The organism is Pseudomonas sp. GW823-FHT06B06, from assembly GCF_058795195.1.
On the sequence record NZ_JBXAHO010000003.1, the window covers coordinates 1 to 57,671 of the forward strand.

The window sequence follows — 57,671 nt, forward strand, 5'->3', positions numbered from 1 at the left end:
AGGACCGGAGCGAGGGCATGCCGAGCATTAGCGAGGCACCGAACGCCAGGGGCAAGAGCCCTTGGTTACTTGGGGCTCTTCCAAGTGACTCGCTGTAAAAGCGAAACCCTAAGTGGCCGTTACCGCAGCAATGGATATGTACTCAGTCACCCCCCCATTGGCCGCCAGGACGCCTTCGCCGGCAAGCCTGGCTCCTACAGCAAAAGCTAAACCCTAAGAGGCCGTTACCGCAGGAATGGATATGTACTCAGTCCCCCCCCATTGGCCGCCAGGACGCCTTCGCCGGCAAGCCTGGCTCCTACAGTAAAAGCGAAACCCTAAGCGGCCGTTACCGCAGCAACGAATAAGTACTCTATCAACAAACAACGATTCCAATGGTTCTTCATCCAACCGAACTCCACCCAAAAGGCCAAGGTCAACCCTTTGACCGCCCAACCTTTAACCCGGAGATCAATGATGAACGACTACCCAAAACCACCCTTCCCCAAACAACACCAACCCGTCCCCGGCTCCCAACGCAAAATGGACCCGTACCCCGATTGCGGCGAGCAGAGCTACAAGGGTTCGGGTCGACTGACCGGCAAGATTGCCCTGATTACCGGGGGCGATAGCGGCATAGGCCGCGCGGTAGCCATTGCCTTCGCCCGTGAAGGCGCCGACGTGGCCGTGGCGTATCTTGATGAGCAGGAAGATGCGCAGGAAACCGCGCGCTGGGTTGAACAGGCTGGCCGCCAATGCCTGCTGCTGCCCGGCGACCTGGCGCACAAGGTGCATTGCCGGGCATTGGTGGAGAAAACGGTCGAGCGCTTCGGCCGCATCGACATCCTGGTCAACAACGCGGCGTTCCAGATGACCCACGAAAACCTCGAGGACATCCCTGACGAAGAATGGGTGATGACCTTCGACGTCAACGTCACCGCCATTTTCAGGATCTGCCAGGCGGCCCTCAAGCACATGCAGCCCGGCAGTTCGATTATCAACACCAGCTCGGTCAACTCCGACATGCCCAACCCCACCCTGCTGGCGTATGCCACGACCAAGGGCGCGATCGCCAACTTCACCGCCGGCCTGGCGCAAATGCTCGGACCGAAGAATATCCGGGTCAACAGCGTGGCGCCGGGACCGATCTGGACGCCGCTGATCGTCTCGACCATGCCAGAGGAAACGGTACAGAACTTCGGCGCCAACACCCCGCTTGGCCGTCCGGGCCAGCCGGTGGAAGTGGCGCCGATCTATGTGCTACTGGCCTCGGACGAAGGCAGCTACATCACCGGCCAGCGTTTTGGGGTGACCGGGGGCAAGCCGATCCTGTGATAACGCGATGCCCCTGAAAAATGGAACCGGGCCATTGTTTCAATGCTCAACAGTTCACGGGCCCTGGGTGACGGGCCTTTCCATATCTGGAGGTCGTCATGTCCGCACCTTTCGTCAAACACGGGCCATGAGTTTCATTGCCTGGGTTGCGGTGCTGGGTGCCGTGCTGCTGACGCTGGCACTGACCTCGTCCTATCTGCGCTGGATGCCGGTGACCACCTCGGCCGTGTGCCTGGCGTTGGGGGTGGGCATCGGGCCGGCGGGGCTGGGCTGGCTGAGGCTGGACATCAAGGACGCCGCGTTCTGGATGGAGCACCTGACGGAAGTCGCGGTGCTCTTTTCGTTGTTCGTCTGTGGCCTCAAGCTGCGCCTGCCCCTGAGGGACCGAAGGTGGCGCGTAGCTTTCGGGCTGGCCGGGCCAGTCATGGTCCTGACCATTATCGGTGTTTGCCTGTTGCTGCATTACGCCTTCGACCTGCCCTGGGGACCGTCGCTGCTGATCGGTGCGATCCTGGCGCCCACCGACCCGGTACTGGCCTCGCTGGTACAGGTCAACGATGCCAAGGACGTCGACGCGGTGCGCTTCGGCCTGTCCGGTGAGGCCGGCCTCAACGATGGCATTGCATTTCCCTTTGTGATCCTGGGCTTGCTGTTTATAGAGCAAGGCAGCGGCGCATCCACCGCCTGGCTCGATGACTGGGCGCTCAAGCGCCTGCTATGGGCGGTGCCTGCGGGCTTGCTGGTCGGCTATGGCATGGGGCGCGTGATCGGGCGCCTCACATTGTCCATGCGCATCAGAAATGCCGACAGCACTCTGTCCCCCAACGACTACCTGACCTTTGCCCTTATCGCCCTGGCGTACGTCGCGGCAGAGTCGGTCCATGGCTACGGTTTCCTGTCGGTGTTCGCGGCGGGCCTGGGGCTGCGTCGGGCCGAGGTCAAGTCGATGGGTTACTCCCAGACGCCCGCCGAGCATCTGGTGCAGCCGGTGGTCGGTCATCAGAACGTCGAGCCCGATGCCGCCGTGCATGGCGATGTGGCGAACCTGGAGGAAGCGCAGGTGGCGGCCGGGATCATGATCGGCGACATGCTGTCCTTTGGCAGCCTGGTCGAACGGGCCATGGAGGTGTTCCTGGTGACGTTGCTCGGGGTCGTGCTGGTGGGTCACTGGGACTGGCGCGCGCTGGCGGTTGCGTTGGTACTGTTCTGCGTGATCCGGCCGCTGATTGTCGCGCTGGTGCCTTGGGGAACGTTGCTTGACGGCAAGCAACGGCTGTTGATCGGCTGGTTCGGGATTCGCGGCATCGGTAGTTTTTACTACCTGTTCTACGCCTTGAATCACAACCTCGCACCGACGATGGCCACCTTGTGCACCGACCTCACGCTCTCGGTGGTCGCACTGAGCATTCTGATTCACGGCATCAGCACCCAGCCGCTTCTCGCCCACTATGAGCGGCAAAAGCCCCCATCTGCTTGATCGCTCACGGCTGTGGCGAAGTGCATGAGCCAAATCCCGGCTTCATGCAGCCTGCATGACCCCTAATGGCCATTAGCGCTTGTAACCCATTGAATTTCAGGCGTTTACCTGAGACATCAAAGCGGCACGACAAATGCTCCACAACGATGAGTGTCCTGCGGAATTAACCGTGCGAGCTGCCCTCAATCTGGAGAAACCCGACCATGAATGCCATAGACCTGTTGAAAGCCGACCATGAACGCGTAAAAGGCATCCTCAGCCAACTGAGTGAGTCCACCGAGCGCGGCCTGAAAAAACGCGCCGATCTGCTTGCAAAGCTGGAAATGGAAATTTCGATTCATACCCGTCTTGAAGAAGACGTCCTGTACCCGGCGTACAAGGAAGCCGGTGGCAAGGAGCAGGACATCATGTATTACGAAGCCAAGGAAGAACACCGTACGGTGGATTCCCTGGTGCTGCCGGACCTGAAAGTCACCGACCCGTCCACGCCCGAGTTCGCCGGTCGCGTCAAGGTGGTCAAGGAACTGCTCGAACACCACATTGAAGAGGAAGAGACCACGATGTTTCCCCAAGCCAGGAAGCTGCTGGGTAAAGCGACGCTGGATGAACTGGGGGCAAAAATGGAGACCCTCAAGGCCCGCCTGAAAAAGGAACTCGACGCCTCGCATATGGCGGCCTGAGATCCAGGTGCACAATAACGACGGCGAGTGAAAAACCTGTAGGAGCGAGCATGCTCGCGATGAACTTGAGAGCTCCGAGGGGTGTCAGGTGACCAGCGTCATCGTTGACGACCATCGCGACGGTGCGACGATTCGACATGCTCGCTCCTACATGGCTGAGGCGATAATTTCCACCAGGTTCAACTGGGTAAACGGCTTGGACAAGCGCGGCAACCTGGCTGCAAACCCTTCCAGGCGCTCGGCATATCCAGTGGCCAGGATGATCGGCATGTCGGGGTTGCGCTCGCGGATGGCTTGCGCCAATTGCGCGCCACTCATCTGAGGCATCGCCATATCGGTAATGACGAGATCGATGCCCGTATTGTTTTCGAACACCTCCAGTCCCTGAGCGCCCGACGTTGCGGTGATCACCTGGTGACCGAGGTCTTCCAGCAACAGGCAAGTGCTGGTCAACACCAGGCTGTCGTCGTCCACCACCAGGATGCACAAGCGAGGGACTTCCGGCGTTGCCGGCTCCTCGGCAAGGGGGGCAGCTATCGAGTCTTCCGAGGCCACGGGCAACCACAGTTCTGCAGTCGTGCCCTGGTTTTTCTGACTCTTGAGAATGAATCGACCGCCCAGTTGTTCGATGAAGCCATGGACCATCGACAGCCCCAGTCCAGTCCCCTTGCCCAGCCCTTTGGTGGTGAAGAACGGATCCATTGCCGAGGCCAGCGTTGCTTCATCCATCCCGTCGCCGGTGTCGGTGATGCTCAGGCACACATAACGCCCCGCCCGTAACGGATCAGAGATAGTTTCAACGCGGGCGCTGATGACGATTTTTCCGCCGTCGGGCATGGCATCGCGGGCGTTGGTGGCCAGGTTCAGCATCGCCAATTCGAGCTGGTTGATATCGGCCAGGACCGGCTCGATCCGCTCTGGAAAACGGGTTTCCAGTGCCACCGACGGTCCCAGGGAACTGCGCAGCAGTCCGCTGATGCCCTGCACCAGGGCGGGAAGTTCCACAGGTTCGGATTTGAGCTCTTGCTTCCTGGCAAAAGCCAGCATGCGCTGGGTCAAGGACACGCCGCGCAATGCACCCTGGGTGGCGTTGTCGAGCAACCGGACGATTTTCGGGTCGTCCGCCAGGCGTTTGCGCACGATTTCCAGATTGCCAAGAATGACTGTGAGCAGATTATTGAAGTCGTGGGCAATCCCCCCACTGAGCTGGCCGATGGCTTGCATCTTTTGCGCCTGGAACAGCGCTTCGCGGGTTTGTTCAAGTGCCTGCTGCGCCTGGGTCGCTTCGGTGATGTCGCGGGTGATCTTGGCAAAGCCTAGCAACGTACCGGTGTCTCCCCAGATCGGGTCAACCACGACGTGAGCCAGGAACCTTGTGCCGTCCTTGCGCACTCGCCATCCCTTGTTCTCGAAGCGCCCCTCACGCGTGGCAATCTCCAATGCCCGGCCGGGTAAGCCGCTCGCCTTGTCTTCAGGGGTGTAGAACATCGAAAAGTGCTGGCCAATAACTTCTTCGGGCAAATAGCCCTTGATCCGTTGGGCTCCCAGGTTCCAGTTGGTCACGCGACCATCCGGGGCCAGCATGTAGATGGCGTAGTCCGTGACGCTTTGCACCAGTAAGCGAAACTGTTGCTCGCTTTGCTTGAGGGTCTCTTCGGCCATCTTGCGGTCGGTCAGGTCACGGGTAATCTTGGCAAATCCCAGCAGCGTGCCCGACGGGTCGTAAATCGGATCGATCACCACGTGGGACCAGAAATGCGTGCCGTCCTTGCGCACACGCCAGCCTTCACCTTCGAATCGGCCCTCGCGAATGGCCGTGTCCAGCGCCCGCTGAGGCAAGCCGGCACGACGATCTTCATCGGTGTAGAAGCGCGAAAAATGCTGGCCGAGAATCTCGGCTTCCTCATAACCCTTGAAACGTCGGGCCCCTGCGTTCCAGCTGGTAATGATGCCATCGGGGTCAATCATGTAGATCGCGTAGTCAACCACCGCATCGATCAGCAGGCGCAAGCGCCTGTCCTCAATGACCCTGGCCTGGATTCGATCTTCGCTCATTGATCCCTCACATCGGGTGCTGTAACTCAGCAGTATGCGATAAACCGTCCATTTGAACAGCCGCCGAAGCAATTGACCACCAGCGCGGCAGCAGTTGCCTGACCTTGTTGTCGCCGAACCGGTCATCGATCAACATCACCACGCCTTGGTCCTGCTGTGTACGAATCACTCTGCCAGCGGCCTGCACCACTTTTTGCACGCCGGGATACAGGTAGGTGTAGTCGTAGCCCGCACCGAACATGGCCGCCATGCGCTGCTTGAGTTGCTCGTTGACCGGGTTGAGCTGCGCCAACCCCAGGGTGGCGATGAACGCGCCAATCAAGCGTGCACCCGGCAAATCGATGCCTTCGCCAAACGCCCCGCCCAACACCGCAAAGCCCACGCCCTGGCCTTCGGCGGTGAACCGGTCGAGGAACGCCTGGCGTTGCGCCTCCGCCATGCCCCGTGACTGTGACCATAGATTGATCCCGGGATAACGCTCGGCGAGCAACTGCGCCACTTGCTGCAGGTAATCGAAACTGCTGAAAAACGCCAGGTAATTGCCGGGGCGCCGCATGAACTGCCGGGCGATCAGTTCGACGATCGGCGCCAGGGATGCCTGGCGATGAACGAAACGCGTGGAGATCTGGTTGATGATCTGTACATGTAGCTGATCGGCATGAAAAGGCGACTCGACGTCGATGCACACGGTATTCGCCGGCGTACCCAGCAAGTCGGCGTAATAGTGGCGAGGGCTGAGGGTCGCCGAGAACAGGGCGGTGCTGCGGGCAGCGCTCAGGCGCGGCCCGATGAAGCCCGCGGGCACAACGTTGCGCAGACACAGTTGCGAGAGGTTGCGCTTGCGGTCGAGGTCGCGTTTGCTGATGTCGAACAGGTACTGCTGGTCAAAAAGTTCGGCCACCCGACAGAACTGCAGTACCTCGAAGTAAAAGCTTTGCAATGCACTGTCCAGTCCCTGCGGATGATCGTTAAGGTAATCGCCGATGCTGGCGCTGCACGACGACAAGGCCTGGAGCAGTTTTTCCGGTGGCTTGTCATAGGCCTGATAAGCAGCAGACTGCTGGTTATGCAAGGCGTTCCATTCGCGGTTGACTCGCTGCAGGCTTTTTTTCAACACCTCGGGAGCGGTTTTCCGAACTCCGTCGAGGGTCGATTGGTCGAGGCTCGCGCTGTACATCTGACGACCACGTTCCACCAGGTTGTGGGCTTCGTCGACCAGTACCGCGACTTTCCAGTTGTTGGCCTGGGCCAGGCCGAACAGCAGCGCACTGAAATCGAAGTAATAGTTGTAATCGGCAACGACCACATCGGCCCAGCGCGCCATTTCCTGGCTCAGGTAATACGGGCACACCTCATGCTCCAAAGCGACCTGGCGCAATGCGCTCTGGTTCAAAAGGCCCAGCTCGCTGGCGGCCTGGCGTGCCGCCGGCAATCGATCGTAGAAGCCCTGGGCCAACGGACAGGATTCACCGTGACAGGCCTTGTCCGGATGTTCACAGGCCTTGTCCCGGGCGATCATTTCCAGAATCCGCAAAGGCGGTGCATCGCTGCAGTCGAGGATCACCTGCGCGGCGTCCAGGGCCAGCTTGCGTCCCGGGGTTTTCGCCGTGAGAAAGTACAGCTTGTCCAGTTGCTGCGGCGCCAGGGCCTTGAGCAGCGGGAACAGGGTGCCGATGGTCTTGCCAATCCCCGTGGGTGCCTGGGCCATCAGGCAACGCCCGGTGCTGACCGCCTTGAACACCGATTCGGCGAGGTGACGCTGCCCGGGGCGAAACTCGGCATGGGGAAACGCCAGCTGTCGGGCCGCAAGGTCACGCCTTTGGCGATGGGCTGTTTCCTGTTCGGCCCAGTGCAGGAACAGGCCGCAATGGTGTTCGAAGAACTGCCCGAGCTCGGCGGCGCTGAACGCCTCGAGCAGACAAGTTTCCCTTTCGCTGACGATATCGAAATACACCAGCGCCAGGTTGATCTGCGCCAGGTTCAGTTTGCGGCACATCAGCCAGCCATAGACCTTGGCCTGTGCCCAATGCAATTGCCGGTGGTTGGCCGGTTGCTTGCTCAAGTCACCACGGTAGGTCTTGATCTCTTCGAGGCAATTTTGCGAGGGATCATAGCCATCCGCTCTGCCCTTGACCGTCAGGCCCTGATACGCACCTTCGAGGGCGACTTCACTCTGGTAGTCGTCACTGCGCCGTGACGCTACCGTACGGTGCCCGACGATGCCTTCCAGGGCGGTCGGCGAGGGAGTGAAGCGCAAGTCGAGGTCCCCGACCTTGGCGGTGAACTCACATAACGCACGCACCGCGATGCTGTAGCTCAAGCGCCCTGCTCCGCCCATTGCACATAACACACGGCAATCGGCATCCGGTGCTCATGACAGAACTCCAGCCAGCGCAGCTGGTTATCCTGCAGGCGATCCCCGGGCCCCTTGACTTCGATCATGCGGTAGGTTTTTTCCTGCGGCCAGAACTGGATCAGGTCGGGCATGCCCGCCCGATTGGCCTTGATGTCCAGCAACAACCGGTTGAACCAGTGCTTGAGGTGTTCGGCGGGCAAGCAGTCCAGCGCCTGCTCCAGCAACGGCTCGCTGAGTGCGCCCCAGAACACGAATGGCGACTGCACACCCCACTTTTGGGCATAGCGCAGGCGGATGGTCTCAAGGTATCGACCGTCGTCGAGTTCGTCGAGGCAGGCCTGGAACAATTCGGCGCGGCGGCTATGGAAGTCTTCGCTCAGCAGGTCCACCGGACCACGTTGGAACGGATGGAAAAACGCCCCCGGCAGCGGGGCGAATATCGCCGGCCAGCACAGCAACCCGAACAGCGAGTTGACCAGGCTGTTTTCGACGTAATGAACCGGTGCCGAGTCTTCGCCCAGGTGCGCCTGCACGTAGTCCTCCACTGACAACATCGGGTCGGTCCTGCTCAGTTGCAGCTCCAGGCGTTCCATCTGTCGTGGGGCCGGACGCTTGACCGCCGGCCCGCCCAGCTTGCGACGCAACCTGGGCAGGACACGCAGCAGGTGTTGCTGTTCCGCGGCGTTTTGCGGTGCTTGTTCGGCCTGGCACGCCAGGTCAAGGGCCAGTGGGTACTCACCGCAGCGTTCCAGCACACGGATCATGCGCAAGCGCGCGCCGGGATACACGCAGTCCCGGTACAGGGTCAACGCGGCGCAGAAATCACCGGCGCGCTCGCACGCCTGGCCCATCTGGAATAAGAGCTTGTCACGACGCCTCTGCAGCCAGGGATTGCCCAGTGCCAGGCCGTTGATCTGAGTGACAATGGCGGCCACCGACTCACCGGCCTCGAAAAGCTGCTGGCACTGGTAAAGGAACAGGCAGGCATCGACGTCCTCGCGGCTGCGCAAGCCTCGGGAATCGGCGCAAAACTCGACTTTTTCATAGGTGAAGACCCCAAGGTCCGCCAAGACGAATTCAGACCAATCCTGGTAAAGATTGCCAAAAAACATCAAGCGCAGGCGATCGCACAGGCCCATGATGGTCAGGCTGAACAAGCGGTCACCCAGCGCCGGACACCAATCCTTAAAGGATTGCTCGTGAGGAAACTGCTCGCACAGAGCCGGTAGCCAGTCGGTCTTTTTACCCTTGGGTTGAGTAATGGCACTGCCCAGGCATTGAAGAATTTCCGCCTTGAGCAACACTTCAAATAACGCCTCGACCGACAACGGCTGGTGCTCGTCGAGCCAGCCCAATTCGAGCAACGGCCGGGCTGCGCTGGCGATATCGCCGATCTCGACGTAATGCAATTTGCTGACGCGAAAATGCACGCCCTTGCGCATGACCAGCCTGACCAGCAGCGCCTGGGCCTCGCGGGGCAAACCATTGAAGTCATGAATAAAGCGGTGCTCTTCGACGCTCAACACGTCGGCATAACGTTGCTCAAGCCAATCAAGCACTTGCATGAAGTTGTTGAGGTAGTAGAACGGGTCGTCGAGAGGATTTGCAGTCACGGGAAAAGGAGCCACGATTAACAAGCACTGGTTATGCATACAGATACCAGCAACGCCCTGCCCCATGCAAATGGAAAAGGATAAGCGGAAGCGCTTTAAGGGATTTTTGCCTTGGGTATAGAACTTTCTGCTGTTGCATCGCACCAACCGCCAAGTAACGGCATTCGCTTGCGACAGCCACACTGGTTTTTTTTAACAATGAGAGGTGATTATGAACATCAAGACTCTGGCGTTTCCCATGGCGGTAGCGGCCTTCATCGCCCTGGCCGGCTGCTCGACGCCCACGGTGGTCACCCTGCAGAACGGCACCCAGTATCTGACCAAGGACATGCCAAAAACCAAGACCAAGGACGGATTCTTCGAGTTCGAGGATATTTCCGGAGCCAAGGTCAAAGTCAAGGCCGATGATGTGGCCACGATTCGCCAGGAAGACTGAGCCCGCGAATCGTGTTGCCTGCGCCCCCTGTGTGGCAGGTTTCGAGCACTGCCTTACACTGCGTTAGACCCAGTGCGACCGAATGATGGTGTCGAAATGAAAATGGTCACGCCACTTCTGACTCCCCTCCTCGCGGTCGCCGCTTGGTTTTCAATGAGTCTTTGTGCAAATGCCGCGACACCTGCTCGATCCTTCAATACCAGCTTCGACTGCGCCACGGCCCGGGGGGCCGTTGAAAAACTTATCTGTCGCGACGCTCGACTGGCGCAGATGGATATCGAGCTGACGCGCCTGTATCGCCTGGCGCTCACCGATGAGCATTCGGTGCCGCGACCCGACAAAGTCGAGATCGACCAGCGCTTCTGGCTGCTCGCCCGCGATCAATGCGCGACCGAAGCCGATCCCAAGGCATGCACGGTGAGCCACTATGCCGAGCGTGCGCACCAACTGCGCCAAGGCTCGGCCATTGCCAGGACCAAGGACCCCAGCAGGCTCACCGAAGGTCCGCAGGCCTTTCGCTGCGCCGGGCTTGGCGCGCTGGTGGCCGCCACGTTCTTCACTGTCGAACCGGCAGTGGTTTACCTGAAATGGGCCAATACCTCGACCACGCTGGAACAGGTGCCGAGTTCGTCCGGAGCCCTGTACCAGGGCAAGGACAACAGGGGCAGCCAAAGCTTCTGGCAAAACGGCAACGATGCCCTGTTGCGGATGCCGGGCGCAGGTGAAATGAGGTGCACGGTTGAACCTGTGAGTTGATCACGGATCATCGAAGGCAACACTGTTCAGTGCATCAAGCCTTCCATGAACCCCGCGACCCCGCTGGCGAGCCTGCGCCGCCATGGCGCGCTGGTCGGGTTGGCCAGAGTCTGGTCTTCGTGGACGAAGCTGCGAATGATCGCGTTGTAGCCGAGCCAGCGCCAAGGTTCGGGCTCCCAGGCCTTGAGCGCGTGCAGTCCGCCCTTGGCAATTACCCACGGTTGGCGAACCCGCTCGGTGTCGCGTTGCAGGATCAGGTCGGCAAGGGTCCTGCCACCCAGGTTGCTGGCACCGACCCCCTCCCCGCCATAACCGCCGGACAAGGCAATACCGCTGGCCTGGTCACAGAGCATATGGGGCTTGAAGTGCCGTGACATGCCCAGGTTGCCGCCCCAGCCATGGGTGATCTGCACATTGCGAAGCTGTGGAAACAGTTCGCCGAACAGATAGCGCCGCAACTCGATTTCGCTACGCGTCAGGTCAAAGTCATGGCGCAGCTTGCCGGCAAACTGATAGCCCCCGCGCGCGCCAAAGATCAGTCGGTTATCTGCCGTTCGTTGGCCATAGGTCACCTGGCGACTGTTTTCGCTGAAGGCCTGGCCATGACTCAGCCCAATCTCGTCCCAGGTGGCGGCCGACAGCGGTTCGGTGGCCACGATCAGGCTTTGCACCGGCAACTGATAACGTCCCAAGGGCGGCAAGGTCACCGAATAGCCTTCGACAGCCGGTACCACCCAGCGGCTGCGCACCGTCGCCTGGGCAGTGCGAACGCTGCCGGACTGCCAATGATTCACCGGGCTGTTCTCGTAGATCCGCACGCCCATGCGCTCGACCGCGCGTGCCAGTCCCCGGACCAGCTTGGCCGGATGGAGGGTCGCGACATGTGGCGCATAAATAGCGCCATAAGGCTTGGCCAGGCAAATTTGCTGCGCCATCTGCTCCGGGCTCAGCCAGCGGTAGTCGTTTTCGTTGAGACCCTGGCCGTACAGTTTGTCCAGGTACTGGCGCAGTGTGGCCTCCTGCTCGGGGTAGCGAGCGGCACAATAGAGGGCGCCGCCTTTACGATAATCGCAATCGATGCCTTCACGTTCGATGACGCGTTTCACCTCATCAGGGATGTCGTGGAGCAAATCGTAAGAGGCACGACGTTGCTCGGGTGACAACGAAGCGAGCAGCCGGTCTTCGCCCAGCAGATTGCCCATCAACCACCCGCCGTTACGCCCCGAGGCACCGAAACCGGCTGTTTGCGCTTCTATGATGACAATATTCAGGCCAGGAGCCTGTCGCTTCAGGTAGTAGGCGGTCCAGAGCCCGGTGTACCCCGCGCCGATAATCGCGACATCGACATCCAGATCCCGTTCCAGCGCCGCACGCGCCAGCAAAGGCTCGTCGAGTTGGTCCATCCACAAACTGATAGTGCGCCATGCCGGCATTCAAGACTCCGCCACTCAGACTTCGATGGCGTTGATCCTAGTGCACGGGCTCAGGTGCTGTCTTGCGCGCGTGCACGCAAGGACATTTGCTTGACGTAGGCCTTGGGCGACAGGCCGGTGTGCTGGCGGAAACAACTATAGAACGCCGACAGTGAGTTGAACCCGGCGGCAAACGCCAAGGCGTCGATACGCACCGCGGGCATGGCACTGTCCAGCGCATTGAGCAGGTGCTGCAGGCGGGCCTGGTTGACGTAGCGATAGAAGCTCTGCCCCAGCACCTGGTTAAGAAGATAGGAAATCTGGTTGCGACTGTAGCCACACTCCTGTGCCACCCTTTGCAGGTCGAGCCGCGGGTCGAGATAAGGCTGCTGGCGTTGAAAGTACTGCTGCAGGTCGTCGGCCATGAAGCTCAACTGCCGCACCGACAGTCCCAGTCGACTGACCGCCGGGCGCTGGCTGCCGGTGTTTTCGCCGCAGGGCTGTTCATGGACCAGCGAAGCATATTCGTTGACCCGCCAGATCAGCCCGTCCTTCACGGTGATTGCTTCACTGGCGCGAAACGACACCAGCCCCTCACCACCACGCAAAGTGATGCGGTACTGGATGAAAGCAGTGTTGCCGTCCAAGCGGATGCGGTCCGAGTGCTCCAGCGCCTCATCCGGCTCACGGGGCATGCTGCTTTGCACATAGTCACGCAACTGGGCCAGCCCCATCACCCGGTTCTGGAAGAAATCACTGTATTGGACATCGGGGTGATACAGCGCCATGACCCCGTCCAGATCGCGGTGTTTCCAGCGCAAGTGGTAACGCATGACCGTCTCGCCCGTGGCCTGGGTTTGCAGCGGGCCATCATCCTCGGCGTGCATGAAAGGTCTCGTCAAAAAGTACCGAGCTTGCCCAAATCGGCCCGCACCTTCAATTGCAAATGCGGGCGGGCCATTGCGCAAACGATCACGCACGTGACCTGCATCAAAAAAAGCGCAGCAATTGCCAAACGACCTGAAAAATACACATTTTTTTCACATGCAGCTGCTACTTTTAAAGTCTGTCAATGGTTGAGCCAATGAAGGCTCCTCCCACCTAACCTGAGCTAATGGAAGCGCTCGATGAAGAAGGCGGGCAACACATGAATAAAGGGTTCAGCAAGGTCACTTTTCCAAACGCCTGCCAGCTGATGCGCTGGCATTTCCATCCCATGGGTTTCGAGGCCAGCATGGACGCCCCGGGCAGCATGATCGCCCGTTTGTTTGATCGAGCCAGTGGCGAGACCATGATCGCCATCGCCGGTATCCCCTGCTCGACGGTGATGAACGCCGCCGACGTCGAACGAATAATCGAAGCCGTGGAGGATGAGCTCGAAGCGTTCATTCCTCCGGTGGCCCTCAGGAGTTATGCCTGACGGCCGGACTTCCATCCAAAAGCCCACGATATTGTGGGCTTTGTGTTTTTTACGGGATCAAGGATGTAGAGGGGACGCGTACACCTTGTAGCCAGCGGTGTGGCGATCCGACTTGCCGGCTGTACCTGATTGATCGTTCCCACGCTCTGCGTGGGAATGCATCCTGTGATGCTCCGCGTCACCATTGCGCACGGCTCATGTCATGCGTCGTCAGTGGAACGCGGAGCGTCCCTGGCGGCATTCCCACGCAGAGCATGGGAACGATCAATCGTCGGAACGCCGCCCGGAGCATGCTCGCTCCTACAGGGGATCGAGGTACACCCGTCGAAGTCAGGTCGGCTTTAAGGCCGCCTCGCTTTTGTTTTTGATCTGGGCGCCCCATTAACCACGATGGCCGAACGCAGGCATTGCGCAGTGGGGAAACCGGCAGGACGCCGGTTTAGCCGCGCTGGGCCAGGGACGACCCATCGCGGCGACCCACGGAGCAATGCCGGAGAGAGGGCATGCCGAGCCACAGCGAGGCACCGAGTGGTGGGGCAAAGCCTTTTGCTTCCTTTTTGCTGGGCCGGCACTCCGGCGTTTGAAAAAGGGAGTCGCTGTAAAAGCGAAACCATAAGTGGCCGTTACCGCAGCAATGGATATGTACGCAGGCAACCAATTTCACACAGGGCTTCCTGTGACGCTCCGCGTCACCATTGCGCACGGCTCATGTCATGCGTCGTCAGTGGAACGCGGAGCGTCCCTGGCGGCATTCCCACGCAGAGCATGGGAACGATCAGAACGCGGACAGATCTGCAATCACGTCCCTATAAGGCCGTCTCGCTTTGGCGTATTTGATCGTATGTAGAGAGGTAAATGTATACCTTGTAAGAGCCGCACCGCAGGCTCCTACATGGGTCATGCCGGCGTTTTGGCCCGCCGATGATCGGCGAAAAACGCCTTGCCCTTGCCGATCCGGTCCGACGCCTTGGGCATGTTCACCGCCTGGGTCTCCTGCGCATCGACATACCAATAGCAATGACTTACCGCCCGGGTAATGCCCACGTATGCAAGGCGCAGAATCTCGTCTTTCTGGGCATTGTCATAAGGCTCAGTGTCGCCAGCCTTGCCCAGGCCCGCCATACGGTACACCTGGTTTTTGTAGGGCGAACGGGTCAGGTGCTGGCAATCGCCGAGCAGGAATACCGCGTCAGCCTGTAGGCCCTTGGCGCTGTGATAGGTCAGTTGCTTGAGGCGTCGTGCTTCAAACGGCAAGCTAGAATCAACATTAAGTACAGGCTTAATATGTTGTTCTATCAATGACTTATCGCTACTTTTTCGATAAAGCATCAAGATTGAATCGCCTTTCCGATAGTGCTCCATCAAGCGCTCGGCCATCCCCTGATCGTCTCGGTCCAGCACATTGACCGGCAGCAAGGCCTTTGGCTCGCCACTGGCCTTGGCCTTCTTACCCGCGATCGCAGGCGCGGCCCGCACGATGTACTCGGCGGCGTCAATGATGTGCTGGTGGCTGCGATAATTGTCGCTGAGCATCACCTTGGTGGTGCTTGGCGACGAGAACGTCTTGTTGAACTCCATGAAATAGGTCGGCGAACTGCCACGCCAGCCGTAAATCGACTGCCAGTCATCGCCTACGCACAGCAATGAAGAATGCTGGGCGCCGCGCCCGACGTGCATCGCCGGCCCGCGACTGCGGATTTCGGCCAGGCTGGCACGGATCCACGAGACAATTTGCGGTGAAACGTCCTGGAACTCGTCGATCATCAAGTGCGACAGCGGCCGCAAGAGCTCGTCACTGAGCAGCTTGAGGTTTTCCGGGGAGTGTTCGCTAAACAGCGCGAACATGCGGTTGTAGGTCATGACCGGCGGTTTCTGGTCGAGCAAATGGTCTTCCAGGGCGCGCCAGTACAGACTCAAGGCCTCGAAGAAAAAGCGGTCCGGGTCATCCTTGGCAAAGCTCATCTGGCCCACAGCCGTCGGCACATCCAGGCCGAGGTTTTCAATGAACCCGGCGGCAGCGACAAAACAGTCCAGCAATGGCGCGGACGCCAGCTCTCCCTTGACCTTGTAATCGAAGCCAGGCCCGGCGCTGGCATCCCCCCCAAGGGACGCCAGCACACGCTTTGATGACTCGTAATTATCAAACCATATCAATGGCTTACGACAGAAAGCTTGAAACAACGTGCGCTTTACCGCGGTTTCCGCACGCAACGTAAGCTTGGCATTTGGCCGGGTCAGTTGCGGATTTTCACCAGGGTCGAATCCCAGCACCACCCAAGCGTCCAGCGAGGCAATGTAACCGTGGCAGTGAAAGGTGCTGCCATTGATATCGAAAGCCTGGCGCTTGGGCTCTATGCCTTTGATCGGCCAGGCGCCAGCGCGAAACCACAAGTCTTCCACCAGGTCGCAGAGCTCTTCATCGCGTTTGGCCGCCAGTTCGGTGACGGCCATGCGCTTCTGTACATCGGGGTGGTCGCGCTCCAGCTCCTTGAGTTGCAAAGCGTGACGGGACAATGGCTTGATCAGCTCGCGAAAACGCTCATCGCGACTGTGCAACGCGTGATAACAGGCATTGAGTTGCTGACGCTGGGCGTCATTGATGCGTAGATCGAAGGGGTTGCTGTCCACTTCGTCATCCGCGCCTTGCGCTCGGTGACTGAGGTTTTCGAAGGCTTGCAGCCGCTCGAAGCCCGGCAGGCTGCGAACCATCGGCAATATGCGCGAATGGAAGGTGCGCACCAGGTCACGCGCCTCGCGCACACCCAGTGCATGCCCCCAGAGCGCAAACAGCTCAATCAGTTTATTGATGAAGTCCTTGCGCGACTCACGAGTGAACGTCACCACGGTCATCGAGCTCAGTTCGAACCCCAGGTAGTGACTGAGCAGCAGGATACGCAGAACCAGCGTCGTCGACTTGCCCGCTCCCGCACCGGCAATCACCGACGTCGATGGCGTATCACTGAAGATCATTTTCCACTGCGCAGCGCTGGGCTGGGCGTGTGCCGGCAGCAACCGGGCGACGTCGGCTTTCATGCGTTTCTTCAGTTCGGCGGTCAATGGCAGGCGCCAATCGTCGAAAAGATGGTCATCGATATTGGGTGGCCGGTGCTCGGTGCAGCGTGAGTCGCGAATCTGCAAGACTTGCCGGCCCTCTTCCAGGCCCTCGAGCTTGCCTTCTTTGTATCCGTAGTCCACCCCGGCGCTATGACCGCTACGAAAACCGTCTGCCTGACCGTGCAACCAAGACGCGCGGTGTTGTGCGCGCAGGCGCGTCAGGCCATGACCAAAAAAGCGCGCGGCCAGGCGCTTGAGCAATGGCATCTCGGCCAGCGGGCGAAGTTCAGGCGGAAGATCGGGGGTGTGTTGCGGCACGCGGACGGACTCCAGGGTGTGAGGCTGTTGAGGGCTATGGTGTCTGTATTTGCTTTTTAGTTCTAGTGAAATGCTTATGACTCATCGACTTATGGGCGATATTGAAGGCTGGATGAGACGCTTTCGAGCGCACTTCCTATCTAATTTATCGATTATTATGCGGCATTTTTTACGCTTTTTATCGATTGTTGCCTGATGGATGATGCCGGTCATCAACAACCGGTCTCGATTCGTGGCCAGGCCTTGCGCCCCATGACGAACCTTTCAGGAGACGATCATGCTTGAACTCAGACCTTTCAACTCGCTTGGCGGCGCTCACCATGGCTGGTTGGATGCTCATCACCACTTTTCGTTCGCCGAATACCATGACCCCAAGCGCATGAACTGGGGCAACTTGCGGGTATGGAACGATGACGTGATTGCCCCGGGCACCGGCTTCCCGCAGCACCCGCACCGGGACATGGAAATCATCACCTATGTCCGTGAAGGCGCAATTACTCACCAGGACAACCTGGGCAACAAGGGTCGCACTGAAGCGGGTGACGTTCAGGTGATGAGCGCCGGCACCGGCATTGCCCACAGCGAATACAACCTGGAAGCTACGCCGACCAAGATCTTTCAGATCTGGATCATTCCCAATGAATCCGGCCTGGCACCTTCCTGGGGCGCAAAGCCATTTCCCAAGGGCCAGCGCGAAGGTTTCATTACCCTGGCCAGCGGTAAGCCCGGGGACGATCAAAGCCTGCGAATCCGCGCCGATGCGCGCCTGGTGGCGGCAAACCTGAAGGCCGGCGAAACCGCTGAGTATCGCCTGGAGAACGGTCGTCGCGCGTACCTGGTGCCGGCCACGGGTGTCATTGAAGTCAATGGCTTGCGTGCACAAGCTCGAGACGGTGTTGCGGTTGCCCAAGAGCAGGTGTTGCGGGTGACGGCTATCGAGGACAGTGAGATCGTGTTGGTGGATCTGGCTTGATTCAGTAAATCGAACAAAAAAAGGGCGACCGTGGGAGGTCGCCCTTTTTTATTTGGCTGGAGTACAACGGTGTTCATGCTGCCTTCTTTGCGGGCAAGTCGGATCGCCGCCCGCTCGCTCCTACAGACACGTGACGCTCGCGAAGACGGCCATCAATCATTTCGCAGAAATAGCGCCATCTACAAGGGTCTGTGCCTCAGCGACCAACTGCTTGAGGTGGTCGTCGCTGACGAAGCTTTCCGCGTAGATCTTGTAGATATCCTCGGTCCCCGACGGACGCGCCGCGAACCAGCCATTTTCGGTCATGACCTTAAGGCCGCCAATGGCCTGGTCGTTACCCGGTGCATGGCTGAGAATGCTCTGGATCGGCTCACCCGCCAGTGTTGTCGAGGTGACCTGATCCGGTGACAGCTTGCTCAACAGGGCCTTTTGTTCCGGGTTGGCCTTGGCATCCACCCGTACCGAGAACGGCTCGCCCAGTTCATCGGTCAGCGCGCGGTAGGCCTGACTTGGGTCGCGACCGGTACGTGCAGTCATTTCAGCCGCCAGCAAGGCCGGGATCAGACCGTCCTTGTCCGTGCACCAGACGCTGCCGTCCTTGCGCAGGAACGAAGCCCCCGCGCTTTCTTCGCCACCAAAGCCCAGGGAGCCGTCGAACAGGCCATCGGCAAACCACTTGAAGCCCACAGGCACTTCGTACAGGCGGCGTCCCAGGCGCTTGGCCACGCGGTCGATCAAGCCGCTGCTGACCACGGTTTTACCCACCGCGGCGTCGGCTCGCCAGTGCGGGCGATTCTGGAACAGATAATCGATCGACACGGCCAGGTAGTTGTTCGGCGCCAGCAAGCCGCCAGAGGGAGTCACGATGCCATGGCGGTCGTGATCCGGGTCGCAGGCGAAGGCCACGTCGAAGCGCTCTTTCAGGCCGATCAGCCCCTGCATCGCGTGGCTGGACGATGGGTCCATGCGAATCTGGCCATCCCAGTCGACGGTCATGAAACGGAAAGTCGAGTCGACCTGCCGGTTCACCACGTCCAGGTCCAGGCGATAATGCTCGGCAATCGCCGACCAGTAGCGCACGCCCGCACCACCCAGGGGGTCAACACCCAAGCGTAGCTTGGCATCACGAATGGAGTCGAAATCGATCACGTTGATCAGGTCGGCGACATAGGTGTTGAGGTAGTCGTGGCGATGGGTGGTGCTGGCCTTCAGCGCCTGCTCGTAGCTGATGCGCTTGACCCCGGCGAGCTTGTTCGCCAACAGTTCGTTGGCCTTGGCTTCGATCCACTTGGTGATGTGGGTATCGGCCGGGCCGCCATTGGTCGGGTTGTATTTGTAGCCCCCGCTTTGCGGCGGGTTGTGGGACGGGGTGATGACGATGCCATCCGCCAGTCCAGAGGTACGGCCGCGGTTGTAGCACAGGATCGCATGGGAAACCGCTGGGGTCGGCGTGTATTCGTCACCCTCGGCGATCATCACCGTCACGCCATTGGCCGCCAGCACTTCCAGGGCGCTGGCACCCGCCGGCGTGGACAATGCGTGGGTGTCGATGCCGACGAACAAAGGGCCATTGATGCCCTGGGCCTCGCGATACAGGCAAATGGCCTGGCTGATTGCCAGGACGTGCCACTCGTTGAAACTCAAGTCGAACGAACTGCCTCGGTGCCCGGACGTACCGAAGGCCACCCGCTGGGTCGAAATGGCGGCGTCGGGTTGGCCGGTGTAATAGGCCGTGACCAGTCGCGGGATGTCTACCAACAATTCTGCCGGTGCCGGTTTGCCCGCAAAAGGACTGAGTGTCATGCAATACCTCTGGAATAGAGTTCAGGAGTAGAAGCGGAGTTTACTGGCAGTTTGACCATAGCGCGATGCAGTTTATCCAGCGCTCGATGGAATCGTTCCATTGGCATCATTTTGCACAGGGTCAATCAACGGCTTCAAGGCGCAAGGCGTCCCCCAGCAAGCCCAGCGCGGCGGCCAGTTCCTGGTCGCTGCCAACGCCATGGCTCAAGCGCAAGTGTTGCCCATGCAAGCCTTGCAGGCTGAACAACTCGCCGGGCGCAACGACCACCTGCTGCCTGAGCAATCGCTGAAACACCCGGCTCATATCGACCTGGCGCAACGAGCGCAGCCAGATCGTCGCCCCGCCCTGGGGCTCGACGAACTGCAACGCGTCACCCAGGCGCTCCTGGAGCATCCGGGCCATTTGCTCCTTGCCGTCCTTGAGGCGTCGGCGCAGTACCTGCAGGTGTTGATCGATGCGTCCGTTGCTGTACAAGCGGGCGATGGCTTTCTGGCGAATCGGCGACAAGCGAAAGGCGCGCAACAGGAATTGCCGTTGCAGCTCGCTGCTCATATCGCGCGAGAGCAGGTAGCCATAAGGGGCTTCCGGGCCGATGATCTTTTCGAACGTGGAAAACACCATCAAGCGCTCCGGGGCCAACAGATCGCGAAACCGCCGCTGATCGGGCTCAAACCCGAGTTCGCCATAACAATCGTTTTCCAGTACCCAACTGCCATACCGCTCCAGCAAGTTCGCGATCACCTGCCGGTTCTCATCGGGTGCCCTGCTGCCTCGGGGCATGTTCAGCCCGGACGACACCATCACCAGGCGTACCGGCTCGGCTTCCAGCAGGTCCCGAAGGCACTTGTCGTCCAGGCTACCGTCGCCCAGCAACGGCCATTCGATCACCTTCACACCGGCCGCCTGGAACAAGCGCAGTATCGCCCAGTCACAGGGCGACTCGACGACCACCGCGGCATCCTTGAGATCCAACACGACGATGAGGATTTCCAGCACGCCGCGCAGGTCAGCGCCAATGTAGACATCATCGGCATGCCAGCAGCGCACCGCAGAGGTGGTATAGCGCGCCGCCAATGCGGTACGCAGCTCCAGCTCGCCACAGGGCTGCGCAGACGGCTGTGGCTGGCGCGGGTATTGGCGCAGCAGTTCCCTTTCCAGCAGCAACAAGGGGCTGTCGAGCGGTTGCAGCAAGGCCGGCTCATCCGCGCTCAGGACCAGCATGGCGGGCAGGCGGGCGTTGACATACACACTCTCGAGCAAGTCGCTGCCATCGTAGAGCGTGCTGGTAGGGGCAACCGGCAACGCGTAGTAACCGGACTTGGCCACCGAATACACCCGCCCCTCCTTTTCCAGTAGCGCATAGGCATACTGGATGGTCGAGATCGAAACGCTCAGGCGCCCGGCCAGTTCACGCAAGGATGGTAGTCGTACCCGGCTGTCGCTGACGAGCTCGCTGATCAGGCAGGTCAAGTATCGGTAGACCGACTGATAGGCGAAATCGGTTTCACGTTGTCCTTTCATGGCAGGGGATCGCTTGCGTGGGGGTAGCGGTCACGCTCACTCGAAGAGGCCGGCAACATGCGCATGTTCAACGCCCTGCCGACCGTTCACCGGTCATCGACGCCTCGTCGCTTGCCTGCTCGGGTTCCGAGACAGGGCTGTGGGGCGGGCTCATCGACGTGGCCTCCTGCACCAACGGTTCCATGCGATACAACTTGCCGACCAGGCTGACAGGCAGGCCGCTGACATCGACTATCCACTGCAGGATCTGCTCCGCCACTGGATGCCCCTGCATGGCCCGATGCAACTCGGGCAAGGCCACGAGCATGCCCGGGTGACATTGGCGCAGGAAGCGCTCCAGTGACGCACCTTGCCCGATAAAAGGCGCAAACAGCAGGCACACCCATTGTGCCTCGTTCAGGCCAAGGCTCTGATAAGCCTCGTCGGCGATCAGTGCGCGCTGGCCGGCCAGCTTGTAGGGGTTGCCATATGCGCCGTCTGCCCGTTCACATAAGCGTTCCGATAGCTGGTTACGCCGCATCATCACCAAGGCGCGCTGCAGGTAGTGTGTAACACCTGCCAAGTACGTGCTGCCCTGGACGAAGCAGGATTGCAAACCCCGCAAGTGCGCCGAGACCGCCACACTGACATATTGATTTTCACCAAGATGAGCTGCCAGCTCATCGGGCTGATACCCGAGAAACTCGGTCAGTATCGGCCAACGCTCTTCAAGCTGGCTGACCAGCACGTCGTGGATATCGATGTAGGTCGTGCGGCGACAGGCCTCAAACTGTTCTGCCGGACGCCAGGCCTCCTGGCCGTAGCCTTCATAAAAGGCCTGATAACAGTCGCTGCCGAACTCATCAAGCAACATGAACAACCCGCCGTAATCCGCCGCCTCATGACGGTTCGACGATGCCAGACCAGCCTTGGCGGCCGCGCGCTTGAGCCCTTCGATGAACCGCTTCTGCTGGCGCGGTGAGTCGCCACTGACCAAGGCATCGACGCCATTGTTCCAGCGGGCGATCTGACCATGGAACTCGCCAGTGGCCAGGAAACTGTCGTCCCACAGCTCAAGCGGTCCGTCCACGACGCCACGATGGCCGATCAGTAGCAGGTTCATGCGGTTGGATTCACGTGCGGCGCGCGAGACCGGCGCGCGGTGATCGAACGCCAGCACTTCCCTGTTATCAACCATCAGCACATCGACCCGGGGATCGTCGTAGATGAACAAGGCGTTGTAGCTTCGATGGATGTTATCCAGTGCCAGCTGGCTCATGCCATTGAGCCGCAGGGTCGCCAAGCGCAGCTTGAATGTCGTGGGCGCGCGGGTGGCGATTGTCAACTGTGCGGCTCGCAGCAGTGCCAGGGTGTAGCAACTGTCCCGCGATCCGCACTGGACCACCAATACCTTGTAATTACCTATTCGATCCATTCCTCCGGCAGCCACAGCCAGGCGCTGGATCAACAACTGCAAAGCCGTGCGCTCGGCTCGTGAAAAAAAACTCAACAAGCGTTGCAGCACTTGTTGATAGACATTATTCATCGCCTGATCATGTATATGGCTCATTTCTATTTACCTGATATTCAAAAGTTCGACACAACGCAAACAACTTCACGCATAGCGCAAGGAATGCCCGAAGAGAGATTAATTACTGAACTTTATTACCAAATGCTAACAATAAAGTTTTTTGTCATCATTTGAAATAATAGATCACTGCAAGCCTGATAGGCCCGCAAGGACTGGCGCACAGTAGCTTGGCAGGGGTTTGTTGCGATTGCCTTCGGGATCCTAGGAAATTTCCGACAGCGTCCCACAGACATTTAATACAAAAAATGAGGAAAGTAGCTTCTCGTAATAATGTGCCGACCACGCAGAAAATCACTAGTTGTCGAACATGCGTCAACGACGCGCACTGAAAAGTGTCGGCAAGATACCTGGCCATGACTCATTCCTTGAGATGAAAGTAATCATGCAATTATCAGTACTTGGATGTTGATTAGAAGCTACAGATCGAGAGCAAAAACCGGTTCAGTTGCTGAACCGATCCACCTACAGGCCGGTGGAACGTCTCATGTGGGGAGGCAAAGCGCTAAAAACGCAAGAGTCCGTGCAGGCACGGACTCTTTTGCAGGGGTCAAGCAGGTTCGACTTGCAGCGCAACCCTTTCGCGGCATGGACATTCGTCCATGTAGCGGTGCGCTTCGACAAACTCGGCGAATGGGAAAACCCGGGTCTTGAGCGGCAGCAACACGCGATCGGCGGTCAGCTGGTTGATGTCACGCAAGGCACGTTGCAGCGCGACCTGGTCCTGGATGATGCCCAGTTCCGGCTTGCCGGTGAAATTGCCGATGCAGTGCACGAAGAACTGAATGTTCTTCTGGAACGCCGCACACGCCGGGAATGGTGTCTGGTTACCGCCCTGCAGGCCGTACAGCACCAGGCTGCCGCGGGGCGCCAGGACATCACCGAGCAACGACATCTGTGGGCCACCCAAACCATCGAACACCACATCCACACCGCGGTTGTCGGTGATCTTGTTGATGCGCATCAACAGGTCTTCTTCCTCGGTGACGATGACTTTCTCGGCACCCAACGACAGCAGGTATTCACGTTCCTCCGCGGTTTTGGTCGCGGCGATCACTCGTACGCCCAAGGCTTTGCCCAGTTGCACGAACGAAGGGCCGGCGCAGTGGCTGGCGTCGGTGACCAGGGCGAATTGCCCCGGTTTGACCCGCGCCAGGTCGACATAACCAAAATAGGCAATCAACAGCGGCGTGTAATGCACGCTGGCTTCAATCGGGCTGAGCACGTCCGGGTAACGCGTTACCGACGAACGCGGCAGAACGATCAGTTCGCCGTAGACCGGATAATCGTTGGGGCTTTGGGCCGGGAAACTGGCAACCTTGTCACCGACCTCCAGGTCATCGACACCCTCACCGACGGCTGTGACGACACCGGCCATTTCCTGGCCGATACCGGCAGGCAGACGGGCGTGGGATGACGCCAGGTTTTGGCGCCAGAGGGTGTCATACCAGCTGATGCCAATGGCTTCGACGCGCACCTGCACTTCGCCCGGAGCAGGCAGAGCCGCCGCATGCTCTTCGCATTTGAGCACCTCGGCTGGACCAAACTTGTGAAAACGGATCGTGCGGGACATCGCAAACCTCGCCAATTGAACCTCTAATGCCTTGAACTCTAGCTGGGCTTTTAACCCAACACTATCAGTGGCTATTAATAGTCGACATGCCTGTCATTGATTCCGCAGCTGCAGCAACCTCGTCAAATGTCGTAGGAAACCAGAGCAGCCGATGTGGGAAAAATGAATTACTCGGTGCAGAGTACCAGCCTTTCCCCGTAATATTCCTGCTGGCCATTGTTCCCATATGGCCGCTCACGTCAAGTTTGCTGACTCTGCCAGGACTCAAGATGAATCGTAATGACCTGCGTCGTGTCGACCTGAACCTGTTGATCGTGTTCGAAACCCTGATGCACGAACGCAGTGTGACCCGCGCCGCGGAGAAGCTGTTCCTCGGCCAGCCCGCCATCAGTGCGGCGCTCTCGCGCTTGCGCGGGCTGTTCGACGACCCGTTGTTCGTGCGCACCGGCCGCAGCATGGAGCCGTCCGCACGCGCGGTCGAGATCTTCGCCCTACTCTCCCCGGCTCTGGATTCGATTTCCACCGCCGTCAGCCGTGCCGCCGAATTCGACCCCGCCACCAGCACCGCAGTATTTCGCATCGGGCTGTCGGACGACGTCGAATTCGCCCTGCTGCCCATGCTGCTCAAGCGCCTGCGCGCCGAATCGCCGGGGATCGTGCTGGTGGTGCGACGGGTCAACTACATATTGATGCCCAATTTGCTGGCCTCCGGAGAAATCTCCATTGGCGTCAGCTACACCACTGACCTGCCAGCCAATGCCAAGCGCAAAGTATTGCGCCGCAGTTCGCCAAAACTGTTGCGCGCCGACACCGTGCCCGGGCCCTTGAGCCTGGACGACTTCTGCGCGCGACCCCATGCACTGGTGTCGTTCGCCGGTGACCTGAGCGGCTTTATCGATGAAGAACTGGAAAAGCTCGGGCGCAAACGTCATGTGGTGCTGGCAGTGCCGCAATTCAACGGGCTGGGCACGCTGTTGAGCGGCACCGACATTGTGGCCACCGTGCCTGACTATACGGCCGATGCACTGACGGCAGCCGGCGGTGTGCGGGCTGAAGATCCACCGCTGCCAGTGCGCAGCTTTGAATTGCACATGGCTTGGCGCGGTTCCCAGGACAATGATCCGGGGGAGCGTTGGTTGAGATCGCGGATTCAGATGTTTTTTGGAGATCCGGATAGTCTGGCCTGATCCGATTGATTTATCGAGGCTGATAGACTCTTCGCGAGCAGGCTCGCTCCCACGGCATTGCTTAAATCTAATGTGGGAGCGAGCCTGCTCGCGAATGGCCGCGACTCGATCCAAAGCAGACCATTGCCAATCTGGAAACACACAATTGCCATCAACCGGGTTGATCACCGCCTGACGCAAGGCGCAGGCTAGAGAGCTGCCCGGCTCTCTCCTATCATTCCGAATGATAGTTACCTTCGCCCCATTCGATTCGTGCGATACAACCCTGCCGAGCATCATTCGCCAATCTTAAATACATTGGCGGATGCATCCATGGAACAGTCACTCAAACATTTGCGCTTGCCGTTGGCCGTGTTGGCCGTAGTGGTGATGAGCGCTTGCGGCAAGACGCCAGAGACTGCCGCTACCCCTTCCGCGGCCAAGGTCAGCGTGGCCAAGGTGCTTGAGCAACCGGTCAACGAATGGGACGAATTCACCGGCCGCCTTGAAGCGCCGGAAACCGTAGAGATTCGTCCACGGGTATCGGGCCAGATCGATGAAGTGACGTTCACTGAAGGCGCCCTGGTCAAGAAAGGCGACCTGCTGTTCCAGATCGATCCGCGTCCGTTCCAGGCCGAGGTCCGTCGCCTCGAGGCCTTGGTGGCCCAGGCCCGCGCCAACGCCACCCGCAGCGAAAACGAAGCCCAGCGTGGCGAACGCCTGCGCACCAGCAATGCGATTTCCGCCGAGCTGGCCGATTCGCGCACCAGTGCTGCCCAAGAGGCTCGTGCCGCGGTCGGCGCCCTGCAAGCGCAGCTTGATCTGGCCAAATTGAACCTGAGTTTCACCCGCGTCACCGCCCCTATCAGCGGTCGCGTCAGCCGTGCGCAAATCACCGCCGGCAACCTGGTGACGGCGGACACCACCCCGCTGACCAGCGTGGTTTCCACCGACAAGGTCTACGCCTACTTCGATGCCGACGAGCGCGTGTTCCTCAAGTACACGCAGCTCGCCCGCCAGGGCAAACGCGGCGCCACCACCCCGGTGTACATGGGCCTGTCCAATGAAGACGGCAATCCGCACCTGGGCCAGATGAACTTCGTCGACAACCAGGTCAACCCGAAAACCGGCACCATCCGTGGTCGGGCCGTATTCGACAACAGCGACGGCAGTTACACCCCTGGCCTTTACGCTCGCCTGAAACTGGTGGGCAGCGGCACCTACAACGCCATGTTGATCAACGATGAGGCGGTGGGCACGGACCTGGGCAAGAAGTTTGTGCTGGTGATGGATGCTGACAACAACACGGCTTATCGCGCCGTGGAGCTGGGGCCCAAAATCGAAGGCTTGCGCATCGTGCGTAACGGCCTGAACACGGGCGACACCATCATCGTCAAGGGCTTGCAGCGGGTACGCCCGGGTTCGCCGGTCACCCCTGAAGTGATCCCGATGGCCAGCGAGCAAACCCTCGCTGCCCTGGCCCAACAACGACAAGCGCTGGAAGCCAGCAACCTGCCCCAAGTCGCCCCTGCCAGGGTTGCGCCGGGTGCGGTTGTGAAAGTGGCTGCTGCGACCCCACGCGGTTAAGGGATAACGACTCCGATGAATTTTTCCCAATTTTTCATTTCACGGCCGATCTTCGCCGCGGTGCTGTCGCTGCTAATCCTGATCGCCGGTGCCATCTCGCTGTTCCAGCTGCCGATCAGCGAATACCCGGAAGTGGTGCCACCGACCGTTGTGGTCCGTGCCAACTTCCCGGGTGCAAACCCCAAAGTCATCGGTGAAACCGTGGCCGCTCCCCTGGAGCAAGCGATCACCGGCGTCGAGAACATGCTGTACATGTCCTCGCAGTCGACTGCCGACGGCAAGATCACCCTGACTATCACCTTCGCCCTGGGCACGGACCTGGACAACGCCCAGGTGCAGGTGCAGAACCGCGTGACCCGCACCGAGCCGAAACTTCCCGAGGAAGTGACGCGCATTGGTATCACGGTGGACAAGGCATCGCCCGACCTGACGATGGTCGTGCACTTGACCTCGCCGGACAAACGCTACGACATGCTGTATCTGTCCAACTACGCGATCCTCAATATCAAGGATGAGCTGGCGCGCCTGGGCGGTGTCGGTGATGTGCAGCTGTTCGGCATGGGCGACTATTCGCTGCGCGTGTGGCTCGATCCGAACAAGACCGCTTCGCGCAACCTGACCGCCACCGACGTGGTAACCGCCATCCGTGAACAGAACCGCCAGGTGGCTGCCGGTGCCTTGGGTGCGCCACCTGCGCCGAATGCGCAAAGCTTCCAGTTGTCGGTCAACACTCAGGGCCGCTTGGTCAATGAGGAAGAGTTCGAGAACATCATCATTCGCTCCGGCGACGATGGTGAAATCACTCGCCTCAAAGACATCGCTCGCGTTGAACTGGGCTCCAGCCAATACGCCCTGCGTTCGCTGCTGAACAACCAGCCGGCGGTGGCGATCCCGATCTTCCAGCGCCCTGGCTCCAATGCTATTGAGATCTCCAACGAAGTTCGGGCGAAAATGGCCGAGCTGAAGAAGAACTTCCCGGAAGGCATGGATTTCAGCATCGTCTATGACCCGACGATTTTCGTGCGCGGCTCCATCGAGGCGGTGGTCCACACCCTGTTCGAAGCGCTGATCCTCGTGGTGCTGGTGGTGATCCTGTTCCTGCAGACCTGGCGCGCCTCGATCATTCCGCTGGTGGCGGTGCCGGTCTCGCTGATCGGTACCTTTGCCGTGATGCATCTATTCGGCTTCTCGTTGAACGCGTTGTCGCTGTTTGGCCTGGTGTTGGCGATTGGTATCGTGGTGGACGATGCGATCGTGGTGGTGGAAAACGTCGAGCGTAATATCGAGCTCGGGCTGACCCCGGTCGAAGCCACCAAGCGCGCCATGCGTGAAGTGACCGGCCCCATCATTGCCACGGCGCTGGTGCTGTGTGCGGTGTTTGTTCCGGCAGCGTTCATCTCCGGCTTGACCGGCCAGTTCTACAAGCAGTTCGCCCTGACCATCGCAATTTCGACGGTGATCTCGGCCTTCAACTCCCTGACCCTGTCGCCCGCCCTGGCCGCTGTGTTGCTCAAGGGTCATGACGCGCCGAAAGACCGTTTCTCCAAGGTCCTGGACAAGCTGTTCGGCGGCTGGTTGTTCCGTCCGTTCAACCGCTTCTTTGAAAAAGCCAGCCATGGTTATGTCGGCACCGTTGCCCGCGTGATCCGCTCCAGCGGCATCGCCCTGCTGCTGTACGCCGGCCTGATGGTGCTGACGTTCTTCGGTTTCTCCAGCACCCCGACCGGTTTCGTACCCGGCCAGGACAAGCAATACCTGGTGGCGTTCGCTCAATTGCCGGATGCGGCGAGCCTGGACCGCACCGAAGACGTGATCAAGCGCATGTCCGACCTGGCCCTTAAACAGCCTGGCGTGGAAAGTGCGGTGGCCTTCCCTGGCCTGTCGATCAACGGTTTCACCAACAGCCCGAACGCCGGCATCGTGTTCGTGACCCTCAAGCCGTTCGATGAGCGCAAAGACCCGAGCATGTCCGCCGGCGCGATTGCCGGTGCCTTGAACGGGCAGTTCGCCGGGATCCAGGAAGCCTACATGGCGATCTTCCCGCCGCCACCGGTACAAGGCCTGGGCACCATCGGCGGTTTCCGCCTGCAGATCGAAGACCGGGGCAACCTGGGCTACGAAGAGCTGTACAAGGAAACCATGAACATCATCGCCAAGAGCCACAACGTTCCGGAACTGGCCGGGTTGTTCACCAGTTACACGGTGAACGTGCCCCAGGTCGATGCCGCCATCGACCGGGAGAAAGCCAAGACCCACGGCGTGGCCGTCAGCGACATCTTCGACACCCTGCAGATCTACCTGGGTTCGCTGTATGCCAACGACTTCAACCGTTTCGGTCGAACCTATCAGGTCAACGTTCAGGCCGAACAACAGTTCCGCCTCGAATCCGACCAGATCGGCCAACTCAAGGTGCGCAACAACAGGGGCGAGATGATCCCGCTGGCGACCTTCATCAAGGTCAGTGACACCTCGGGCCCCGATCGTGTGATGCACTACAACGGCTTCATCACCGCTGAAATCAACGGTGCCGCAGCCCCCGGCTACAGCTCCGGCCAGGCGGAAAAAGCCATCGAGAAACTGCTCAAGGAAGAACTGCCCAACGGCATGACCTACGAATGGACCGACCTGACTTACCAGCAGATCCTGTCCGGCAACACCGCGCTGTTCGTGTTCCCGCTCTGCGTACTGCTGGCATTCCTGGTGCTGGCGGCCCAATACGAAAGCTGGAGCCTGCCACTGGCGGTGATCCTGATCGTCCCGATGACCCTGCTGTCGGCCATTACCGGCGTGATTGCTTCGGGAGGCGACAACAACATCTTCACCCAGATCGGCTTGATCGTACTGGTGGGACTGGCCTGTAAGAACGCGATCCTGATCGTCGAGTTTGCCAAGGATAAACAGCTCGAAGGCATGAATCCGCTGGCGGCGGTACTGGAAGCCTGCCGTCTGCGTCTGCGGCCAATCCTGATGACCTCCTTTGCGTTCATCATGGGTGTGGTACCCCTGGTGTTCTCCAGCGGCGCCGGTGCCGAGATGCGTCACGCCATGGGTGTGGCGGTGTTCTCCGGGATGCTCGGGGTGACCTTCTTCGGCCTGCTGCTGACACCGGTGTTCTACGTATTGATTCGCAACTTTGTCGAGCGTGGTCAAGCGCGCAAAGCCGCCCGTGCCCTGAAGCTGGAGTCGCATTGATGAGTTTGAAAGCTTTCCTGCCGAGCCTGCTGGTACTGGCGCTGAGCGCCTGTGCCGTCGGCCCGGACTATAAAACCCAAGCCCTTGAACCGGCCAACATCACCGCGGCCACGCCGGGCGCAGCCGGCCAGAAGGACTTCGACCGTTCGCGTTTCGAAGGCATCTGGTGGCAGCAGTTCGAAGACCCGACCCTCAACCAGTTGGTGACCGAGTCCCTCAAGGGCAACCGTGATCTGCGCGTCGCCTTCGCTCGCTGGAAGGCGGCCCGGGCGATCCGCGATGACGTCAGCAATGACGCCATGCCGACGATCACCAGCCGGGTCAGCAGTGACTTGGGCAAAGGGCAGATTCCTGGCGAGACCACCGACCGTGTCAACAGCGAACGCTATGACCTGGGGCTGGACATGGCCTGGGAGATCGACCTCTTTGGCCGCATCCAGCGCAACCTGGAATCGGCGGATGCCGAGCAACAGGCACTCGAGGCTGATCTGTACCAGTTGCAAGTGACCATGATTGCCGAACTGGTGGACGCCTATGGCCAGCTTCGCGGTGCACAACTGCGGGAAAAAATTGCCCTGGCTAACCTGAACAACCAGCAGGAGTCGCGCAAGATCACCATCAGCCTTCGGGATGCCGGCGTCGGCGACCAGCTTGATGTGGAACGTGCCGATGCGCGCCTGGCTTCGGTCGAAGCCAGCGTGCCGCAATTGCAGGCCGAGCAGGTGCGACAGAAAAACCGTATCGCCACCCTGCTGGGCCAGCGCCCGGACAAGTTGACCGTGGACCTGGGCCCGAAAGACTTGCCGGCGATTGCCAAGGCCTTGCCGATCGGTGATCCCGCCGAGTTGTTGCAACGCCGTCCGGACATCCTCAGCGCCGAGCGCAAACTGGCGTCGGCCACGGCGCGCATTGGCGTGGCGAAAGCCGACTTGTTTCCACGGGTGAGCCTCAGCGGCTTCCTCGGCTGGACCGCCGGACGTGGCTCGCAGATCGGTTCCTCGGCGGCCAACGCCTGGGCACTGGGCCCGAGCATCACCTGGGCGGCGTTTGACCTGGGCAGTGTAAAGGCCCGCATACGCGGCGCCGACGCCGATGCCGAAGGCGCCCTGGCGACTTACGAGCAGCAAGTGTTGCTGGCCCTGGAAGAGTCGGAAAACGCCTTTAGCGACTACGGCAAACGCCAGCAGCGACTGATTTCGCTGATTCGCCAGAGCGAATCGAGCCGTTCAGCCGCCGACCTCGCCGAAATCCGCTACCGCGAGGGCACCGCCGACTTCCTCGTGCTGCTCGATGCCCAGCGTGAACGCCTGGCGGCCGAAGACACCCAGGCCCAGGCCGAAGTCGACCTGTACCGCGGCATCGTGGCGATCTACAAGGCCCTCGGTGGCGGCTGGCAACCAGAGACGGTTGTAGGAGCGAGCATGCTCGCGAAAAACCCGAGGGCGCCGTTGGGCACCTGATTTAACGCATTGTCGTCGGAACGCCGCCCCGAGCAATACAGAGCTCCTTTGGTTGGCCGCAACCAACCAATTTTTTGCCCCGCGCCCCATTCGGTCGCGGGGCTTTTTTTACCCATCCAGCAGACAACACCCCACTGTAGGAGCTGCCGAAGGCTGCGATCTTTTGATCTTGCTTTTCAAAATCAAAAGATCGCAGCCTTCGGCAGCTCCTACAGGGGTCAGCGGTGATCTTGGGCGTTGTGGTTCTCCCGAACCGTCACGGTAGCCGTTGTACCGGCGCGCAATTTGTCTCTACGGGCATAGTCTTCGTCGATTTTGATCCGCACCGGCACCCGCTGCGCCAACTTGACCCAGGTGTAGCTGGGGTTGATGTTCGCCAGCAAGCGGCCGCCCGGCAGGTTTTCCCGGTCGGCAATGGCAAAGGCGATGCTTTGCACAGTGCCACCGAAACGTTCGCCGCTCATCAGCTCGATGTCGACCCGATCACCCTCTCCGATTCGCGGCAGTTTGGTTTCTTCGAAATAGCCGCTGACGTAAAACGAATCGCTGTCCACCAGGGCCACAAGCGGACCGCCAGCGGTAGCGTAGTCGCCCTGGCGGGTCAAAAGGTTGGTGACGTAGCCGCTGATCGGCGATACGACACGGGTGCGTTCCAGGTCGTGTTCGGCCTCGGCCAGTGCGGCGATCGCCAGTTGCACATTGGCCTGGGCAAACCCCAGGTTGGCCTGGTTGCGCAGCAAATCGGCCTGGGCCACCGAGACATCGGTGCTGGATTTTTCCCACTCTTCGCCAGAAATCGCCGAGCGCTCCTTGAGGGTCCGCCGGCGCCGCTCCTCGCTCTGGCGCTGCTTGAGCAGGGCCTGGCTGGCGACGATGGTTGCCTCGGACTGCCCCAGCGAGGCCTTCGCCACTTCCACCGAACGCTTGGCGTGCTCGACCGCCAGGGCGTAGCGTGAAGGATCTATTTCCAGCAGCAACTGGTCCTTCTGCACATGCTGGTTATCCTGCACGCCGAGGCTGACGATGCGTCCCGCGACATCGGCGGACAAGGTCACCACATCGGCACGCACTCGTGCGTCGCGGGTCCAGGGTGCACGGGTGTAGTGCTCCCAGGCAAACCAGCCGAGCACGAAAGCCAGCACCACTACCGCCACCGTGGTGAGATGGGCAAGGATCTTCTTCACGGCATCAGGCTCCCATCACCAGGATCAACGTCGCGCACACGCAGACGTACAACGCGCCTTCGAACAAGGCTTCATGCCAGACGAACTGCAACACCCCGAGACGCCGCAGGATCCAGTCCAGCACCAGGAAAACCGGTACCCCCAGCAGCAACGCCTGGGCGATCGGTGGCAGGTAGACGCCGCCTATTTCCAGATCAATGGGCAAGCTCGGGTACTCCTTGCAAGGTGGCGGGTTCGAAGTGGCGACGGTGGCGTTCCAGGAATGACACCACGATCAACAGCGCCACGCGCATGCGAAACACCGACCAGAGGTGTTCATGAACACTGGAATGCAGCGCGTCCAGGTCATCGCCCAAGGCGTGCAGGCTGTCGAGCACGTGGTCCACTCCAATGTCGGGCCGACCGGCCACCAGCCTCCCGGTTTCGCGCACCGTGGCGAATAATCGACGTTGCAACCCCGGGCTGAGCAATGCGTTGTTCTGCCCCTGTTGCCGCAGTTGGTTCAAGGCGATGCCCAGCGCCATGCAACCCAGGCTGACGTCGAACAGGTCGCGCGATGGCTTGTCCTCGATGGCGGGCAACAGTCCCAGCATCATGGTCAGGCGGTCGACCATGCGACTCTCGAAGGCGAACTGGTTTTCATCGGTGGCCGGGGTTTTCAGCAAGGCGTAGACCTGCTCGCAGTTCTCCTTGAACAAGCGGCGAATCCGCAGCACAGGCCTGAAGGGGAAGATCAGGGCATAGACACTCAACGCCAGTGTCACGGCGCACACATAAGCGCCCGCAAACTCGAACCACTGGATGGCGCTGTTTTGGCCTGTGCCGGTGTTTTGCGGGCCCAACAACAGGCACGTCATCAACCCCAGGCCAATCCCCGTGCCCGTCGTGGCCGGGCTGGACAACCCCACGGCGACCGCATACAGCAAGGGCGCCAGCAGCAGCGCCAGGAGCTCGAAACTGCTGATCATCGGGACCAGCGCGAACTGCAGCACCGCCGACAGCACCAATGCCAGCGCCAGCCCCCGGGCATAGCTCTGGGCAGCCAGCAGTGGCCGGGGAAACGTCGCCATCAGCGAACACAGAATCCCCACCACGACCATCCCACCCCGCGCGCCATCCCATCCCGTTTCGATCCAGATCAACCCGGCTACCATCAGTGCGCAGTAAGCGCGGATGGCATTCATCGTCGCCAGGGTGAAGTCCAGGTGCAGAGGGTTGGCCTGGCCACGAAAAACGCTACTGGCCTTGCGCCCGCTCTGGATCACATCGCTCAACTCCAAAATCATTTCAAGCTGCTGCAGCATGCGCGCCTGCTCCCAGCGTAAGGACCAGGACAGCGAGCGCAAGGTGGCCTTCAAGGGCTCGATCAATTGCTCCGAGCGGTACGCCAGTGCATCGAAACGCTGTTGCAACGCAGCAAACTGGCGCCGCTGCTCACCAGGTATCGCGCGCCCCTGCCGGGCCAGTTCGTCGAGCAAGACCAGTTCTTCGGCGAGCAGTTGCTGTATTTCCTTGGGGAGCTCACCTTCCCAGCGTTCGAGCAACAGTTCGCGCTGGTGGCGCAAGGCGGTGAGTCTTGCCGTCAGCAGCACCAGTTGGTTGCCGAGCAATTGCACCAGGTCGTCGGCGCTGCGCAAGCGCGGCGCATCGTAATAGAGGTGCCGGCGCACACCCTCCAATGCGCTGATCTGCCCCAGCAACTGCATTTGCCGACGGTGGAAGTCTTCCTCGCTTTCCTCGGTACGAATAACGGCGCTGGCATGGGTTGCCAGCAGCTTGATCACCTGGTCGATCCTGTCGAAATACTCCTTGGCCACGGCTTCCGGGCGCGCGGTCAGCAGGCTCACGATGCAGACGCAGGCCACTGCCAGCAACGTCTCGGTCACGCGGGTCACGGCCAGCAGGAAGGTCCCGTCCTGATCGGGAACCGCCAAAAGTCCCACGACCACCGCCGTGTAGCCGCTGAGGACAAACGCCTGGGAACTGGTATAGCGCAACAAGGTGCCACCGGCGGTGCACAACGCCAGCCACAGCGACAAGGTCATGATGAAAGGCAGCGGCGCCTGGGGGAATAGCGCCATGATGACCACGGCCACTGCCGCTCCCAGGGTGGTTCCGATGACCTGACCGAAGCTGCGGGCCAGCACCATGCCGGCCAGGGGCTGGCTGATGATGACCACGGCCATGATCGACCACTTGGGCTGTTCGAGGTCGAATACGAACGCCAGATAGAGAGTCAACAGCCCGGCAGCGATGGTTCTCAAGGCGAACAGCAGCACCCCGCGCCCAGGGTTGAGCATCGCCTTGAAGTATTGCAGCAGCGCTTGCATGGGAATGCCTGTCCAATCCACTTCAGCAAGCGTAGTCATAGCCGCGAGGTCTGGACAGGTTTGAGTATCGCAGTCAGGGTTTGACTCCAGGCGCCGCCTGACCGAAGCTGACAGCTTTGCCAAAGCCTGTCAGCTTCCGGATTCTGCATGACCCAGTCCCGCCGCTATTTGCTCATCAGCCTCTGTGTCCTGTTTGCCATCGGCCTTGCCTGGATGTTCCTGCGCAGCAGCACCCCGGTAGTACCCGAAACGATCAAGCGCGGCTACAGCGAAGCACTGACGGCAGCCCGAAACGGCCAGCCGGGGGCCGCGCGGGTGCTCTACCAGCAACTGGCCCGCCCTGACATATCACCCAAGCGGCGCGTCTGGCTGCTGGCCGAACTGCCCAACTACCCCAGCTCCGTGGCGCTGAAACTGGCGGATGCAGACTTGCAGCATGAGGCGCCCGAGGTGCGTATCGCGGCGATCAAAAGCATCAGCGGGCTGGTGCCCAGCGGCCAGCGCAGCCTACTGCTGGGGCCCTTGCTCGATGACGGCGAACAGAGCGTGCGCCTGGCCGCCGTCAATGCGTTGCTGGGCCTGTCACCCGATGATCTTGGCCTGTATTTCGGCGCTCTGGAGCAGGCTGTCGACGCCTGGCAGGTGGTTCTGAAAGACGCCCCTGAAAGTGCCGACAATCAGTATCAGCTGGCGCGCCTGTACTTGCACAACGCGCAACTGAAAGAGGCACAACAGGCGCTCGAACACACCTTGCGTCTGGACCCGGGCAATCTGCCGGCGCTGGTGATGCAGATTGAGATACTGGACAAACAGGGCCAGAGCGACGCGGCCCGTCAATTGTTGGCCAAACAACTCAAGGCCCAGCCCGACTCGGCGTATCTGCAACATGCGCTGGGGCTCTGGTTGCTGCATCACGGCCAAAGCGAGTTCGCCCTGCTCGGATTGTCCAAGGCCGTGGAGCTTGAGCCGAACAACAAGGACTACCGCTACGACCTGGCCACCACGCTGCATGGCGAGCAGGAACTGGAAGCGGCGCAGAAACAGCTGCAGGAAATCGTCCAGCGCCACCCGAACGATCGCCGCGCACGGGTGTTGCTGATCAACTACTGGAAAGAAAGCGGGCAATTGCAGAACGTGCAGATATTGCTGGCGCAGCTGGAACAGATGAACCCGGATGATCCGGCCCTGCAGCAGGGGCTATAAAACAGATTACCGACGTAGGAGCCTTGCCGGCGAACCAGGCGCTGCGGTGTGTCTGTTGTACCGCGTTATCGTTCTTCGCGGGCAAGCCTCGCTCCTACGGTGCGAGTGCACACCCAACGCCTCTCAAAAAAGTTGAACGCTCCTCGCGGCCCAAGGTCAAGTGAACAGGCAGCTCGCCATCATCGGTCTGCTGCCTCGTTTCCCCTAGTCATGAGAGGGCATTTTTTGTCTACATCCAACGAGTTGATCAGCGTTAAAGCCGCCACAGGGATTACTGGTCTCGATGACATCCTCAATGGCGGACTGTCCCGCGGCCACGTGTTCTTGCTTGAGGGCGAACCCGGAACCGGCAAGACCACGGTCGCCTTGCACTTCTTGTTGGCCGGCGCCCAAGCCGGCGAACGCTCGTTGTACATCACCCTGTCCGAAACAGAACGCGAATTGCGCCAGGGTGCGCGCTCCCATGGCTGGGAGCTGGATGATAACGTCCATATCTTCGAACTGACGCCCCCCGAAAGCCTGCTGACCGCCGAGCACCAGCAATCGCTGTTGTACTCCTCGGACCTTGAATTGGGTGAGGCCACCAAACAGATTTTTGAAGTCGTCGAACGCGTCAAGCCGACCCGCGTCGTGCTCGACAGCCTCTCCGAGATTCGCCTGCTGGCGCAAAGCTCACTGCGATACCGTCGACAGATCCTCGCCATCAAGCATTATTTCGTGCGCTACGAAGCCACGGTGCTGCTGCTCGACGACCTGACCACCGAATCGCTGGACAAGACCGTGCACAGCGTGGCCCATGGAGTGGTTCGGCTGGAGGAACTGACGCCGAACTATGGCGCCGAGCGCCGGCGCGTTCGCGTGGTGAAATACCGTGGCCAGAAATACCGCGGCGGTTATCATGATTTCACCATCATGGGTGACGGCGTACACGTGTTCCCACGCCTGGTGGCCGCGGAGCACCGGGGTGCCTACCAGCGACAGCAGTTGACCAGCGGCATCCGCGAAATGGACGCGCTGCTCGGCGGTGGCGTCGAGACGGGCTCAAGCACGCTGATTCTCGGCCCGGCCGGCACCGGAAAATCCTTGATATCGATGATTTTCGCCGCCGCCGCCGTGGCCCGGGGCGAAAAGGCGGCTCTGTTCATCTTCGATGAAGAACTTGGCTTGCTGTTCGCTCGCATGAAGAAAATCGGCATCGACCTGAGTGCATTGCAAGCCACCGGCAACTTGCTGATCGAGCAAGTGGACGCCGCTGAACTCTCCCCCGGCGAATTTTCCCACCGGGTTCGTCGTTGCGTCGATGAAGGCGATATCAAGACCGTGGTAATCGACAGCATCAACGGCTATCAAGCGGCGATGCCGGAAGAGAACGCCCTGGTGCTGCACATGCACGAATTACTGCTGTACCTCAACCGCAAAGGCGCGGCGACGTTCATGACAGTCGCCCAGCATGGCCTGGTCGGTGACATGCAGGCCCCGGTAGACATCACGTACCTGGCCGATACGGTCATTCTGCTGCGCTACTTCGAAGCCCTGGGCAAGGTGCGGCGAGCCATTTCCATCATCAAAAAACGCACTGGCAGCCATGAATCGACCATCCGCGAATACAAAATCAGCACCAACGGCATGACCATCGGCGAACCGCTGGAAACGTTCCAGGGCGTATTGCGCGGAGTCCCGACCTATCTGGGTGCCAGCAACCCCCTGCTCGGGGATGAAGTCCCGTGACGGTCAATGAAGCGACGTCCGAGCGTGCGATCATTCTTGCCCCCTTGGGGCGGGACAGTCAGATCGCCTTGATGCTGCTCAATGAAGCGGGCTTCGGCGGAGTCGTCAGTACTGATCTGCCAGGGCTTTGCCTCGAAGTGGAGCAAGGGGCCGGCTTGTTGCTCATGTCTTCCGAAGCCTTGCTGAGCAGCGATCTCGAACCCCTGTTGAGCCTGATCGAGCAGCAACCGGCGTGGTCTGATTTGCCAATCGTATTGCTGACTCACCATGGTGGCCCGGAACATAATCCGGCGTCACGCTTTGGCCCCCTCCTGGGCAATGTCACGTTCCTCGAACGACCCTTCCACCCCGAAACATTGATCAGCCTGGTCGCCGCCGCCTTGCGCGGCCGAAGGCGACAATATGAGGCCAGGGATCGGCTGGTGGACTTGAGCATGAGCGAACTGCGCCTGCAAAACACCCTCGAGACCCTGGAGCAACAGGTTGAAGAGCGCACCGCACAACTGCGCCACAATGAGGAAGCACTGCGCCAGTCGCAAAAAATGGAAGCGGTAGGCCAACTCACCGGTGGCATTGCCCATGACTTCAACAACATGCTGACCGGCATCATCGGCAGCCTGGAGTTATTGCGCCGGCGACTGGCCCGGGGGCGCACAGAGGATCTGGACAGCCTGATCGACCTCGGCGTGACGTCGGCCAATCGTGCGGCGAGCCTGACTCATCGTCTGCTGGCATTTTCCCGTCGCCAGTCGCTCGACTCCAAGCCCGTGGAGATGAATAACCTGGTGGTCTCCATGGGCGAACTGTTGCAACGCAGCATCAATGAAAGCATTCACTTGGACATGCAGCTGAGCGATCAGCTATGGGTCGCCGAAGCCGACCCCAATCAACTGGAAAGCGCCCTGCTCAACCTGGTCATCAATGCCCGCGACGCCATGCCCGATGGTGGAAAACTGCTGGTGCAGACCTCGAACCGCCACCTGGACGCCGATTTCACCAAGCCCTACGGTAACCTCGCGCCAGGCGACTATGTGGTACTGAGCGTCACCGACAATGGCTGCGGTATGCCGCAAAGCACCATCAACCGGGCCTTCGACCCGTTCTTCACCACCAAGCCCATCGGCCAGGGCACCGGCCTGGGTTTGTCGATGATCTATGGTTTCAGCAAGCAATCGGGCGGGCATGTCGCCATTCAGAGTGAAGTCGGCGCAGGCACCACGGTGAACTTGTATTTACCGCGTTTTGGGGGTGACCTGCCCCAGGACAACCCGGTCAACATCGAACACGCTCCCTACGCGAAAAATGGCGAGACAGTGCTGATCGTCGAGGATGATCCGGCGGTGCGACTACTGGTCAGCAACGTGCTGGGAGATCTGGGGTATGCCTTTGTCGAGGCCAGCGATGCCGACAGTGCGATGCCGATCCTCGACTCGGTCCAACGCATCGACCTGCTGATCAGCGACGTCGGACTGCCCGGCATGAATGGTCGGCAACTGGCGGAAATCGGCCGGCAACTGCGGCCGGACCTGAGGGTCTTGTTCATTACCGGCTATGCCGAACATGCGGCGGTGCGCGGCGGGTTCCTCGATCCGGGCATGCAGATGATCACCAAGCCGTTTACCTTCGATCTGTTGACGGCGAAGGTGCAGGAGATGATTCGTGTCTGAACCCGCCGATGCGCAAGCGTCGAACACAACCATCCCCTGTAGGAGCTGCCGCAGGCTGCGATCTTTTGATCTTTAAAAGCAAGATCAAATGATCGCAGCCTGCGGCAGCTCCTACCCGATCAGGACAGCATGTCCTGCATCAGTTCCTGCAACGTGTCCAGATCGAATGGTTTCTCTAGAATCGGTGCCTTGCGAGTAATCGGGCTATCCGTCTCGCGAATTTCCTGGGCGTAGCCGCTGATGAAAATCACCTTGAGCTCAGGCCGTAGCTTCACCGCGGGCTCGGCGATCTGCACGCCAGAAATCCCGCCGGGCAGGCGAAAATCGGTGATCATCATGTCCAAGTGTGGCTTGCTGGCGAGGATCTCGAAGGCCTGCTCGCCGTTTTCGGCTTGCAGCACCCGGTAGCCCTCTCCCGACAGATAGGCCGACAGCACCATCAGGATTGAGGGATCGTCCTCGACGACGAGGACTACATCTTGTGCATCTTCACTCATGGGAAGCCTTTGTTCGGTCAATAGCTGCTGATACGACCCCGAGGTCGATCAGAGGTTGCGTTTATCGCGCGGTTTTCCTACAGCGGCAGACAAACGCGAAACAGGGCGCCTTCGCCAATCCGGCTTTCGACGATAATGGTACCGCCATGGGCGGCAACTATCTGTTCGGAAATAAACAACCCCAAGCCCAGCCCGGTGGCGACATGATTGGCCGAGACGCGCTCGAATTGCTGGAAAATCCGTTGCTGGTTCTCCTCGCTGATGCCGATTCCAAAATCACGGACTTCCACCCGTGCTTCACCGTTCTCACTGTACACCTTCATGTTGATCGGGCTCTTGGCGCCATAACGCAGGGCGTTGGTCAGCAGGTTGGAAATCACCTGCTCAATACGAAACTCATCCCAATCGCCCATCACCGATTGCTCGGCGTCCAGGCTGACCGACGTTTCGGCGGCCTCGATCTGCGGGGCAAAATTGTGCAACAAACCGCGAACCAGCGCCGCCAGATCAAAGTGTGTCGGGCGAATCGACAACTTGCCGGTACGAATACGTGACACATCGAGCATGTCTTCGATCAGCCGGATCAGGCTTTTGATCTGCCGTTCATCGCGATCGACCATGGCGTGCATCTTGTCCAGGGTGAAGGCAGCAGCGTTGTCCCGGGCCAGGTGCATCTTGCGCAACTGGGTTTCTAGAATCAGTCCATTGAGCGGCGTGCGCACTTCATGGGCAACGATGGACATGAAGTCATCGCGCATGCGCACCGCCTGCTCCAGCTCAAGCTGGGTACTGCGCAACTGCATGAGCAACGCTTCCTGCTCCCGACGGCTCTGTTCCAGCGCTTCGACCTGTTGTTTCATGGCCTTGCTCTGGCGGTAGAGGTCGACGAAGACATTGACCTTGCTCTTGACCGCCTGGATATCCAGGGGCTTGTGCAGGAAATCGACGGCGCCGCTTTCGTAGCCCTTGAACGCGTAGTTCAGCTCGCGACCGGCGGCACTGACGAACACGATCGGGATGTTCCTGGTCTTTTCCGTGCCACGCATCAACTCGGCCAGCTCGAAGCCATTCATGCCGGGCATCTGCACGTCGAGGATGGCAATGGCGAATTCGTGTTGCAGCAACAGCGACAAGGCTTCGTCGGCCGACAAAGCCTTGTAGACGATGCGATCTTCACGCTTGATCAGCGCTTCGAGTGCCAATAGGTTTTCTGGCAGATCGTCGACGATCAGCAGTTTGGCCTGGATATTACTTAGCATGCGATTCGTTCCAGCTCGACAAGCAAACGGCCGATGCCGCGTATGGGGAGTATGTGATCGGGCTGCAGGATATTCAGCGCCGCCTGGGGCATGGTCGCAACCTGGGCCTCGCCCGGGTCCTGGACGATGGTCAGCCCGCCATGCTGCTTGACCTGGGACATACCCTTGGCGCCATCCTGGTTGGCGCCGGTCAGCAATACCGCGGCCAGCTTCGCACCGTAGGCATCGGCAGCCGATTCGAACAGGAAGTCGATGGCCGGCCGCGAATAATGCACACGGTCTTCCAGGCTCAGGGAAAAGCTGCGGTCCCGCTCCACCGACAAGTGATACCCGGGCGTGGCGAAATACAGGGTACCGGCTTCAACCGGGGTCTTGTCCGTGGCCTCCACGACCGGCAGCGAGACACGCCTGGCGAAGACTTCCACCAGGTGACTACGGCGCTCGCCCGGCAGGTGCAGGACCACGATGATCGGCAATGCGAAACCTTGTCGCAGCGGACCCAGGATACTGAGCAGCGCCTCAACTCCGCCAGCCGAGGCGCCGATCACAATCGCTTCTATTGAAGGTAAGCCCGTTGCGCTGTTCATGATTTGCGATAGATCCGTTCTTGTTTGACCAACGGCTCGAACTGGTTGCCGAAAGCTGAAAAATCTGGCGTTTCCTTGCTGCCCAGAGCGAGGAAACCGCGGTGGCAAAGCGACTCATGAAACAAACCGAAAGCGCGATCCTGTAGTTTTTTATTGAAGTAAATCAATACATTACGACATGAAATTAATTGAGTTTCTGAAAATACGCTGTCCGTCGCCAGGCTATGATCGGCGAAGGTCACGTTTTCGCACAGCGACTTGTCGAAAATCGCGAACCCATACGCCGCCGTGTAATAGTCGGCGAAGGAGCACTTGCCGCCGGCCTGCTGGTAGTTGGAAGTGTAGGCGCGGACATTCTCCATGGAGAAAATCCCTTGCTTGGCTTTGTCCAGCGAACGCGGATTGATGTCAGTGGCATAGATGATCGTGCGCTCGAGCAGGCCCTCTTCGCGCAACAGGATGGCCATCGAATAGACTTCTTCACCGGTGCTGCACCCGGCGATCCAGATCTTCAGCGAAGGGTAGGTCTTGAGCAACGGCACCACTTCGCGGCGGATGGCCAGGAAGTGCGAAGGGTCGCGAAACATTTCACTGACCGGAATCGTCAGCAGTTGCAGCAACTGCATGAACGCCGTCGGGTCGTGCAGGACCTTTTCCTGCAATGCCGAAATGGTATTGCACTCGAACTGGCTCAAGGCGTGCGTCACCCGGCGCTTGATCGAGGCGCCGGAGTAATCGCGAAAATCGTAGCTGTACTTGAGGTAGATCGCCTCGATCAACAAGCGCAATTCGATTTCGCTGCTGCGCTCCCCTGAATGATTGCTCTGCACTTAAATGCGTTCCATCTTCGGTAACCACACACGAATCAGCGAGAACAGGCGATCGAGGTCGATGGGCTTGGCCAGGTAATCGTTGGCGCCGGCCTGCAGGCAGCGCTCCTGATCGTCTTTCATGGCCTTGGCCGTCACCGCGATGATCGGCAGTTTGCGCCAGCGCGCCTCCTTGCGAATCAAGGTGGTGGCGGCGAAACCATCCATTTCCGGCATCATCACGTCCATGAGCACCAGGTCGATGTCTTCGAATTCATTCAATCGCTCAATCGCTTCACGCCCGTTGCGGCCGATGACCACGACGGCGCCCTTTTGCTCCAACGCACTGGTGAGGGCGAAAATGTTGCGCACATCGTCGTCCACCAGCAACACCTTGCGCCCCTCGAACACCTTGTCACGGCTGCGGGCGGTCTTGAGCATCTTCTGCCGGTCATGGGACAACCGTGATTCGACTTTGTGCAGAAAAAGTGTCACTTCGTCCAGCAGGCGCTCGGGAGAGCGCGCGCCCTTGATGATGATCGAGCGCGAATACCGGCGCAGCTCAGCCTCTTCGTCCCGGGTCAGGTTGCGCCCGGTATAGACAATCACCGGCGGGAACGAGCAGATGTTCTCGCTGGACATGCGCTTGAGCAGGTCGTTGCCGAGCATGTCCGGCAGCTTGAGGTCGATGATCATGCAATCGAACACGGTGTTCCGCAGCAGTGCCAGGGCATCCTGCGCCAGGCCGACGGCGGTGATTTCGATGTCATCGTCGCCGATCAGCCGGGAAATGCTATCGCGCTGCAAGTCGTCGTCCTCGACCAGCAACACACGCTTGACCTTCTGGGTCAGCTTGGCCTCCAGGCGCGCGAACACGTCCTTGAGCTCTTCGCGGGTGGTCGGCTTGACCGCATAACCGATGGCTCCCATGTGCATCGCCGCTTCGACCCGGTCTTCGACCGAAATCACATGCACGGGAATATGCCGGGTCTCTGCGTGTTCCTTCAGGCGTTGCAGCACCGTCAGCCCGGAATGATCCGGCAGGCGCATGTCCAGCAGGATGGCGTCCGGAATGTATTGCCTGGCCAGGTCGTAGCCCTCGTCGGCGCCATGGGCCACCAGGCACTGGTAACCCAGTTCATGGGCGAGGTCATAAAGGATGTGCGCAAAATTCGGCTCGTCCTCCACCACCAGGATACAACGCACGGTGAAGGGTGCCTTGAGGCGGTCATCGGCGAACCGCGCGATCTCCTGGACCACCGCCGGCGCAACCGCAATGGGCGCAACCGGGGTTGGAGCGTGTGTTGGCATGGCATGCATCCGCTCAACGGGCTCGTCGCCAGGTTCCACGTATTGCTGCGGCAGGATCAGGCTGAACTGGCTGCCCTGCCCCGGCGTGCTGGAGACATTGATCGAGCCGCCGAGCAGCGCGGCCAGGTCACGGGAAATCGACAGGCCCAGGCCGGTCCCGCCATAACGACGATTGGTAGTGCCATCGGCCTGGCGAAAGGCCTCGAAAATGCTTTCCTGTTGATCGGCGGCAATACCGATCCCCGAATCGCTGACGACAAAGGCAATGCCTTGGTTCGACGCCGCGCTCACGGTCAGGGATACCCGACCTTTCTCGGTGAACTTGACGGCATTGGAGAGCAGATTCTTGATGATCTGCTCCACGCGCTGGCGGTCGGTGTACATCATGGTTGGCGCACCGTCCTGCAACTCGACCTGGAAATCCAGTTGCTTGTGCGCAGCCAGCGGCTGGAACATCCCGCGCAAGCCGTCCACCAAGCGCGCAACGCTGGTGTTTTCCGGGCGTATCTCCAGTTTGCCGGCTTCGACCTTGGAGATATCGAGAATATCGTTGATCAGGTTGAGCAAGTCGTTGCCCGCCGAATAGATCGACTCGGCGAACTTGACCTGCTCGGCACTCAGGTTTTCCTGCGGGTTTTCCGCCAGCAACTTGGCCAGGATCAGCGAGCTGTTCAACGGCGTGCGCAACTCGTGGGACATGTTGGCGAGGAATTCGGACTTGTATTTGCTCGAACGCTGCAGTTCTTCGGCGCGCTCTTCGAGCTGGGCCTGGGCCTGGTTGAGCTCGGTATTCTTGAGGTCCATGGCGTCACGTTGCTCGGCCAACACCTGCGCCTGTTCGGCAAGTTGTTCGTTGGTCTGTTCGAGCTCGACCTGCTGGGTTTCCAGATGCGCCTGGGATTCCTTGAGAATCCGCGACTGCTCTTCCAGCTCTTCATTGGCGGTCTTGAGCTCTTCCTGCTGAACCTGCAACTCTTCGTTGAGTTGCTGGGTTTCAGCCAGCACTTCCTGCAAACGCTGGCGATAACGCGCCGCCTCGATGGAGGTGCCGATGTTACCGGCAATGAGCTCCAGCAAATCGATGTCACGGTCGGTCAACGGGCGCAGGAAGCCCAGCTCAATGACGCCGTTGACCCGCTCGTCGTCGCTGGTCGGGACCACCAGCACGCTGCGCGGTAAACCTTCGCCCAGCCCGGAACTGACCTTGAAGTAGTCGCTGGGCACATCGTCCAGGCGAATCAGGTGGGCCTGTTGCGCCACCTGGCCGACAATGCCTTCGTCACTGTAGATTTGCTGCTCACGCGCCTCCTGCTCTCGGGAAAACCCATAGGACGCCACGCGGCGCAGGCCGCCGTGTTCTTCTCGCACATAAATGGCCGCCACGGCACTGCCCAGGTACTGCGCGCAGAACTGCAGGATGTTGCGCCCCAACAGGTTGAGCGACAGTTGCCCCAGCACTTGTTCGGCCAGTTGGGTCTGGCCATTGCGCAGCCAGGCCTGTTGCTCCAGCCGCTGGGCACTGGCCTGTTGCGCCGCCAGGGTCGCTGCGTAGCTTTGCGACAGATTGAGCAGATCGCGACGGCCGATGTAGGCCAGCAACCCGCTGATGCCGGCAATGAATAACAGATAAAGGGTGATGCTCCAGATCGTGGTACGGCGCACTTCCTCGTTACGCGTGGCGCGCAACTGCTGCTCCATGTCGATCACGTCTTCGTACTGCTTGCGGATTTCATCGGTCAGGCGCTTGCCTTTGCCGGTCTTGACCGCCCCACGGTAGTCACCATTGCTTCGCTGCAGATCGATCATCGATTGCGCGTAACCTGCCCACTCCTTCTGCAACGACTCCAGCCTGTGCAAGCGGTCGGTCTGGACCGGGTTGTCCGCGGTCAGTTCGAGCAAGGTGTTGAGCACCACCTCGATGCGTGGCTTGGCCGTTTCATAGGGTTCGAGGAATTTATCGTCGCTGGTGAGCAGGTAGCCGCGCATGCCGGTTTCCAGGTCGACCGTCAGCTTGACCGCCTCATTGGCGTTATTGATCACCCGGTCGGTGTGCTCGACCCACTGGATCGTCGACAGCAGATAAGTGATCAGCGAAACGAAAAAAACCGCACTGATGGCGCCGACGCCCAGCGGCAGACTGATGTTGCGGCTAAGGAGCTTGCGGAATCGCTGCTGATCAACCGAAGACTCAGTGGTCATAGTTAAGCCTTGTTGAACGGGTGAAAACCAAGGAGTTTGCCCCAAAACTGACGCACTGATCGAATTTTCTCGCGGGATTGGCCGCAAAATGCACTTTCAACTGCTGTTGCGCCAACGCAGCGGTTATCCTTTGCCCTAATGCGGGCCGACCCTTCTTTTTATAGCCTATCGGGAACTTGTCGCGACCCCTCACTTACTCATGCAAGAGAGCCGGCGATTCTGGTCGGCCGAAAAAGCCATCCACCCTTTCCGAGAACCCCATCATGACCGCCAATACCCCCACCCTCCTGGTCGTCGAAGACGATGCCATCGTGCGCATGTTGATCGTCGACGTGCTGGAGGAGCTGGAGTACAAGGTCCTTGAGGCCGATAGCAGCGAGCAGGCGCTGGCGATTCTCGAGAATGAGAACCAGCACATCAACCTGATGATGACTGACGTGGGCTTACCCGTCATGGACGGCCGAGAACTGGCCACCCAGGCCCGGTTGCTGCGCCCTGGACTGCCCATCCTGTTCGCCAGCGGTTATGCCGAGAACATCGATGTACCCGAAGGCATGCATCTCATAGGCAAACCGTTTTCCATCGATCAGTTGCGGGACAAGGTCAAGGGTATCCTCGATAATGCCTGACTTCGGGCGCCGCTTTATCGCCGGCCTCCTTTACCTCTCCAGCGCCATGCTCGTTTCAAGGAATTCCGGTTCATGAGTCAGTCCCACGCAACCAAAGTCCTGGTTATTGGTTACGTCTGGCCCGAGCCCCGCTCTTCGGCGGCTGGCGGGCATATGATGCAAATCCTCGAAAGCTTCCTGCAGCAAGGCTGGCACGTCACATTCAGCAGCCCGGCCGGCAGCGGCGAACATCGGGCCGACCTGACGGCGCTGGGTATCCGTGAAATACCGATCGAGCTGAACAATAGCAGTTTCGACACCTTCATCAGCGAACTGGCCCCGGACATCGTCTTGTTCGATCGTTTCATGATGGAGGAACAGTTTGGCTGGCGCGTCGAGAAACACTGCCCCGAAGCACTGCGGGTTCTCGAGACCTCCGACCTGCAAAGCCTTCGCGATGCGCGCCAGCAACGACTCAAGAACCGCTTGAAGGCAAGCGAAGACGGCAATGATTTCAGCGAGCTCTTCGCGCCGGCACTGCGTGAGGAATTTGAGCTCATGGCCGAGACCGATCTGGCCCAGCGGGAGATCGCAGCGATTTATCGTTGCGACTTGAGCCTGATGATCTCCGAAGTCGAGATCGAGTTGCTGGTCGAACACTTCAAGCTGCCGCGCAGCCTGTTGCATGGGTGCCCGCTGATGGTGGACCTGCCCACCCATGCGCCGGTGCCGTTCGAGGACCGGGCGCACTTTATTCACATCGGCAATTTTCGCCATGCCCCCAACTGGGATGCGGTGCTCTGGCTCAAGACCACTATCTGGCCGATGATTCGCCAGCAATTACCCGCCGCTCAACTGCACATCTACGGCGCCTACACACCGCCCAAGGCGACCGCGCTGCATAACGCGGCGCAGGGCTTTCATGTGATGAACTGGGCTGAGGACGCCTTGCAGGTGATGTCGGCGGCACGGGTGTGCATGGCACCGTTGCGCTTTGGCGCGGGGATCAAAGGCAAGATTGTCGACGCAATGCTCTGTGGCACACCGAATGTCACCACGCCCATCGGCGCGGAGGGCATGCACGCAGCTGAGCCATGGCCGGGGGCGATCACCCGCACTGCCAGGTCCTTTGCCGATAGTGCCGTGCAGCTCTACCAGGACAAGACGCAATGGCTCAAGGCCCAGGCCCAAGGCCTGGAATTGCTGGCGAGCCGTTATCAGCCACGCATTCATGGGCCGGCGCTGATTGCACGGCTCGAGCACTGCCGCCAACACCTGGCTTCGATCAGGAGAGACAACTTCACCGGCAGCATGCTGCGTCATCATCAACACAAGAGCACGCAATACATGGCGCAATGGATTGAAGCCAAGAACCGCCATAAAGAAGACGCTCCGACATGAGCCGAACGCCCCGTGTCACCGACCCTTCCTACGAATTGATGGACGACCATAACGGGTTGTCCATCATCTATCGCCAGCACGGCTTCCCCTGCCCTTTGGTGCGCTGGCATTTCCACCGGTCGTCGTTGCAGTGAGTCTGGCGATGCCTCGGGCACGGGTTACTTCAACGTGCGTACTCGCCAATGGGATTTGCAGCTGCTGCGCGACATCGACCCCAGCGGGCGTCTGCAGGCCGCGTTGCCGGCCGTTGGTTGCCATTGCTTTGCACCATGAACCTGACCAACGCCACGGAGTCGATTCGAGCACTGTTCGATCTGGATATCGAGCGTTTCAATGCGCTCGTTGCCCAGGCCCCCATCGGCGCCGAAGGCGTGTGCATGCCGATCGCGCAAAACGTGGCGGCCTCGCAGTTGGCCTATGAACGCTATCGACAACATGTCGCAACCCTATAAAGAGCGAACAACTATGTATCTGGTGTGTGGCGAAGCGCTGTTCGATTTCTTCAGTGAAAACGACGCCAGCGGCCTGGCTTCAAAAGTGAATTTCAAGGCCATCGCCGGTGGCTCGCCGTTCAATGTCGCGGTGGGTTTGCGCCGCTTGGGCGTGGAGGCTGCGTTATTGGCCGGGTTGTCCACCGACTACCTTGGCCGGCGCTTGCTCCAGGTGTTGGAGGAAGAAGGCGTACGCACGGACTACCTGGTGGATTTTGCTGCACCGACCACCCTGGCAATGGTGGCGCTCGGGGCCAATGGCTCGCCCCACTACAGCTTTCGCGGCGAAGGCTGCGCGGATCGACAACTCAAACCCGAGCATCTGCCGGCGTTGGGGTCGCAAGTGCGCGGCCTGCACATCGGTTCGTTTTCCCTGGTGGTGCAGCCGATTGCTGACACGCTGCTGGAGCTGGTGCGCCGGGAAAGCGGCAAGCGCTTGATAAGCCTTGATCCGAACGTGCGTCTTAATCCGCAGCCAAACATCGAGCTGTGGCGTTCGCGGATTGCGACCCTCGTCGAGCATGCCGACCTGATCAAGGTCAGCGATGAGGACCTGGGTTTGCTGTACCCCGGGCAGGACCCGGCGCAGGTTATAGAGGGCTGGCTGCAACACCGCTGTCAACTGGTATTCCTGACCCGTGGCGGCGAAGGTGCGAGCGTATTCAGTCGAAGCCATGGTTCGTGGTCGGTGCCGGCCTGCACGGTGACCATCGCCGACACCGTGGGCGCTGGCGATACCTTCCAGGCGGCGTTGATTACCTGGCTGACCGAACAAGGGCTGGATTCGGTCGTAGGCGTTCGCCAATTGAGTCGCCAGCAGATCGATGAGATGGCGAGGTTTGCGGTGCAGGCGGCGGCGCTAACGTGCAGCAGGACCGGGCCGGATTTGCCGTATCGGCATCAGTTGGATTGATCGTTCCCACGCGCAGCAAAGGAATGCCTCAACGGACGCTCCGCGTTCGGCCTTTCGGGATGCAGAGCGTCCCGGGCTGCATTCCTTTGCGGCGCGTGGGAACGATCAGGCGCTACAGGATCGAAAAGTTGTAGCTGACGATCAGCCGCGTCTCGTCCACATCCCGGGCATATTGCTCGTAGTTGGTGCGGTAGGTCGCATTGCGCAACCGCAGGCTGACATCCTTGAACGTCCCGCCCTGCACCACATACTTGAGCTCGCTGTCACGCTCCCACTCTTTGCCTTCCTGATCGCTGCCGGGCACCTTGATGTGGTCACCGTTCACATAGCGGGTCAGGAAGGTCAGGCCGTTGATGCCGATGGCCTTGAAATCGTAATCGTATCGCAGCTGCCACGATCGTTCCTGCGCTGCGGCGAAGTCGTTGACCTGCACGTAGTTGACCAGATACGGATTGCTACCATCGAGGTACGGCATCGAGTTGTCGCCATTCATGCGCTGCCAGCCCGCGCTGAACGTATGGCCGCCGTTGGCATAAGCGAGCATCGTGCTCAGCGCGCGGTTGTCAATGGAACCGGCGCGGGCGGCGCCGCTGTCGGCACTCTTGAGCAAGCGCAAATCGGCCTTGAGCACACCGCCACCCAGGGGTTGACTGGCCAGCAGGCCGAGGAAGTGCTGACGGTAGATGTCTTCCAGTTCAGCGTAGTGATACTGGGCTGTCAGCCGCTCGTTGATCCGGTAATCGAAGCCGTACATGTCGAAATGGTCGGCCGTGATGTTGCAGGCATAACGCTTGTTCTTGCAGTGCAGGCGGATGTCCTGGGAATCCGTGGAGTCCCGGGCGGTATACTTGTCCAGGCGCGCGGCCATGAAGCTCAGATTCTGCACTTCCCTGGACGTGAGCATCGCACCGTTGAACATGGTTGGCAGCAAGCGACCGTCGTTGTACTTGAGCAGCGGCACATCCGGCAGCAGCGCGCCGTACTTCAACACGCTTTGCGAGACGCGCACCTTGGCGGTCAGGCCCAGCTTGGTGTATTCGTCCGCCGAACCGCGTGGGTTGCTGCCGCTGGACGGCAGCAAGCCGCTGTTGCTGCTGTCTGGGCTGGAATCGAGCTTGAATCCCGCCATGCCCAATGCATCGACACCGAACCCGAGCGTGCCCTCGGTGTACCCCGATTGCAGATTCAGAATGAAACCCTGGGCTGACTCTTCGCGCTTGGACGCGCCCTGCTCGTTTGAGGTGTGCCCGTCACGAAAATCGCGGTTGAAATACACCGTACGTGATTCGATTTTCGCTGTGGTGTCATCGATAAAACCGCTCGCTTGAACCGGCCCGGTAAAACCGGCGCACAGGGCCAGGGCGCCGAAGCCGAATGACTGGCGAGCGCGGATGAACGTAAAAGGGGGACGCATTAAAAAAAGCTCCAACAATGCAGCGATTGCGCCAGGGCGCAATCAGCCAGAAATAGCCTTCGCCCGGACCAGTAGAGGATCGGGCTGAAGTAAACACGCGGGGGGTGAGCTGCAATGATGGCAGAAGGCTTTTTCTCGCTGCAGACGACTTTAGTCTCAATAGTGATCCGGTTTGATGGAAAAATGCCGCCGAACGGTAGTGGCAGTACGACAGGTGGCGTTCAGCGAAGTTAACCAATGCTTAATCGCGCAGTCCAACACTCTACTGGACCGCACGCCCTCAGAGCCCTCTGACGCCCAGTGCGGCAGGTTCGACGACACGTCGAGCTAACTTGCGACTGCACTGGAGATTGCCTCATGAACTCGCGCGCCCTGCTCGTTTCAATCGCCCTTGTCTGTGCTTCATCGACCGGCATTGCACAGGCCAACGACACTACGTCCGCACAAAACGTGCCTTCCTACCACTACGGCATGCCGTTGCACGTGGGCAAAGTGATTGCGCTGAACGAACCCACCACCCTGGATTGCGAAGTGATCACAGCGACGATGAAATACATCGACTCACAGTCGGGTCAACCTGCAGAAATCGCCTACCGAAAACTGTCTGACGCCTGCAGTTATCAAAACTGAAGGGAAAGGACCAAAATAGTTGCTCGCAGTTAAAAACAGACGCGCCGGATCTGGGGTTTTCCCGCCCCGGCGCGAATCGGTAGAGCATGAAATGCCGGCTTAAAACGCTTTACGCAGCCCCTGGTTATGCCCGGGTTCTGTGTAATGCTTTTGAAGATCGGTACGCAGGACAGCTATCAGCTCGTTGATTTCCCGACAGCCATTGAGTTGATGGGCATCGATTCCGGTTTTTACCAGATCGAGCTGATCGGTCTCCCCATCGGCATACACTTTTACAGTCATGGACATGTCCGGCGACAGCGTGCATTGACAGCGTCTCGGTAGAAAACTGCTTTCAATGATGTTGCGAAGTTCCAAGGCAGAAAGAAACATGGCGACCTTCTCCGTTGTGAGACTGCCAATTAATCATCGACACTGACTCATATGGAATCCCGGTCAGCTTGAGAACAGCTACAGCATAAAACATGCCTTGAATCTCGCTGTGCAGCTCATCGGTAAATCAAGGGGTTATTGTAAGGACTCGTGATTACGGTCATGCAAATTGCAAAAAAGGTTGATGAAGGCCCTGCAAATTGCATGTTCAGGCAAGGGATTTGCATTGGCCGCTGCCGGCGTCGAGAATGGCGCCCGGCCGATCAAGAATCGGCTCACCTACACATACGCAAGGAGGCATCATGGGTTCATCGACCATCATCAACACCATCGGGCTGATCGCCGTCACGCTGTCGAGCATCGCCCATGGGGCAAAGCTCGAAGATGTTGCGCCCTTTCCGAAACCTGAAAAGGGTTTCAGCCGTCAGGTCATCCACCTCGCCCCGCAAACCCGTGAAGACGACTTCCAGGTCCAGATCCTTGCTGGCAAGACCCTGGAAGTCGACTGCAATCGCCAACGCCTGGGTGGCATACTCGACGAGAAGAACCTCGAAGGTTGGGGGTATCCGTTCTACCGCCTGGAAAAAGTCATCGGCCCGATGAGCACGCTGATGGCCTGCCCGGATGGCAAGCGCCAGCAGGATTTCGTGCCGGTGGTCGGTGACGGTTTCATGCTGCGCTACAACAGCAAACTGCCGATCGTGCTCTATGTGCCCAAGGACATCGAGGTTCGCTACCGGGTCTGGTCGGCCTCGAGCAAGGTTGAGAAGGCTGTCGAGGAATAACTGCCATTTTGAGCCCGGTCTACCCGATCGCTCCCAAACGTGAGAACGATCGGGTAAGCGTTATTTCAACCCTATCTTGTACAACGCTCCGTCCTCTTCATCGGTCAGCACATACAAATACCCATCCGGCCCCTGTCGCACATCGCGGATGCGCTTGTCGAGTTCGCCCAGCAAGCGTTCTTCGTGAATCACCTTGTCGCCGTCGAACTGCAGGCGAATCAATTCCCGGGGCACCAGCGCGCCAATGAACGCGTTGTGCTGCCAGTCCTTGAAGCGGTCGCCGTCGTAGAATGCCAAGCCGCTCAGCCCGGGGGACTTTTCCCAGACATGATGTGGCCCAAGAGTACCTTCGGCGGTTTTACCTTTGGCTTCCGGGATCGGCTGGCCCGAGTAATTGATGCCGTGGGTGGCCAGCGGCCAACCGTAATTCTTGCCGCGCTCGATGATATTGACCTCATCACCGCCCAGGGGACCGTGTTCGTTTTCCCAGAGCGTGCCGGTCCAAGGATTGAGCGCCGCGCCTTGTGGGTTACGAACGCCGTAGGCCCATATTTCCGGGCGCACGTCGGCCTGTCCGACAAAGGGGTTGTCTCCAGGCACCTGGCCGTCGGGATAGATCCTTACGACCTTGCCCTGCAACTTGTCGAGGTCCTGGGCGGTGGGCCGGTCGTTGTTTTCCCCCAGCGTAATGAACAGGAAGCCGTCCCGGTCGAAAACCAGCCGCGAGCCAAAATGGTTGCCCACCGAGAGCTTGGGCTCCTGACGGAAAATTACCCGGAAATCCTTCAGGGTCGTCAGGTCTTCGGACAACCGTGCGCGGCCAACCGCAGTACCCGCCTTGCCACCTTGGCCGCCGCCTTCGGCATAGGACAGGTAAATCATCCGGTCTTGCCTGAAGTCAGGCGACAGCGCCACATCCAGCAAGCCGCCCTGCCCCTTGGCCCAGACCTTGGGCACGCCGTTGAGCGGTGCTGACAACTTGCCGTCGGCCGTCACCACACGCAGGTTGCCCGGTCGCTCGGTGACCAGCATGCCCTGCCGGTCCGGCAGAAAAGCCAGCGCCCAGGGGTGTACAAGTCCCGAGGCGATCAGCGTCACCTCAAGGGTGCCCTGCTCGCTTTGCATGTCCTGGGTGGTTGCTGCCAGAACAGGCGCGCTGGCGGCTAACAAGGTGCTGGCAAAAAAAGTGCTCAGGAGGCTACTACGCAACATGCACGATTCCTTTTGTCATGGGATGGGCCAACAGGACGCCAGCCCTGTCCTTCAAGGGCTACGGGGCGGTGGATTGGGGATGAACTTCGGGGCACTGCTGGGGGCCGAGCGATCCTGGGGGTAGCGATTGCCGATGCCGCCGTTGTCAAGGGTGGGCGGTCGTGGCACGGGTACGGTGTTCGGCCCACGGATGGCCGGGGCACTGGGCTGGGTGCCTTGCATGCTGTTTGGGTTGGCCCGGCGGATCGGACTGTTGTAGGGATTGTTGTGGGTGCTGCCCGGCAGGTTTTGCGCCAACTGCATCGGTGCGCCGGGCGAAGCGATGTCGGCCTGAGCCATGTGACCGAGTACGCCGCTCAATGCCAGCACGATAAGGCCAGGTACGTATCGGTTCATTGGCGAGCCTCGCGATGGATGCGTGAGTAGAGTCTTCCATAGCACGCTACGCCTGGGATCGGGATTTGTTAACCCAAACTTCCCGGCAAGATGTAACACGACGTGGACGCACAGCCCCACCCGGCCCTGCAGGCCGCTGAAACTTTTGCACGAGGCCCAAGGTCACCTGAACATCACTTTCGGAAAGACGACCATGGCACGGGCAATCTGGAAAGGCGCGATCAGTTTCGGGCTGGTGCATATCCCTGTGGCGCTGGTCTCGGCGACGTCCTCCCACGGGGTGGATTTCGACTGGCTCGACAGTCGCAGCATGGACCCGGTGGGCTACAAACGCGTCAATAAAGTCACCGGCAAGGAAGTCACCAAAGAGCACATCGTCAAAGGCGTGCAATACGAAAAAGGTCGATATGTGGTGCTCAGCGAGGAGGAGATTCGCTCGGCGCATCCACTCTCGACCCAGACTATCGATATCTTTGCCTTTGTCGACAGCAAGCAAATCCCGCTGCAGAACATCGACACGCCCTACTACCTGGCACCGGATAAACGCGGCGGCAAGGTCTATGCCCTGTTGCGTGAAACCTTGACCAAAACTAATAAAGTCGCGCTGGCCCGCGTGGTGCTGCATACCCGCCAATACCTCGCGGCCTTGATGCCGCTGGAATCGGCCATGGTCCTCGTGAAGCTGCGCTGGCCGGCGGAAGTGCGCAGTCTGGACGAGTTGGCATTAGGACCGGATGTGACCAAGGCCGAGTTGGCCAAGGGCGAACTCGACATGGCCAAGCGCCTGGTAGAGGACATGAGCGTCGAATGGTCGCCGGAGGATTACCGGGACGAATTCGAAGACAAGATCATGGCCCTGGTGGACAAGAAAGCCCATGAAGGCAAAATCGAGGATGTTGAAACAGCCACTGGCGAGGAGGAGCGCAAGACCGCGGATGTCATTGACTTGACTGAGTTGCTCAAGCGTAGCCTGGGGGGCAAGGGCGGGAGCAAAGAGGCGGCCAAGGCGAAGTCGCCAACAAAACCGGCGGCGCGGAAGAAAGTCAGCAAGTGAGGGGTTGAACGTTCCGGCCTCATCGCTGGCAAGCCAGCTCCTACAAAGATAGGCGGTGGCCACAAAACCTGTGGGAGCGAGCTCGCCGGCGATGACGTCAGTTTTGACAAACGAACAAATCAAACCAAGACAAAAATCGCCAGCAACCCACCAAAGAACGCCCACTTCTGCAGGTAATAAAGCTTGCGATTACGCTTTTTCAAGGCTTTGCCATTCAAGCGGATCTTGTAAATCTTGCCGAACAGGCGGTTGATACCTCCGGTCTTGTCGCCCGCCTCATTCGGCGCACCGGCAGCCGCCATCACATTGCGGCTGAACCAGCGGTTGAATGCGGCCACCCAGCGGTACTTCATCGGGCGCTCCACATCGCAAAACAGAATGATGCGGTTCTGCTCGGTGGTGTTGTTTGCGTAATGAATGAACGTCTCGTCGAACATCACCGCTTCACCGTCGCGCCAATGATAGTTTTCGCCGTCGACGTTGATGTAGCAGCCCGAATCGTTAGGTGTCTCGAGGCCCAGGTGATAGCGGTAGGAACCGGCATACGGATCACGATGGCGAACCAGTTTCGAACCCGGCGGCAACTCGGCGAACATCGCCGCCTTGATCGAGCCGATGCTTTGTACCAGTTCGGTGGTGCGCGGGCAAAGCTTCATGGCCGATGGGTGGCTATCGCCGTACCACTTGAGGTAGAAGCGCTTCCAGCCGGTCTTGAAGAAGGAGTTGAAGCCGACGTCATCGTAATCATTGGAGCGTTTGATCTCCCCCGCCTTCAGCAGGTTCTGGCCTTCGGCGCGAATCTCCTCCCAATGCGTCTGCAGTGGCGCGAGGTCGGGAAAATCCGCCGGGTTGAGAAACGGCCTGTTGGGGATCTTCGAGAACAGATAAAGCAAGCAATTGATCGGCGCCAGGAACGTCGAGTGGTCGCTCAGTTGGCGGCCCAGTTTGTGGCGTACACGGCCACGCAGATGGACATACGCGATGGATATAACGTAGACAACGGCAATGATGAGTTTCACGAAAATCGTCACACGTCAGAGGTGAGCAAACTGCGCTCCCTGGCAACCAATGGCCTGCGGAGCCTGAGTAGTGCCTGAAAACCAGACAACGGCCCGGTGGCCCGTCCTTGAGCCGACGCCAACGTTTGGCATCAGTGAAAGATGGCATTTTAGCCATCGCCCGTAACCAATTGTTAGCCTTGAGATGTGAAAATCTGTCCGTTGATACCGTCAATGCGTCGGTGCGGCCTTATTGCCCTATCGTTTATATGGCCAGACCAGTACAATCGCCGCCAAACTTTACGCGCCCCCCTTGGTTGATGACGGGAAATCCCGGCCTCAGCGCACTTCGACTCGGGCCAAGCGCTCCCAATGCTGCTGTCCACTTATTGCCAGATGGATCTTGCGCTGCTGACCGGGATGTACGTCCCGTGGTCGAACAGCGTGAACGGGTACTGAATCGGTACTGCCGCAACCCTAGCTACTCTGAATGCTTCGCAGGAAAAACCTTTGATTTCTACAGCTAACATCACGATGCAGTTCGGCGCCAAGCCGTTGTTCGAAAACGTTTCGGTCAAATTCAACGGCGGCAACCGCTATGGCCTGATCGGGGCCAATGGTTGCGGCAAGTCGACGTTCATGAAGATCCTGGGCGGTGACCTCGAGCCGTCCGGCGGCCAGGTCATGCTGGAGCCGAACGTGCGCCTGGGTAAATTGCGCCAGGACCAGTTCGCCTACGAAGAATTCACCGTGATCGACACCGTGATCATGGGTCACGAAGAGCTGTGGAAGGTCAAGGCCGAGCGCGATCGCATCTACTCGCTGCCGGAAATGAGCGAAGAAGACGGCATGGCCGTGGCCGAGCTGGAAACCGAATTCGCCGAAATGG

44 protein-coding genes and 2 pseudogenes (1 of these 46 running past the window's edge) are annotated in these 57,671 nt (G+C 59.7%); 23 read left to right on the plus strand and 23 right to left on the minus strand.

Translation table 11 applies throughout. The features are described 5' to 3' along the window. The first annotated feature begins 456 nt into the window (after positions 1 to 456). The 3 genes from AC1Q8Q_RS03035 (at position 457) to AC1Q8Q_RS03045 (ending at position 3,471) form a co-directional block, all read left to right on the plus strand. Positions 457 to 1,314 carry an SDR family oxidoreductase gene (locus AC1Q8Q_RS03035; RefSeq protein WP_492614812.1) on the plus strand — a complete coding sequence of 286 codons (858 nt, stop codon included), beginning with the start codon at positions 457 to 459 and terminating at the stop codon, positions 1,312 to 1,314. 127 nt (positions 1,315 to 1,441) lie between these two features. Then, a complete protein-coding gene (locus AC1Q8Q_RS03040) occupies positions 1,442 to 2,791 on the plus strand; it encodes a cation:proton antiporter (RefSeq protein WP_492614813.1) in 1,350 nt (449 codons plus the stop codon). A gap of 203 nt (positions 2,792 to 2,994) precedes the next feature. Then, positions 2,995 to 3,471 carry a PA2171 family ribosome-binding persister protein gene (locus tag AC1Q8Q_RS03045; RefSeq protein ID WP_020800112.1) on the plus strand — a complete coding sequence of 159 codons (477 nt, stop codon included), beginning with the start codon at positions 2,995 to 2,997 and terminating at the stop codon, positions 3,469 to 3,471. A 147-nt stretch (positions 3,472 to 3,618) separates the two neighbouring features. Here the strand turns inward: AC1Q8Q_RS03045 and AC1Q8Q_RS03050 are convergent, their stop codons facing one another. The 3 genes from AC1Q8Q_RS03050 to AC1Q8Q_RS03060 are packed head-to-tail and all read right to left on the minus strand — an operon-like array spanning position 3,619 to position 9,510. Then, a complete protein-coding gene (locus tag AC1Q8Q_RS03050) occupies positions 3,619 to 5,526 on the minus strand; it encodes a hybrid sensor histidine kinase/response regulator (protein ID WP_432668160.1) in 1,908 nt (635 codons plus the stop codon). Positions 5,527 to 5,533: 7 nt separating this feature from the next. Next, a complete protein-coding gene (locus AC1Q8Q_RS03055; protein WP_168758185.1) occupies positions 5,534 to 7,846 on the minus strand; it encodes an ATP-dependent DNA helicase in 2,313 nt (770 codons plus the stop codon). Then, positions 7,843 to 9,510: a VRR-NUC domain-containing protein gene (locus AC1Q8Q_RS03060; RefSeq protein ID WP_168758186.1), complete on the minus strand. Its 1,668-nt coding sequence runs from the start codon at positions 9,508 to 9,510 to the stop codon at positions 7,843 to 7,845. The genes AC1Q8Q_RS03055 and AC1Q8Q_RS03060 overlap by 4 nt, the downstream gene beginning before the upstream one ends. Positions 9,511 to 9,706: 196 nt before the next feature. Between AC1Q8Q_RS03060 and AC1Q8Q_RS03065 the strand changes: the two genes are divergently transcribed. Then, positions 9,707 to 9,931 (plus strand): YgdI/YgdR family lipoprotein, encoded by a 225-nt coding sequence (locus AC1Q8Q_RS03065; RefSeq protein ID WP_020800116.1) that lies wholly within the window; start codon positions 9,707 to 9,709, stop codon positions 9,929 to 9,931. Between the two features lie 96 nt (positions 9,932 to 10,027). Then, positions 10,028 to 10,687: an MliC family protein gene (locus tag AC1Q8Q_RS03070; protein ID WP_454866000.1), complete on the plus strand. Its 660-nt coding sequence runs from the start codon at positions 10,028 to 10,030 to the stop codon at positions 10,685 to 10,687. Between the two features lie 26 nt (positions 10,688 to 10,713). Here the strand turns inward: AC1Q8Q_RS03070 and AC1Q8Q_RS03075 are convergent, their stop codons facing one another. Together AC1Q8Q_RS03075 and AC1Q8Q_RS03080 are read right to left on the minus strand one after the other, a co-directional pair. After that, a complete protein-coding gene (locus tag AC1Q8Q_RS03075) occupies positions 10,714 to 12,120 on the minus strand; it encodes an NAD(P)/FAD-dependent oxidoreductase (RefSeq protein WP_168758188.1) in 1,407 nt (468 codons plus the stop codon). 50 nt (positions 12,121 to 12,170) lie between these two features. Beyond that, on the minus strand, positions 12,171 to 12,986 hold the full coding sequence (locus AC1Q8Q_RS03080; RefSeq protein ID WP_492614814.1) for a helix-turn-helix domain-containing protein: 816 nt from the start codon (positions 12,984 to 12,986) through the stop codon (positions 12,171 to 12,173). A gap of 260 nt (positions 12,987 to 13,246) precedes the next feature. Between AC1Q8Q_RS03080 and AC1Q8Q_RS03085 the strand changes: the two genes are divergently transcribed. Continuing rightward, complete coding sequence (locus AC1Q8Q_RS03085; protein ID WP_033043601.1) at positions 13,247 to 13,519, plus strand: DUF1652 domain-containing protein; 273 nt, start codon at positions 13,247 to 13,249, stop codon at positions 13,517 to 13,519. Positions 13,520 to 14,416: 897 nt separating this feature from the next. Here the strand turns inward: AC1Q8Q_RS03085 and AC1Q8Q_RS03090 are convergent. After that, positions 14,417 to 16,891, minus strand: coding sequence for a UvrD-helicase domain-containing protein (locus tag AC1Q8Q_RS03090; protein WP_492614815.1), 2,475 nt, complete (start codon positions 16,889 to 16,891; stop codon positions 14,417 to 14,419). Between the two features lie 277 nt (positions 16,892 to 17,168). Here AC1Q8Q_RS03090 and AC1Q8Q_RS03095 point away from each other — a divergent pair, with 277 nt between their 5' ends. Further along, a complete protein-coding gene (locus tag AC1Q8Q_RS03095) occupies positions 17,169 to 17,864 on the plus strand; it encodes a pirin family protein (protein ID WP_492614816.1) in 696 nt (231 codons plus the stop codon). 156 nt (positions 17,865 to 18,020) lie between these two features. Here the strand turns inward: AC1Q8Q_RS03095 and pgm are convergent, their stop codons facing one another. The 4 genes from pgm to AC1Q8Q_RS03115 form a co-directional block, all read right to left on the minus strand. After that, a complete protein-coding gene (gene pgm / locus AC1Q8Q_RS03100) occupies positions 18,021 to 19,667 on the minus strand; it encodes a phosphoglucomutase (alpha-D-glucose-1,6-bisphosphate-dependent) (RefSeq protein ID WP_168758191.1) in 1,647 nt (548 codons plus the stop codon). Between the two features lie 121 nt (positions 19,668 to 19,788). After that, positions 19,789 to 21,189, minus strand: coding sequence for an aminotransferase-like domain-containing protein (locus AC1Q8Q_RS03105; RefSeq protein ID WP_492614817.1), 1,401 nt, complete (start codon positions 21,187 to 21,189; stop codon positions 19,789 to 19,791). A 67-nt stretch (positions 21,190 to 21,256) separates the two neighbouring features. Further along, positions 21,257 to 22,738, minus strand: coding sequence for a hypothetical protein (locus AC1Q8Q_RS03110; RefSeq protein ID WP_033043565.1), 1,482 nt, complete (start codon positions 22,736 to 22,738; stop codon positions 21,257 to 21,259). A gap of 568 nt (positions 22,739 to 23,306) precedes the next feature. Next, complete coding sequence (locus AC1Q8Q_RS03115) at positions 23,307 to 24,329, minus strand: zinc-dependent alcohol dehydrogenase family protein (protein ID WP_020797108.1); 1,023 nt, start codon at positions 24,327 to 24,329, stop codon at positions 23,307 to 23,309. A 269-nt stretch (positions 24,330 to 24,598) separates the two neighbouring features. Here AC1Q8Q_RS03115 and AC1Q8Q_RS03120 point away from each other — a divergent pair, with 269 nt between their 5' ends. The 4 genes from AC1Q8Q_RS03120 (at position 24,599) to AC1Q8Q_RS03135 (ending at position 31,734) form a co-directional block, all read left to right on the plus strand. Then, complete coding sequence (locus AC1Q8Q_RS03120; RefSeq protein WP_020797109.1) at positions 24,599 to 25,516, plus strand: LysR family transcriptional regulator; 918 nt, start codon at positions 24,599 to 24,601, stop codon at positions 25,514 to 25,516. A 312-nt stretch (positions 25,517 to 25,828) separates the two neighbouring features. Continuing rightward, positions 25,829 to 27,082 (plus strand): multidrug efflux RND transporter periplasmic adaptor subunit MexE, encoded by a 1,254-nt coding sequence (gene mexE, locus AC1Q8Q_RS03125; protein WP_020797110.1) that lies wholly within the window; start codon positions 25,829 to 25,831, stop codon positions 27,080 to 27,082. A 15-nt stretch (positions 27,083 to 27,097) separates the two neighbouring features. After that, positions 27,098 to 30,274, plus strand: a complete 3,177-nt coding sequence (locus AC1Q8Q_RS03130) for an efflux RND transporter permease subunit (RefSeq protein WP_020797111.1) — start codon at positions 27,098 to 27,100, stop codon at positions 30,272 to 30,274. After that, positions 30,274 to 31,734, plus strand: a complete 1,461-nt coding sequence (locus tag AC1Q8Q_RS03135) for an efflux transporter outer membrane subunit (protein WP_168758193.1) — start codon at positions 30,274 to 30,276, stop codon at positions 31,732 to 31,734. The genes AC1Q8Q_RS03130 and AC1Q8Q_RS03135 overlap by 1 nt, the downstream gene beginning before the upstream one ends. A 218-nt stretch (positions 31,735 to 31,952) precedes the next feature. Here the strand turns inward: AC1Q8Q_RS03135 and AC1Q8Q_RS03140 are convergent, their stop codons facing one another. From AC1Q8Q_RS03140 to AC1Q8Q_RS03150, 3 genes are read right to left on the minus strand one after another with little or no spacing between them, the layout of a single operon-like run. Beyond that, positions 31,953 to 32,918, minus strand: coding sequence for an HlyD family secretion protein (locus tag AC1Q8Q_RS03140; RefSeq protein WP_020797113.1), 966 nt, complete (start codon positions 32,916 to 32,918; stop codon positions 31,953 to 31,955). Positions 32,919 to 32,922: 4 nt separating this feature from the next. Then, the gene (locus AC1Q8Q_RS03145) at positions 32,923 to 33,123 is read right to left on the minus strand and encodes a DUF1656 domain-containing protein (protein ID WP_008061285.1); all 201 of its coding nucleotides are present in this window, start codon (positions 33,121 to 33,123) and stop codon (positions 32,923 to 32,925) included. Further along, positions 33,113 to 35,248: an FUSC family protein gene (locus AC1Q8Q_RS03150; protein WP_492614850.1), complete on the minus strand. Its 2,136-nt coding sequence runs from the start codon at positions 35,246 to 35,248 to the stop codon at positions 33,113 to 33,115. The genes AC1Q8Q_RS03145 and AC1Q8Q_RS03150 overlap by 11 nt, the downstream gene beginning before the upstream one ends. 147 nt (positions 35,249 to 35,395) lie before the next feature. Between AC1Q8Q_RS03150 and AC1Q8Q_RS03155 the strand changes: the two genes are divergently transcribed. The 3 genes from AC1Q8Q_RS03155 (at position 35,396) to AC1Q8Q_RS03165 (ending at position 39,846) form a co-directional block, all read left to right on the plus strand. Further along, positions 35,396 to 36,451, plus strand: coding sequence for a tetratricopeptide repeat protein (locus AC1Q8Q_RS03155; RefSeq protein ID WP_083349153.1), 1,056 nt, complete (start codon positions 35,396 to 35,398; stop codon positions 36,449 to 36,451). A 225-nt stretch (positions 36,452 to 36,676) separates the two neighbouring features. Then, positions 36,677 to 38,179: an ATPase domain-containing protein gene (locus AC1Q8Q_RS03160; RefSeq protein ID WP_168758197.1), complete on the plus strand. Its 1,503-nt coding sequence runs from the start codon at positions 36,677 to 36,679 to the stop codon at positions 38,177 to 38,179. Beyond that, positions 38,176 to 39,846: an ATP-binding protein gene (locus tag AC1Q8Q_RS03165; RefSeq protein ID WP_168758198.1), complete on the plus strand. Its 1,671-nt coding sequence runs from the start codon at positions 38,176 to 38,178 to the stop codon at positions 39,844 to 39,846. The genes AC1Q8Q_RS03160 and AC1Q8Q_RS03165 overlap by 4 nt, the downstream gene beginning before the upstream one ends. A gap of 119 nt (positions 39,847 to 39,965) precedes the next feature. On the opposite strand, the gene AC1Q8Q_RS03170 is transcribed toward AC1Q8Q_RS03165, so the two are convergent. The 5 genes from AC1Q8Q_RS03170 to AC1Q8Q_RS03190 all read right to left on the minus strand — a co-directional run bounded on the left by AC1Q8Q_RS03170 (position 39,966) and on the right by AC1Q8Q_RS03190 (position 46,508). Continuing rightward, positions 39,966 to 40,343: a response regulator gene (locus AC1Q8Q_RS03170; protein WP_020797118.1), complete on the minus strand. Its 378-nt coding sequence runs from the start codon at positions 40,341 to 40,343 to the stop codon at positions 39,966 to 39,968. A 77-nt stretch (positions 40,344 to 40,420) separates the two neighbouring features. Next, positions 40,421 to 41,602 (minus strand): hybrid sensor histidine kinase/response regulator, encoded by a 1,182-nt coding sequence (locus AC1Q8Q_RS03175; protein ID WP_492614818.1) that lies wholly within the window; start codon positions 41,600 to 41,602, stop codon positions 40,421 to 40,423. Then, positions 41,596 to 42,189, minus strand: coding sequence for a chemotaxis protein CheB (locus tag AC1Q8Q_RS03180; protein ID WP_168758200.1), 594 nt, complete (start codon positions 42,187 to 42,189; stop codon positions 41,596 to 41,598). The genes AC1Q8Q_RS03175 and AC1Q8Q_RS03180 overlap by 7 nt, the downstream gene beginning before the upstream one ends. Next, entirely contained in the window at positions 42,186 to 43,019 is an 834-nt protein-coding gene (locus AC1Q8Q_RS03185; protein WP_020797121.1) for a CheR family methyltransferase, read from the minus strand. The genes AC1Q8Q_RS03180 and AC1Q8Q_RS03185 overlap by 4 nt, the downstream gene beginning before the upstream one ends. After that, a complete protein-coding gene (locus AC1Q8Q_RS03190; protein WP_168758201.1) occupies positions 43,020 to 46,508 on the minus strand; it encodes a response regulator in 3,489 nt (1,162 codons plus the stop codon). It abuts the gene before it with no gap. Positions 46,509 to 46,771: 263 nt separating this feature from the next. Between AC1Q8Q_RS03190 and AC1Q8Q_RS03195 the strand changes: the two genes are divergently transcribed. From AC1Q8Q_RS03195 to AC1Q8Q_RS03215, 5 genes and pseudogenes are all read left to right on the plus strand, one after another. Continuing rightward, positions 46,772 to 47,137: a response regulator gene (locus AC1Q8Q_RS03195; RefSeq protein ID WP_020797124.1), complete on the plus strand. Its 366-nt coding sequence runs from the start codon at positions 46,772 to 46,774 to the stop codon at positions 47,135 to 47,137. Positions 47,138 to 47,209: 72 nt separating this feature from the next. Further along, positions 47,210 to 48,517, plus strand: a complete 1,308-nt coding sequence (locus AC1Q8Q_RS03200; RefSeq protein WP_020797125.1) for a glycosyltransferase — start codon at positions 47,210 to 47,212, stop codon at positions 48,515 to 48,517. Next, positions 48,514 to 48,636, plus strand: a pseudogene (locus AC1Q8Q_RS03205) (AraC family transcriptional regulator); the annotation flags it as partial. The gene AC1Q8Q_RS03200 and the pseudogene AC1Q8Q_RS03205, both read left to right, overlap by 4 nt. Next, a pseudogene (locus AC1Q8Q_RS03210) lies at positions 48,632 to 48,897 on the plus strand (hypothetical protein); the annotation flags it as partial. The pseudogenes AC1Q8Q_RS03205 and AC1Q8Q_RS03210, both read left to right, overlap by 5 nt. Before the next feature lie 85 nt (positions 48,898 to 48,982). Further along, complete coding sequence (locus AC1Q8Q_RS03215) at positions 48,983 to 49,921, plus strand: carbohydrate kinase family protein (protein ID WP_168758203.1); 939 nt, start codon at positions 48,983 to 48,985, stop codon at positions 49,919 to 49,921. A 112-nt stretch (positions 49,922 to 50,033) separates the two neighbouring features. On the opposite strand, the gene AC1Q8Q_RS03220 is transcribed toward AC1Q8Q_RS03215, so the two are convergent. Further along, positions 50,034 to 51,335, minus strand: a complete 1,302-nt coding sequence (locus AC1Q8Q_RS03220) for an OprD family porin (protein WP_492614819.1) — start codon at positions 51,333 to 51,335, stop codon at positions 50,034 to 50,036. A 357-nt stretch (positions 51,336 to 51,692) separates the two neighbouring features. Between AC1Q8Q_RS03220 and AC1Q8Q_RS03225 the strand changes: the two genes are divergently transcribed. After that, positions 51,693 to 51,965, plus strand: coding sequence for a DUF2790 domain-containing protein (locus AC1Q8Q_RS03225; RefSeq protein ID WP_168758205.1), 273 nt, complete (start codon positions 51,693 to 51,695; stop codon positions 51,963 to 51,965). Positions 51,966 to 52,064: 99 nt separating this feature from the next. Here the strand turns inward: AC1Q8Q_RS03225 and AC1Q8Q_RS03230 are convergent, their stop codons facing one another. Then, positions 52,065 to 52,337, minus strand: a complete 273-nt coding sequence (locus tag AC1Q8Q_RS03230) for a DUF1652 domain-containing protein (protein ID WP_020797131.1) — start codon at positions 52,335 to 52,337, stop codon at positions 52,065 to 52,067. 302 nt (positions 52,338 to 52,639) lie between these two features. Here AC1Q8Q_RS03230 and eco point away from each other — a divergent pair, with 302 nt between their 5' ends. Next, complete coding sequence (eco, locus tag AC1Q8Q_RS03235; protein ID WP_492614820.1) at positions 52,640 to 53,122, plus strand: serine protease inhibitor ecotin; 483 nt, start codon at positions 52,640 to 52,642, stop codon at positions 53,120 to 53,122. Positions 53,123 to 53,182: 60 nt separating this feature from the next. Here eco and AC1Q8Q_RS03240 read toward each other — a convergent pair whose 3' ends face one another. Continuing rightward, on the minus strand, positions 53,183 to 54,334 hold the full coding sequence (locus AC1Q8Q_RS03240; protein ID WP_492614821.1) for a PQQ-dependent sugar dehydrogenase: 1,152 nt from the start codon (positions 54,332 to 54,334) through the stop codon (positions 53,183 to 53,185). A 51-nt stretch (positions 54,335 to 54,385) separates the two neighbouring features. After that, positions 54,386 to 54,730, minus strand: coding sequence for a hypothetical protein (locus AC1Q8Q_RS03245; protein WP_168758209.1), 345 nt, complete (start codon positions 54,728 to 54,730; stop codon positions 54,386 to 54,388). Positions 54,731 to 54,923: 193 nt separating this feature from the next. On the opposite strand from AC1Q8Q_RS03245, the gene ku reads away from it, so the two are divergent. Next, positions 54,924 to 55,784, plus strand: coding sequence for a non-homologous end joining protein Ku (gene ku, locus AC1Q8Q_RS03250; RefSeq protein ID WP_492614822.1), 861 nt, complete (start codon positions 54,924 to 54,926; stop codon positions 55,782 to 55,784). Between the two features lie 119 nt (positions 55,785 to 55,903). On the opposite strand, the gene lpxO is transcribed toward ku, so the two are convergent. After that, positions 55,904 to 56,803 carry a lipid A hydroxylase LpxO gene (gene lpxO / locus AC1Q8Q_RS03255; RefSeq protein WP_492614823.1) on the minus strand — a complete coding sequence of 300 codons (900 nt, stop codon included), beginning with the start codon at positions 56,801 to 56,803 and terminating at the stop codon, positions 55,904 to 55,906. A 489-nt stretch (positions 56,804 to 57,292) separates the two neighbouring features. On the opposite strand from lpxO, the gene AC1Q8Q_RS03260 reads away from it, so the two are divergent. Then, positions 57,293 to 57,671, plus strand: the 5' end (the start) of a protein-coding gene (locus AC1Q8Q_RS03260; RefSeq protein ID WP_033044478.1) for an ABC-F family ATPase. Its footprint extends 1,208 nt past the window's final position; 379 of the gene's 1,587 nt are visible here — the first part of the coding sequence; the start codon lies at positions 57,293 to 57,295; its stop codon lies beyond the right edge, outside the window.

Excerpts from the sequence above, each read along its gene's own strand:
- AC1Q8Q_RS03155 (WP_083349153.1), top strand. The coding sequence starts at position 35,396 with ATGACCCAGTCCCGCCGCTATTTGCTCATCAGCCTCTGTGTCCTGTTT.
- AC1Q8Q_RS03040 (WP_492614813.1), top strand. The coding sequence starts at position 1,442 with ATGAGTTTCATTGCCTGGGTTGCGGTGCTGGGTGCCGTGCTGCTGACG.
- AC1Q8Q_RS03190 (WP_168758201.1), bottom strand. The coding sequence starts at position 46,508 with ATGACCACTGAGTCTTCGGTTGATCAGCAGCGATTCCGCAAGCTCCTT.
- AC1Q8Q_RS03230 (WP_020797131.1), bottom strand. The coding sequence starts at position 52,337 with ATGTTTCTTTCTGCCTTGGAACTTCGCAACATCATTGAAAGCAGTTTT.
- AC1Q8Q_RS03045 (WP_020800112.1), top strand. The coding sequence starts at position 2,995 with ATGAATGCCATAGACCTGTTGAAAGCCGACCATGAACGCGTAAAAGGC.
- AC1Q8Q_RS03065 (WP_020800116.1), top strand. The coding sequence starts at position 9,707 with ATGAACATCAAGACTCTGGCGTTTCCCATGGCGGTAGCGGCCTTCATC.
- AC1Q8Q_RS03195 (WP_020797124.1), top strand. The coding sequence starts at position 46,772 with ATGACCGCCAATACCCCCACCCTCCTGGTCGTCGAAGACGATGCCATC.
- eco (WP_492614820.1), top strand. The coding sequence starts at position 52,640 with ATGGGTTCATCGACCATCATCAACACCATCGGGCTGATCGCCGTCACG.
- AC1Q8Q_RS03215 (WP_168758203.1), top strand. The coding sequence starts at position 48,983 with ATGTATCTGGTGTGTGGCGAAGCGCTGTTCGATTTCTTCAGTGAAAAC.
- AC1Q8Q_RS03110 (WP_033043565.1), bottom strand. The coding sequence starts at position 22,738 with ATGAGCCATATACATGATCAGGCGATGAATAATGTCTATCAACAAGTG.
- AC1Q8Q_RS03035 (WP_492614812.1), top strand. The coding sequence starts at position 457 with ATGAACGACTACCCAAAACCACCCTTCCCCAAACAACACCAACCCGTC.
- AC1Q8Q_RS03080 (WP_492614814.1), bottom strand. The coding sequence starts at position 12,986 with ATGCACGCCGAGGATGATGGCCCGCTGCAAACCCAGGCCACGGGCGAG.
- AC1Q8Q_RS03095 (WP_492614816.1), top strand. The coding sequence starts at position 17,169 with ATGCTTGAACTCAGACCTTTCAACTCGCTTGGCGGCGCTCACCATGGC.
- AC1Q8Q_RS03105 (WP_492614817.1), bottom strand. The coding sequence starts at position 21,189 with ATGAAAGGACAACGTGAAACCGATTTCGCCTATCAGTCGGTCTACCGA.
- AC1Q8Q_RS03245 (WP_168758209.1), bottom strand. The coding sequence starts at position 54,730 with ATGAACCGATACGTACCTGGCCTTATCGTGCTGGCATTGAGCGGCGTA.
- AC1Q8Q_RS03225 (WP_168758205.1), top strand. The coding sequence starts at position 51,693 with ATGAACTCGCGCGCCCTGCTCGTTTCAATCGCCCTTGTCTGTGCTTCA.
- AC1Q8Q_RS03135 (WP_168758193.1), top strand. The coding sequence starts at position 30,274 with ATGAGTTTGAAAGCTTTCCTGCCGAGCCTGCTGGTACTGGCGCTGAGC.
- AC1Q8Q_RS03200 (WP_020797125.1), top strand. The coding sequence starts at position 47,210 with ATGAGTCAGTCCCACGCAACCAAAGTCCTGGTTATTGGTTACGTCTGG.
- AC1Q8Q_RS03115 (WP_020797108.1), bottom strand. The coding sequence starts at position 24,329 with ATGTCCCGCACGATCCGTTTTCACAAGTTTGGTCCAGCCGAGGTGCTC.
- AC1Q8Q_RS03170 (WP_020797118.1), bottom strand. The coding sequence starts at position 40,343 with ATGAGTGAAGATGCACAAGATGTAGTCCTCGTCGTCGAGGACGATCCC.
- pgm (WP_168758191.1), bottom strand. The coding sequence starts at position 19,667 with ATGACACTCAGTCCTTTTGCGGGCAAACCGGCACCGGCAGAATTGTTG.
- AC1Q8Q_RS03180 (WP_168758200.1), bottom strand. The coding sequence starts at position 42,189 with ATGAACAGCGCAACGGGCTTACCTTCAATAGAAGCGATTGTGATCGGC.
- mexE (WP_020797110.1), top strand. The coding sequence starts at position 25,829 with ATGGAACAGTCACTCAAACATTTGCGCTTGCCGTTGGCCGTGTTGGCC.
- AC1Q8Q_RS03085 (WP_033043601.1), top strand. The coding sequence starts at position 13,247 with ATGAATAAAGGGTTCAGCAAGGTCACTTTTCCAAACGCCTGCCAGCTG.
- AC1Q8Q_RS03175 (WP_492614818.1), bottom strand. The coding sequence starts at position 41,602 with ATGCTAAGTAATATCCAGGCCAAACTGCTGATCGTCGACGATCTGCCA.
- AC1Q8Q_RS03070 (WP_454866000.1), top strand. The coding sequence starts at position 10,028 with ATGAAAATGGTCACGCCACTTCTGACTCCCCTCCTCGCGGTCGCCGCT.
- ku (WP_492614822.1), top strand. The coding sequence starts at position 54,924 with ATGGCACGGGCAATCTGGAAAGGCGCGATCAGTTTCGGGCTGGTGCAT.
- AC1Q8Q_RS03075 (WP_168758188.1), bottom strand. The coding sequence starts at position 12,120 with ATGCCGGCATGGCGCACTATCAGTTTGTGGATGGACCAACTCGACGAG.
- AC1Q8Q_RS03130 (WP_020797111.1), top strand. The coding sequence starts at position 27,098 with ATGAATTTTTCCCAATTTTTCATTTCACGGCCGATCTTCGCCGCGGTG.
- AC1Q8Q_RS03050 (WP_432668160.1), bottom strand. The coding sequence starts at position 5,526 with ATGAGCGAAGATCGAATCCAGGCCAGGGTCATTGAGGACAGGCGCTTG.
- AC1Q8Q_RS03220 (WP_492614819.1), bottom strand. The coding sequence starts at position 51,335 with ATGCGTCCCCCTTTTACGTTCATCCGCGCTCGCCAGTCATTCGGCTTC.
- AC1Q8Q_RS03150 (WP_492614850.1), bottom strand. The coding sequence starts at position 35,248 with ATGCAAGCGCTGCTGCAATACTTCAAGGCGATGCTCAACCCTGGGCGC.
- AC1Q8Q_RS03120 (WP_020797109.1), top strand. The coding sequence starts at position 24,599 with ATGAATCGTAATGACCTGCGTCGTGTCGACCTGAACCTGTTGATCGTG.
- AC1Q8Q_RS03240 (WP_492614821.1), bottom strand. The coding sequence starts at position 54,334 with ATGTTGCGTAGTAGCCTCCTGAGCACTTTTTTTGCCAGCACCTTGTTA.